Source organism: Pseudoduganella sp. HUAS MS19, assembly GCF_053615455.1.
In genome coordinates, this window is record NZ_CM132133.1 from 4,878,867 (window position 1) to 4,935,910 (window position 57,044).

Here is a 57,044-nt window from a genome sequence, read left to right on the forward strand (position 1 = left end):
GAAGATCCAGCCGAAGAACGGCATCTTGAAGATGCGATGGTCCATCACGAAGCGGATCGGGCGCGGGCTGGCGGCCACGATCACAATTGCGTCGACGTAGCTGACATGGTTGCAGACCAGTACGGCGCCGCCCTCTTCCGGGATACGGTCGGCATCGATCGTCTTCACATTGTGCACGGTGTGGATCAGGAGCCAGGCCAGGAAGCGCATCAGGAACTCAGGCACCAGCGAGAAGATGTAGACCGCTACGATGGCATTCATGATCGCGGTAGCGAGGAACACTTCCGGAATCGTGAAGCCCTGGCCCAGCAGCAGAATCGCCACACCGGTCGCCACCACCATGAACAGGGCGTTCATGATGTTCATGCCCGCGATGGTGCGCGACAAATGCTGCGGGTCGGCGCGCAGCTGGATCAGTGCGAACAGGGGAACGATGAAGAAGCCGCCGAATACGCCGATCATCACCACGTCGAAGATGATGCGCCAAGCGCCAGGGAGCATCACCATGGCGTAGGCATTCACTTCGCCCGGCGCGCTATAGCCTTGGCTGGCCAGGTACAGGTCGATGCCGAACACCGACAGGCCGATGGAGCCGAAAGGCACCAGGCCGATCTCCACCTTGCGGCCGGAGAGCTTTTCGCACAGCAGCGAACCGGCGCCGATCCCCAGCGAGAACATCGTCAGCAGCAGCACGAAGACGCTGTTGTCGCCTTTCAGGTAGTCCTTGGCGTATACCGGGAACTGGGCCAGCACGATCGCGCCGTAGAACCAGAACCAGGAATTGCCCAGCATCGAGAGGAAAACGGAGCGGTTGCCGGCCGAGAAACGCAGGTTGCGGATCGATTCCGAGAGCGGGTTCCAGTTCACTTTCAGGTCCGGCTGCGGCGCCGGCGTTTTCGGGATGCCGTGCGCGGTGACCAGGCCCAGTACTGCGAAGAACATCGTCGCCGCAGCAAGCCAGGTGATGCCGTCCGGCTTGTGATTGACGATGACCGCGCCGAACACCTGGCCAAGCAGGATGCCGACGAATGTGCCCATTTCAACGATGCCGTTGCCGCCGGTGAGCTCCTCCGGTTTCAGGTGCTGTGGCATGTAGGCGTACTTGACAGGGCCGAACAGGGTCGAGTGCATGCCCATGCCGAAGATGGCGATCAGCAGCAGTGCCAGCGTGTGCGTGAACCAGCCAATGCCGGCAACGCCCATGATGCCGATCTCCAGCCATTTGATGAAACGCGCCAGCTTGCCCTTCTCTATTTTCTCGGCGATCTGGCCGGAAGTGGCGGAGAACAGGACATACGGCAGGATGAACAGGCCGGGCACGAGGTTGGTGACCAGCGATGGGTCGAGGGTGGTCCAGCTCGACGCTTCAAAGGCTAGCGCCACGACCAGGGCGGTTTTGAACAGGTTGTCGTTAAACGCGCCGAGAAATTGGGTCCAGAAGAACGGCGCGAATCGGCGCTGTTTCAGGAGATCGAACTGGCTGGGATGGCTCATGTTGCGTCACGGGAATAGTGAAAATATCGACAACATACAGCACATTGCGCAAGCTCTCAACCCGACTTGTCAAAGTATCGGAATTTAATACTTTGCGACAACTGCACCATATGCGTAGCAGGCAGCGGTATACCGGGCCGACGGCCAATACCAGCACCACCATCCGGCATCCGCGCTCCAGCCAGGGTAGCGGAGAATCGAGCCGGCTGCAAAAAAAAGCGGCCAGCAAGCCGGCCGCTGAAGCTTGGAGGAAGCAACCGTGGCGGGTCAGAAGACCCACAGCTTGTCGGCCGGCAGTTGCAGCCAGTACTGGCCGTCCTGCAGGCGGTATTTGGAATGGGCGCGCACGCTGATGTCGCCGCGCTTGAACAGGCATTCCCAGCGGTCGCCCAGGTACATGCAGGTGACCAGGGCAAGCTGCAGCGAGTTCTCCACTTGGCTGCTGTTCACGCGTACTTCTTCAACGCGAATCAACGGAGCAATCGTATCGCCGCCCTTGCCGCGCGCGGTCGCCCGCAGCCGGTTGCCGGCAATCTCGATCACCACCTGATCGCCGTCGCGCGAAACCAGGGTGCCCGGCAGGCGATTGTTACTGCCCATGAATTCAGCCGTAAACAAGGTCTCCGGAGTTTCATACATCGATTGCGGCGTGCCCTGCTGTTCGATCTTGCCATTATTGAGCAACAGGATGCGATCGGAAATCGCCATCGCCTCATCCTGGTCATGGGTTACCATCAGGGCCGACAGGCCAAGACGCACGATCAGTTCGCGCAGGAAGGCTCGCGCCTCTTCGCGCAACTTCGCGTCCAGGTTGGACAACGGTTCGTCCAGCAGGATCACCGGCGGGTTGTACACCAGCGCACGCGCAATCGCCACGCGCTGCTGCTGGCCGCCCGACAACTGGTGCGGGAAACGTTCGCCCAGGTGGCCCAGGCCAAGCTGTTTCAGCACTTCCGACACGCGGCGGCCGATCTCCTCCTTGTTCATCTTGCGCAGTTTCAGGCCATAGGCCACGTTCTCCGCCACGGTCTTATGCGGCCACAACGCATAGGACTGGAATACCAGGCCCAGGTTGCGCTGTTCGGCCGGCATTTCAAAGCCCTGGCTGCCGTCGAACACGCGGCGGTCGCCGATGTCGATGGAGCCCAGGCGCGGGCTTTCCAGGCCGGCCACCGCGCGCAGCAGCGTGGTCTTGCCGCTGCCCGATGGGCCCAGCAGCGCCACTACTTCGCCTTTCTGCAGGTGCATCGACACGCCCTTCAGGATCGGGTTGGCGTGGGCCCCGGTGCCGTAGTCCAGGTGCAGGTCTGCGACCGACAATTCGTTCATTTTGAGGTCTCGTTTCATGATCGTGTTCTCAGTTATGCAGCTTGACGCCGAAGCGCAGCGCAATACCCAGGCCGATGCCGACCAGGGTGATGTTGATGAAGGAAAGCGCCGCCACCAGGTCGGTCGAACCACCCGCCCACAGCGACACGATCAGCGCGCCAATTACTTCGGTACCCGGCGACAGCAGGTACACGCCTGTCGAATACTCACGCTCGAAGATCAGGAAAATCATCAGCCACGCGCCTAGCAAGCCGTATTTGATCAACGGCAGGGTCACGTCGCGCGTTACCTGGCCGCGGCGGGCGCCGGCTGCGCGCGCCGCCTCTTCCAGTTCAGGGCCGACCTGCAGCAGCGCGGTGGAGATCAGGCGCATGCCGTAAGCCATCCACACTACCGAGTAAGCCAGCCACACCGCGAAGATGGTGGTGCGCAGGCTGCGCAGCGCAGGGATCGCGTTTTCCACAAGCCACACTGCCAGCACGTTCCCGGCCCCCCTGAGCATGCCATCCAGCCAGCTGGGCACGAACAGGAACACCCACAGGAAGGCCAGGCCAGCCAGCAGGCCGGGAACGGCACGCGGCACCAGCACGCTGTAGTCCAGGATGCGGGTCAGCAGGTCCGGCTTGCGGTGCATGGCCAGTGCGATAAAGCTGTAGCAGAAAATCGCCAGGCCGCCGCCAATCACGCCGATCAGAACCGTGTTGATGATGCCGCGGATCAGCGAATGCTGTTCGAAGATATCGCGGAAGTGCTGCAGCGTCAGGACGTCAGCCAGCTTCACGCCTTCGCCCCAGTACTGCACGAAGGAACGCAACGCAATGCCCGACAGCGGCATGACAATCGTGAACAGCAGCCACGCGCCCAGCAGCGCAAACGCCAGCCACTTCCAGCGTCCCAGCGGCAGCGCCTTGCTGCGCGCCCCCTTGCCCTTGATCGACACATATTTATTGGCCGATTTCAGCAGCCAGCGCTGGATCATCACCAGCGGCATGGTCACCGCCACCAGGCACACTGCGACAGCCGCCATCAGGTGGTAGGACGGGGTGCCCAGCTTGTTGGTCAGCTTGTACAGGTAGGTCGGCAGCACCAGGTGGCCTTCCGGATCGCCCAGCACCAGCACCAGGCCGAACACTTCGAAGCCGAGGAAGAACACCAGCACGCCCGCATAAGCCAGCGCCGGCATGATCATCGGCAGCGACACGTTGAACATCACCTGCAACGGCGAAGCGCCGGCCACGCGGGCTGCCTCCTCCACATCCGAGCCGAGGCTCTTCAGCGCCGAAGAGGCGTACAGGTAGACGTGCGGCACGTGGGTCAGTCCCGCGATGACGACGATGCTGGTGAAGGAATAGATATTCCAAGGGATGAATCCGACCAGGTCTTTCACCCAGGTCGAATAGAAGCCCACCGGCCCCATCGCCACCACGTAGCCGAAACCCATCACCATCGGCGAGACGAAAATCGGCACCAGCAGCAGCGGGGAAATCCAGCCGCGACCCGGCAGGTCGGTGCGCACCATCAGGAAGGCCAGCATGCCGCCCAGCGGCACGGCAATCGCAGCCAGCCCGGTGGCCAGCATCAGGCCATTCTTGAACGCCATCGAAAAGTCCGGGTCTTCCCAGATGAAGCGATAGGCATCCAATCCCACTTCCTTGCCGGGCATGAAGAACGGCGCCGACAGGAAGCTTTGGTAAAAGATCAGGAACAGCGGCAGGAAGATGGCGGTGCAGGTCAGCACTGCCACGATCCCGCGCGGCCAGTTGATGCCGGCGCGCCCTGTTCCCTGCAAAGTCGCGGTAGTCATGGACAACTCCTTATTTCTTGCCGGCGGTTTCTTTCCACTGCTTCAGGAAGGCCATGCGTTTCTGCGGGCCGAGGAACTGCAGCAGGATTGGGTGCACGGGCACCGGCTTGATCTTGTCCTGGCCGACTTGCTTGACCAGGTCGGACGAAGTGGTCTCGCCGGTCACGTCGGCACGGATCGCATACAGTTTGGACTCATTGGCGATAACGGCCTGGCCGCGCTGCGACAGGATGTAGTCCAGCCACAGCTTGGCGGCGTTGACGTTTTTCGCGCCCTTGTTGATGAAGATCACGCGCGACATCACCAGGGTGTAGTCTTTCGGCAGTTGCACGCCGATTGACGGGTCGGTCTTGGCGCGCACCAGGGCGTAGGAGCCCAGCACGTTGTAGCCGATCAGGTTCTCGCCGGATGATATGCGCTCCATCATGGTGCCGGTGGAGGACTGCACGCGCACCTTCGCCTCGCCGAAGGCATTCTCCAGCTCCAGGAATTTCGGGTATTCCTTGGCATCCTGGGTCATGAACATGAAGCCCACCCCGGATTTTTCGATATCGTAGGTGGTGACCTTGTCCCTGAACTTCGGCTGCCGGATCAGCTTCACGAAGTCGGCGTGGGTCTGCGGCACTTCCTTTGCGTCGACCAGGCGCTTGTTGTAGACGATGGCAGCCGGTTCGAAAGTGGTGCCGTACGCCTGGTCATCCCATACCGCCCAGCCAGGGATCTTCGACGCTTCCACCGATTTGTATTTCAGCGAGTAGCCATCGGAGGCCAGCCGCATCTGCAGGTCCATTGCAGAGGACCACATCACGTCGGCGGTGTTGCCCCCGGCAGCGATCTCGGAGATGAAGCGGTTATACACTTCGGTCGAATTCATGTCGTTGTATTCGACTGTGATGCCGGGATACAGGGCGCTGAAGTCGCGCACCAGGGGCTGCGCGGCCTTGCTGTCGGTGGCGCCGTAGACCACCAGCTTGCCCTCCTTCTTCGCCGCATCGATCAGCTTCTGGTAATCGGCGGGATAGCCGGCAGGGGCTTGCGCGAATGCTGCGCACGAAAACAGGCCGGCAGCGGCGGCCACCAGGGTCGTCTTGATCATTTGTGTCTCCTAGGTTTTTGAGGGATGTTTCAGCGCATCAGCCCTAGCTGGCTGGCGCGTTTGCCGTAATCTTCCACGGCTTTATGGACGTACTCGTTGAGTGCCTGTCCTGTCAGGCTGAAGGGATATAGTCCCGCCTCCGTTCGCAGCTTCGCGAATTCCGGCGTCGCCATGATGTGCTCGAACGTCCTTACCCATTGCTGGTAATCTGCATCGGCCACCTGGGGGCCCATCCACAAGCCGCGGATCACCGGCCATACGATGTCATAGCCCTGCTCGCGCGCAGTCGGCACGTTGGCCAGCACGCCCGGCAGGCGCTGTTCCGACATCACGGCCAGCACGCGAATCTTGCCGGCGATGGAAGGCAGGCTCGCTTCGGAAGCGTCGCCCGATACCACATGCACGAAGTTGGCCTGCATCGCGGTGAAGGACTCGCCGCCGCCTTCCAGCGCCACGAAACGCAGCACCTTCGGCTCCAGGCCGGCCTGGCGCACCAGCAGCGCCACCTTCAGCCAGTCCTGGCTGCCGATGGTGCCGCTGACGCCGATCAGCACCTTGGAAGGATCGCGCTTGAGCGCCGCCACCAGCTCAGCTAGCGACTTGTAGGGCGAATCGGCGCGGACCGCGATCATGCCGTAGTCCGCGCCCAGCGCGGCCACCCAGCGCACGTCGTCCGCGGTAGCCTTGCCGAATTTGCCCTGCGCGAGGTTCAGCAGCGAGCCGCCGGAAAACGCCACCAGGGTATTCGGCTCCGCGCGGCGCTGCGATACCAGCGAATGCCAGGCCACGGCACCGATCCCGCCCGGACGGTAGACCAGCCGCATCGACTGGCTGCCCGGCACCGTCGCCAGGCCCTTGCGGGCAAGCTTGCAGGTCAGGTCCATTGCGCCGCCCGGCTTGGACGGCACAATGCACTCTGCGGCCCGCGCCTGCGATGCCAGCAGCAGCGCAGCAGCGAAGATGAAGGACAGGATCTTCATGGCTTCATTATTATCAGAAGCGGTGCTGGATGCCAACCATTACGCCATGCTGGCTGTCGCCAAAGCCGGCGTCGTCGCGCGACAGGCCAACCAGCTGGTCATGCTTGGCTTTCGTGTAACCGACAGTCGCATACAGGTCGGTGCGCTTGGATGCGGCGTAGCGATAGCGCAGCACGTACATGGTGGGGTCGGCGTCCTGGCCGGCCGCCAGGTTGCGCTGGTCGATATGATAGACAGCGCCGGTGATGGTGACGTTCGGCTGCGGCTTGTATGCCACGCCGGCCCACAGCGTGTTGCCTTTCACATCAGCCGTGGCGGCCTTGCCGGACACCAGCTTGTAACTGCGCCCGCCGAGCCAGAACTTGAAGTCGCCCGTGGCGTAATAGCCGCCCAGGTGGTATGCGGTGGCTTCATCGCGGTTGCCGGTGGCGGCCAGATTGTTGCCGTTGATGCGCTCCGCCGTAAACATGGCGCCCAGCGATTCGGACTGATAGCTCACGGCGCCTGCGTACTTGGCGCTGTCGGCCGAACTGCTGCCGGCGCCCTGCTGCTCGCCCATGCCGTAGCTGAAGCCGTACTTCCAGTCGCCGCTCTGGCCGGAATATTTGATCAGGTTATCGAAACCGGTGGTCATGCCGTACTTGCTTGGCAGGGTGGCGCTGCCGCCGGTCGCCCAGGAGTAGTAAGGTGCAAAGCCCATCGGATCGAAGCGGATCACGGTGTCGTAGACGCTGGTGAAGGAGCGGCCCAGCACCACCCGGCCCCAGTTGCCTTCCAGGCCGACGTTGGCCTGGCGCTTGAACAGGTTTCCGTCCTGCGCACCGGTATCCATCAAGATGCCGCTTTCCAGCTGGTACACGGCCTTCAGGCCGCCGCCCAGGTCTTCGCTGCCTTTGATGCCCCAGCGCGAAGTATTCATGCCGCCGGAGCTGACGTGGGTAACGTTGCCGCCGCCTTGCTTGGCATCGGAAGTAATGTCGACACCCACGTCAAGCAAGCCGTATACCTGCACATTGGATTGGGCGTGGGCGGAAGAATAGGCGGCAAGCATCATCACGATGGCCGCTGCCATCGAAGTTCTTTTCACAATCAGTCTCCTGGGTTTATAGTTATTTCAGTCATGCCTCGCTCTGGCACGGTTCAACTATAAAATCGCCAACCTTTCAAACGCCTTTCAGGCAAATGCCATGCGAATACTGTTAGTGGAAGACCACACCGAATTACAACACTGGCTGTCCAAAGCCCTGCGTGATGCCAACCTTTCAGTCGAATGCGCCGATAACGGCGCCGATGCGGACTCCTTGCTGCTGACGCAGCAATACGCCCTGGTGATCCTCGACCTGACGCTGCCGCGCATGGACGGACTGGAAGTGCTGAAACGCCTGCGCGCGCGCGGCGGCAAGACGCCCGTATTGATCCTGACGGCGCGCGGCGGCCTGGAAGACCGCGTGCAGGGCCTGAACCTGGGCGCCGATGATTACCTCGCAAAGCCTTTCGAACTGGCCGAACTGGAAGCACGCGTCAAGGCCTTGCTGCGCCGCAGCGCAGGCAATGAATCGCTGGTGTACGAATGCGGGGCCCTGCGCTTCGATACGGTCAGCCGCATGTTTTCCTATTTCGGCGAAACCCTGCTGCTCACGCCGCGCGAACATGCCGTGCTGGAGGCGCTGATCACCAAGGGCGGCAAACCACTGGCGAAAGAAAAACTGTTCGACCAGGTTTTCTCCCTGGCCGACGATGCCAACATCGATGCAATTGAACTGTATATTCACCGCGTGCGCAAGAAGCTTGACCGCAAGGAGCCCGGCGCGGCGGCCATTACCACCTTGCGCGGCATCGGCTACCTGCTGCAGCCAGCCGAAGCGAAGGACTGATGAAAGCCATGCTCGCCATGGGAAGCCTGCGTGGCCAGTTGCTGCGCTGGCTGTTGCTGCCACTGGTCCTGCTGGAAATCGTCAACACCATCTCCGTCTACTACAACGCAGTGGACGCGGCAGACATGGCTTACGACCGTTCGCTGCTGGCATCCACACGCGCTTTGGCCGAACGCGTCTCGGTCGAAGGCGGCAAGGTCGTGGTCGACGTGCCCTACGTTGCGCTGGACAGCTTCGAGACCGACACCCTGGGGCGCATCTACTACAAGGTCACCGGCATCAACGGTGAAACGGTGTCCGGCTACGACGACCTGCCCGCAGTGCCGGCCCATGTGCCGCGCTCGGAGAACTACCCTGCCCTGGTGCGCTTCTACCACGCCAACTACAACGGCCAGCCGATCCGCATCGCGGCCCTGCTGCAGCCCGTGTATGACGACAATATGCGCGGCATCGCCCTGATCCAGGTCGGCGAAACACTCGATGCGCGCAAGGGCCTGACACTGAAGATCCTGTATGACACCATCGCGTGGCAGGCCAGCGTGGTCCTGCTGGCGGGCTTGCTGGTGTGGTTCGCGGTGAAGCTGGTGCTGCGCCCGCTGATGCAGCTAAAGCACGAGGTGGAGTCGCGTGACGTGTCCGACCTGTCCGACCTCGATCCGGCGCTGGTGCACAAGGAAGTGCGGCCGCTGGTGCAGGCGATGAACGCTTCAACCTCGCGTATCGCCGGCCTGATTGCCAGCCAGCGCCGCTTCATTGCCGACGCTTCGCATCAATTGCGCACGCCGCTGACGGTGCTCAAGACGCAGGCCGAACTGGCGCAGCGCGAACTTGAGCGCGCGCCAGCCGCTTCACCGGAACTGCGCAATGTGGTGGCCAGCATGGCCGCCACCACCGACTCCACGGTGCACCTCGCCAATCGCCTGCTGATGCTGGCGCGCATCGAACATGGTGAAAATCGCGAGCCGGTTCCTGTGCCCTTGCGCGACACCGTGCAGCAAGTTGCACTGGAGCTGGCCTTGTCCGCCGTCAATCGCGGCATTGACCTGTCACTCGAAGGCGACGGTGAAGCCAGCGTCAATGGCCAGGCTTTGCTGCTGCATGAACTGGTGTCGAACCTGGTCGACAACGCCCTGCACTACACGCCGCGCGGCGGCAGCGTGGTGCTGCGGGTGCTGCCCGGTGAAGCGCAGGTGGTACTGGAAGTGGAAGACAGTGGGCCCGGCATTCCGCCGGAAGACTGCGACAGGGTGTTCTCCCCCTTCTACCGCGCCGCATCGACCATGCAGGCGAATCCCGGCGGCTCCGGCCTGGGGCTGGCCATCGTCCGCGATATCGCAGTGCTGCACGACGCCAGGCTTGAACTCGACCAGGGCGCAGGCGGCCGTGGCCTGCTGGTGCGCGTCAGGTTCCCGCGCTCCATGCCCGCACCGGCAGCGTGATGGCAATGCGGGTGCCGGACGAGCAGTCCATCGCGAAACTGCCGCCCAGCGCCTGCAACCGTTCGCGCATTCCTGCCAGGCCAACGCCGGCTGCGGTGCGCGCCGGGTCGAAGCCGGTTCCATCGTCGGTCACTGCGATCTGCAAGGCGCCGCTGTGCCGCGCAACCTCCACGCTGGCCGTGCTGGCGCGGGCATGCTTGACGATATTCGACAGCGCTTCCTGCACGATGCGGTAGGCCGAGATCGCGGCATCGCCATCCAGTCCACCGAAATCGCCCTCGGATTTCAGCGAGAAGCGGCAAGCGGGATGGCTGCTGCCTACCTGGCGCACCATCTCCTCCAGCGCGCCCTGCAAGCCAAGCATGTCCAGCATTTCCGGGCGCAGGCGGCGCACCAGCGTGCGGCCACTGTTGTACAAGCCCAGCGCCAACCTGGTGATGGCCTGCGCCTTGTCGCGAATCTGCGCCGCCGGGGCCGTGCCGCCCAGCGCGCCCGTTCCGTCTTCCAGCATCGCCGTCGCCATGCCGGCAATCTGCTGCGCCTCCAGCCGCACAGCAATCAGCGTCGCGTTCAATTCATCATGGATCTCCAGCGCAATCGCCTTGCGCTCGTCTTCCACCGCCGTGGTCACGCGCTGCAGCAGGCGGCGCTTTTCGGCATCCGCCGCGCGCACCGCCTGCATCGATGCCTGCAGCGACGCGGCGAACCCGCTGGTCATCTGCCATGCCAGGCCCGCGCACGCCATCAGGCCCGCCAGCGCCACCGCCAGCTCAAGCTGCAAGCGCGAGCGCGCCTTGCGCAGCATGGCAGTCGGGGACATGCGTACCTGCACATAGCCCATCGTACCGACATTGCGGTTGCCCCCGCCCGTCACGTACAGCAAGCGCTTATGCACTGCCGCTTCGTAATAGCGCGGCTCTGGCATGGCATCGCCGCGCGCCGCAACATCGAGCAGTGGCTTGCGGTTGGCATCGAGCAGGGTAACCCGGTGGATAGCGCTGTCGGTCTGCAACATGCCGTTGATGGTGGCCCGCAGTTCGTCGAACCTGCCGTGCACCAAGCTGATTTCACTGCTGGCCACCAGGGCCGTGGCCAGCAACTGCCCGCGCTCCGCCAGTTCGGCATGCACCTCCGACTGGCGCGACTGGTAGTGGTACCAGGTGAGCGTGACGAATAGCGCCAGCACCGGCAGCAAGGTAATGGCCAGCAGCCGCCCGCGCGTGCCAACGCGCCATATGGCCCGCATCAGGCTTGCAGCACGCCGTGGCGCACCGCCAGGCGGGTGATATCGGCCGCGCGCTCAACACCCAACTTGTCCTTGATGGCCTGGCTGGAGTTGCTGATGGTCTTGCTGGAGACGCCCAGCTTTTCGGCGATTTCGGCGTTGGTCAGTCCTTCCGCCATCAGCTTGAAGATCTCCAGCGACCGTTCATCGAGCAGCGCCTGCGGCGATTGCTCGCCCAGCACCGACAGGCTGGCCAGGCGTTCCGCGATGGCGGGCATGAAGTACAGCTCGCCCTGCGCGGCACGCTGTACGGCTGTAAACAGCTCGGACGGGTCGCAATCCTTCGTAACCAGCGCCCTTGCGCCGATGCGGTAGGCCTCCTTGACCAGCGCGTCCTGGTCGAATTGGGTCAGGAAGATGAGATGCGCTTTCGGGGCCGCCGCCAGGATTTGGCGCGCCGCGTCCAGGCCCGTCATCTGCTCGCCGAAGCGCATATCGAGGATAGCAACGTCCGGTGCCAGCGCCTGGTAGGCCTGCACCGCTTCCGCCGGCGTGCGCGCCTGCCCCACGACTTCCACCCCAAAACCGGCCAGTGCCATCGCAAAACCACCCATGACAACAGGATGATCATCTGCCAGCAGTACTTTGATCTTGTTCATAGCATTCCCTATTTCCAGATGATGGAAGGATACCACGCCAAGGTGTAGCAATAAAAATTGCTTGCTTATTTCCATCGAATGGAAGAATATCTTGCCATGGACTGGCAATTCAGCCTACCAACAAGAAGAAAGGAGCACTTCCATGAACATCGACACCTCCCGTAAGAACTACACTGGCCTGGCTTTCGTCGCCCTCTTGCACCTTGTTGTCGCCGGCATCGCGCTGAAGCATTCCACCATCCTGATTAGCCGCACCACGCCGCCGGAGCCGGTCACGGTGACGCCGCTGCCGCCGGAGCCGAAAATCCTGCCGCCAAAGGTGCCCGACGTCCAGCCGACAAAACTGCCGGTGATTACCTTGCCCGAATTGCCAATCCTGATAGCGCCGGTCGATCCGCCGATCACCACCGCGCCGCCTGATACCAAGCCGCGTGACAAAACGCCGCCCGGCACGCCAGGACCAGGCGAAAAGCGCGATCCAGTCGAGCCTGTGCGCCCCCAGCCGCTGAACGTGGCCGCGGTCATCGACGCCGCCAGCTGCGCCAAGCCGGCCTACCCTGCCGGCGCGCTGCGCAACAGCGATGAAGGCACGGTCACGCTGGCCTTCCTGATCGGCAAAGACGGCCGCGTGGCCAGCGCCAAGGTCGAACGCACCAGTGGACACCGCGACCTGGACCGCGCCGCGCTGCAAGGCCTTTCGATGTGCGCCTTCAAGCCCGGCACCATCGACGGCGTAGCGCAGGAATCCTGGGCCCGCATGCAATACGCCTGGCGTCTCGATGAATGAGCAATAGAGCGCGGCAGTAAAGTGAATTCCCCTATCATGCGCCGGTTAACCATGTGGTTGCCGGCGCATGCTCTATGTTCATCAAGCTTTCTTTCCGCCAATTACTACTGGGCGTCTTCATGCTGATCGCCCTGCTGCTCAGCGCCACCTCGATCCAGGCCCTGTTCACGCTGGACCGCCTGGCCGCTGAAAGCCGCGAAGTCGGCCAGCATGCCGTCGTGCTCACGGCCAACGTGCAGCGCTTGGCCGAGCGCAGCGTCGCCATGGAACGCAGTGCGCGCCAATTCCTGGTGCTGGACGATCCCGCCTTCCGCGACCGCTATGCCGCTGCCTGGCGCGATGCCGAAGACGCCTTGTCCGCGCTCTCGGCCGGCCTGCCGTCCGTACCCAAGGCCAGCTTCGCTGCATGGCGCGACCAGGGCGAACAAGCCTGGCGCGCACTGCAGGCTCCCAACACCAGACGCGCGCAACGCCAGCAAATGCTGAACGTCGCACTGGCCGGGCTGTCCCCGGTCAACGAGGAACTGGCCGACGAAGTCAAACGCGAAGTCGACCAGCGCAACCAGCGCATTCTGCTAGGACTGGAACACCGGCGCAGCGTACTGGCGGGACAGCTGCTTGCCTCCATCAGCCTTGCCGCTGCACTGGCGCTCGGCTGCGGCATGTGGCTGTCGCGGCCACTGGCGCAAATTGAAGGCGCCATCGACCGCCTGGGGGGCAACCGCTACGACCAGCCGATCGAGGTCGAAGGCCCCGACGACTTGCGCCGCCTCGGCCAGCAGCTGAACTGGCTGCGCCAGCGCCTGGCCAGCCTGGAGGCCGACAAATCGCGCTTCCTGCGCCACATCTCGCACGAACTGAAAACGCCGCTGGCTGCGCTGGTGGAAGGCGTCGCCCTGCTGGAGGATGAAGTGGCCGGCACGCTGACACCGAACCAGCGCGAGGTGGCAGGCATCCTGCGCCAGAACACGGCCTCGCTGCAGAACCAGATCGAAGACCTGCTGCGCTATAACACCGCCACCTTCGCCGCCCAGTACCTGCAGCGCCAGCCCACCGATATCGCCGCCCTGCTGCGCGACACGGTCGACGCCCAGCGCCTGCAATGGCAGGCGCGCCGCCTCGACGTGTCGGTGGAAGGCGGCGCCCCGCCGATCTCCGTTGACCCGGGTAAGCTCGCCATCGCCACCAGCAACCTGCTGACCAACGCCGTGCGCTACAGCCCCGAAGGCGGCGCCGTTCGTTTCATCGTCGGCGAGCAGGCGGGAATGCTGGCCATCGATTGCATCGACCAGGGCCCGGGCGTTGCGCCGGAGGATGCGGCCCATATTTTCGAACCTTTCTACCAGGGGCTGCGCCAGCCGCCCGGCGCGCGGCGCGGCAACGGCGTCGGATTGTCCATTGTGCTCGAATACATCAGCGCCCACGGCGGATCGCTGCAACTGCTGCCGGCAAGCGTCGGCGCCCACTTCCGGATCGAACTTCCATATGAACACTAAAGCCCCGCCTTTGCTGCCGGTTTTGCTGCTGCCGCTGCTGCTCGCCGCCTGCGCGCAACGGCAGCCCATCACGCCGGCATTGCCGCCACTGCCGCCGCCGCCCGCTCCCGCGCCGCTGACGCTGCTGGTCGCTCCGCAAGACGAGGTCGCGCCGTTGCTGGCCTATCACCAGTCGCTGCGCCGCATGTCCCAAGGCGAACTCCTGAAGGAATTGAGCAACCTGTCGTTGCTGCAGAAAACGCCCAAAGTCCTGCTGCAATCTGCCATGGTGCTATCGCTCACGCGCGGCAGCGGCGACCTGGCGCGGGCGCAGGCGCAGTTCGACGTCGTCGCCACCGCGCCTGAGCCTGAAGCGCAGGGCTTGCGGCAGCTGGCGCAACTGCTGTCCGCACAATGCGCCGACACGCGCCGCCTGGTGGACGACGGCGACCGCCTGCGCGCGCAGCTGAAAGACAACCAGCGCAAGAACGAGCAATTGAACGAAACCCTGGAGGCGCTCAAGGAAATTGAGCGCGGCCTGCCTGCGAGAGCCAGCAAATGATGACCGAAATCCGTACCCCGATCTCCCCCCGGCTGCTGCTGGTCGACGACGACGCCGACCTCCTGCGCCTGCTCTCGATGCGCCTGAGCGCCAACGGCTACCAGGTCACCGCCGTCGGCAGCGCCGAGGCCGCACTGGCCAACCTGTCGATCGCCCTGCCCTCGCTGGTGATCAGCGACGTCCGCCTGCCCGAGCGCGACGGCATGTCCCTGTTCCAGCAAATCCGCAGCCAGCATCCGGCGCTGCCGGTGATCCTGCTCACCGCCCATGGCACCATTCCCGACGCGGTGGAGGCCACCTCGCTCGGCGCCTACGCCTACCTGACCAAGCCCTTCGACGCCAAGGTGCTGCTCGACCGCATCGGCCAGGCCTTGAGCGTCGCTGCGCCGGATGCGGCGCCGGACGCCGGCAGCGGCGCCTGGCGCACCGACATCATCAGCCGCAGCCGCGCCATGGAGGAAGTGCTGCATGAAGCGCAGCTGGTCGCAGCTTCCGACGCCAGCGTATTGATACGCGGCGAAAGCGGCACCGGCAAGGAATTGCTGGCGCGCGCCATCCACCGCGCCAGCCGCCGTGCCGCGGCGCCTTTCATCGCCGTCAACTGCGGCGCGATTCCCGAACAGTTGCTGGAATCCGAACTGTTCGGCCACGTAAAAGGCGCCTTCACCGGCGCCGTCGCCAGCCGCGAAGGGCTGCTGCAGGCGGCCGACGGCGGCACGCTGTTCCTCGACGAGATCGGCGATATGCCGCTGCTGCTGCAAGTGAAGCTGCTGCGCGTGCTGCAGGAGCGCGTGGTGCGCCAGGTAGGCTCGGACAACGGCCGCCCGGTCAATGTGCGAGTGCTGTCGGCCACCCACCGCGACCTGGAAGCGGCCATGCTGGAAGGCCAGTTCCGCGAAGACCTGTATTACCGCCTGAACGTCATCACGCTCACACTGCCCTCGCTGGCGGAAAGGCGGGAAGACATCGGCCTGCTGGCCACGCGCTTTTTGCAGCTGCTGGCCGACAAGTACGGCAAGACCGTCAACGGTTTTGCGCCCGAGGCGCTGGAAGCCCTGTCGCGCGCCTCCTGGCCGGGCAATGTGCGCCAGCTCTATAACGTGGTGGAACACGCCTGCGCTTTGGCCACCGCGCCGCTGGTGCCGCTATCGCTGGTGCAGCGTGCGCTGCGCGTGCCTTCGCTGGAAGTGCTCAGCTACACGGAAGCCAAGCAGCGCTTCGAGCGCAACTACCTGGTGCAGCTTCTCAAGCTCACCGACGGCAACGTGGCCGACGCCGCGCGCCTGGCTGAGCGCAACCGCACCGAGTTTTACCGCCTGCTGCAAAAGCACGAATTGAACGCCGCGCAATTCCGCAATGAGCCTGTCGCCGAGGGGCGACAGCCATAAAGCCCGTCAAATCAAGGCTTTGTGTGCGACGGCCCGAACCCTGTCGCTGTGCGGCGACAAACTTCATGTTGCCGCACGGCTAAGTCATTGATTTCTCTACATGGCACGCGCCTTGCAATACAAGGGACAACGCACAAGCGTTGACTGCCAACTTGAAAAATGGAGAGATAGACCATGAAGGATTCCAAACTGATCGCAGGCCTGTTCGCCGCCGCAGCATTCGCCCTCGCCTCGCTGTCCGCACACGCGCAGCAGGAAGGCGCCATGGCCGGTGCCGCCGTAGCCACCGCCGATTCCTCGCTGCAGGCCAAGGTCAAGGCCGCCCTCTCGGACCAGAAAGAGATCATCGTGTCGGCTAACCAGGGCATCGTGGTCCTGAGCGGCACCGTGCCAAGTTCCGACGCCGGCGCCAAAGCGATCCAGACGGCATCCGCCGTGGCGGGAGTGAAGGAAGTGAAGAGTGAGCTGACTGTCGCCGGCAAGTAATTGCCTTCGCTGCAGTAGTACCTCCCTTATCGGGCGGCCTCGGTGCCGCCCGTTTTTTTCTGCGCTTCAGCCATCCGCAGCAGCAGGCGATGCCCTATCCTGTCGGTCCAGTTGAAGTTATTCTGCAGCACGACTACCGCAGTACGCGTCTGCTCATCGAGACCGATGTAGCCCGTGTAGCCAGCCACCAGCCCGATCTGGTGGGTGATTTTGTGGCCGTCGATCTCGTCGACAAACCAGGCGCTCGCCGCAGCTTCGGTCTTGCGCTCATAATGGACCTTCAACGTATTACGCAAGCCCGCATCCAGCACATTATCGCCGCTCGACGACAAGTGGGCATTGGCGTAGGCCAGCAGGTCGCGCGCATTCGAGTAGACTGCTGCCGAACCGCTCATGATGTCGGTAAACTGCCAGTCTGGGACCAGCTTGCCACGCCGGATAAACTTGGGCTGGTCGCCGGCGTGGCCCAAGGCCCGCTCGCCGTAGCCCGGCAGGTTCTGCGGCACATAGCCAGTGCTTTTCAGGCGCAGCGGATCGAGCACTTTCTCGTGTACCAGCGCGGCGACCTTTTTCCCGGTTTTCAGTTCCAGCACATAACCGAGCACGCCGTAGCCGATGTTCGAGTATTGCGGCACGCCGCCGTTGCGGCTCTTGAACTCCGACAGGTACTCCAGCAAATAAGGCCGGTCGAAATGGCGATAGAAGCTCTTGCCGGTGAACAGATACTCCACAAAATAGATCAGCGTCCGCTCTGTCATCGGCTGGCGCGGAAGGCCGGCGGTATGGGTGACAAGCTGGCGCAAGGTGATGCGCTTCGCATCGTCGCTGAGTGCCACCTCGGCCGGCAATAGCGTTGCCAACGTGTCTTCCCAGTGCAGCACACCCTCTTGTACCAGCACGGAAGTTGTCGCCGCAAGGAAGCCCTTGCTAAGCGATCCCACCGCAAACAGGGTATCGCCATCAGGACGATGGCCGCCTTCCTCGTGCGTTGTCCCAAAACCGAAGAAGTGCTGTTTTCCGTCGGGCGTCAGCACGCCGACCACCAGCCCCGTCGTTTCACCGGAATCGATCATCGGCTGCGCCAGGCCAGCTACCTCGGCCCCGATATCTCCGGTCAGCGCGAGGCGCTGTGCAGCGCTGTTGTCAGGATCCAGTTGTGTATCGGACAAGGTGCCGCATCCGGCCAGAACGATCGAAACACAGGCCAGGCAAAGAATGCGAACCAAGTTCAATTTAAGCAACAATATATTCCAAAAGGAAACGATTATATCAAAACTTTATGGCCGGCCGGATTTGGAAGCCGGTAAGAAAATGGCCCCAGCGGGGCCATTGGGCAGTTCCGGATACCGGGATGGTCAGGCAAGGTTCTCGAGGCGGATCTTGGTCACGTTGCCCACGATGCTGGACAGCTTTTCGATCTTATCGATGGCAGCCACCACGTTCTTCTCCTGCGTCTGGTGGGTCAGCAGGATGATGTCGGTGTGGGTCTCGCCCTCCGCCGGTTCCTTCTGCATCATGGCGTCGATGGAAATGGTGGCATCGGCCAGGATGCGCGTCAGTTCCGCCAGCACGCCCGGGCGGTCAGCCACCGTCATGCGCAGGTAGTAGCTGGTGGTGATCTCGGACATCGGCAAGATCTTGATGTCGGTCATCGCATTCGGCTGGAAAGCCAGGTGCGGCACGCGGTGTTCGGGATCGGCCGTGGCCAGACGGGTAATGTCGACCAGGTCCGCGATCACGGCCGAAGCAGTCGGCTCGGGGCCGGCGCCTTTGCCGTAGTACATGGTGGCGCCAATCGCATCGCCTTGCACCAGCACCGCATTCATCGCGCCTTCCACGTTGGCGATCAGGCGCTTGGCCGGGATCAGTGTCGGGTGCACGCGCAGCTCGATGCCCTCGCCGCCGCTCACTTGTGCGCGGCGCGCGATGCCCAGCAGCTTGATGCGGTAGCCCAGTTGTTCTGCATACTTGATGTCGATCGCCTGCAGCTTGGTGATGCCCTCGATATGGGCCTTGTCGAACTGCACCGGAATGCCGAAGGCAATCGCCGACAGGATGGTTGCCTTGTGCGCCGCATCCACGCCTTCGATATCGAAGGTCGGATCGGCTTCCGCGTAACCCAGGCGCTGCGCTTCCTTCAGCACGGTGCCGAAGTCCAGGCCTTTGTCGCGCATCTCGGACAGGATGAAGTTGGTGGTGCCATTGATGATGCCGGCAATCCATTCGATGCGGTTGGCCGTCAGGCCTTCGCGCAATGCCTTGATGATCGGGATGCCACCGGCGACAGCCGCCTCGAAGGCCACCATCACTCCCTTGGCCTGGGCCGCGGCGAAGATCTCGGTGCCATGCATGGCCAGCAGCGCCTTGTTGGCGGTGACCACGTGCTTGCCGTTGGCGATGGCCTGCATCACCAGTTCCTTGGCGGTGTCGTAGCCGCCAATGAGCTCCACGACGATATCGATTTCCGGATCGTTGACGATCTCGAACGGGTCTGCCACCACTTTGCACTGGCCTTCGGTGCGCTCCTTTGCGCGCTCCAGGTTGCGGGCCGATACGGCCATAATCTCGATACCGCGGCCGGCGCGGCGGCGGATCTCTTCCTGGTTGCGTCGCAATACACTGAACGTCCCGGCGCCTACATTGCCTACGCCCAGCAAACCTACTTTAATCGATTTCATCTTTTATCCCTGGTTTTGTTAGCTGTGCCCGTGCCGTTTTCGGTAGCCTTCCATAAAGCGTGCGATGCGGCCGAATGCATCTTCCATATCGTCCGAATTCGACAGGAACACCACGCGGAAGTGGTCCGGGCTATGCCAGTTGAAGCCCGTGCCCTGCACGATAAGGACCTTGGTTTCTTCCAGCAGTTCGTATGCGAATTGCTGGTCGTCCGCGATCGGGTAGATCTTCGGATCGAGGCGGGGGAACATATACAGTGCAGCTTTTGGCTTGACCACGCTGACACCCGGAATATCGGACAGCAGCTTGTATGCCAGGTCGCGCTGCTTGAGCAGGCGCCCGCCGGGAGCCACCAGGTCATTGATGCTCTGGTAGCCGCCGAGCGCAGTCTGGATCGCAAACTGCCCCGGAGCGTTGGCGCAAAGGCGCATCGAGGCCAGCATGTTCAGGCCCCAGATGTAATCCTTCGCATATTTCTTGTTTTCGCCGGAGAGCACCATCCAGCCGGCACGGTAGCCGCAGGAACGGTAGCTCTTGGACAGGCCGTTGAAGGTCACGCAGAACACGTCCTCGCACAGCGCGGCGATCGAGGTGTGGGTGACGCCGTCGTACAGCACCTTGTCGTAGATTTCGTCGGCGTAGATGATCAACTGGTGCTGGCGCGCCAGCTCGATAATCTGCAGCAGCACTTCGTCCGGGTACAGCGCGCCGGTCGGGTTGTTCGGGTTGATGACGACAATCGCCTTGGTGTTGGGCGTAATCTTCTTGCGCATGTCGTCGATGTCCGGGAACCAGTGCTGCTGCTCGTCGCAGACATAGTGCACCGGCTTGCCGCCGGACAGGCTGACTGCCGCCGTCCACAGCGGATAGTCGGGCGCCGGCACCAGCACTTCATCGCCGTTGTTCAGCAGCGCGTTCATTGACATCACGATCAGCTCGGAGGCGCCGTTGCCCAGGTAGATGTCGTCCATCGTCACGTTGGCGACCTTCTTTTGCTGGGTGTAGTGCATCACCGCCTTGCGCGGCGCGAACAGGCCTTTGGAATCGGTATACCCGGCCGCATTCGGCAGGTTCAGGATCATGTCGTGGACGATTTCGTCAGGCGGATCGAAGCCGAACGGCTGCATATTGCCGATGTTCAGCTTGATGATCTTGTGGCCCTCTTCCTCCATCAAGCGGGCCTTCTCCGGGACTGGGCCGCGGATTTCGTAACAAATCTCGTTGAGCTTATTGGATTTCTGAACCGGACGCAAAATCAATCCCTTACGTGTAATTGCTGCAATGCGAAAATACTCATTCTGCCGAATTAAATTGGTTTAATCAACCATCGATATGCGCAAAACGTTACAATAAGATCTCTATTGCATTTAAATATAGCGAAATGTTATGAAGCTCCACTCCAGCACCACCGGCCAGTACCAGACCGTTTCCGGTTATTTCGACGGCGGAGTCGAGATCAACGGCAAGCCCTTCGACTACAGCCTGCTGGTCCTGCCGGAAAGCGCACCGCGCCCCTGGCCGGTGGCAAAGTTCGAGGAACTGACAGTCGAACACTTCGAACAACTGCTGGCCGAACAGCCCGACGTGGTCATCCTCGGCACCGGCGCGCGCCAGCGCTTCGTCCATCCGCGCCTGGCCGCCCCGCTGACCGGCAAGCAGATCGGCGTCGAATGCATGGACACCAATGCCGCCTGCCGCACCTACAACATCCTGATGGGTGAAGGCCGCAAGGCCCTGCTGGCACTGATCATTGAAAAATAACACTTTGCCCCTAAATAAACGCGCATGAGCCAAACCATCCCCGACTTCAGCGCCGCCATGACCAGCGGCCAGACCTTCCAGCTCTCCGGCCGCCCCGCCAAATCGACCGTGCTGTTCTTCTACCCCAAGGACAATACGCCGGGGTGCACCACCGAGAATATGGCCTTCCGCGACCTGCACGACCAGTTCACCGCCGCCGGTGCTGAAATTTACGGCATCAGCCGCGACTCGCTGCGCTCGCACGAAAACTTCAAGGCAAAACTGGGCCTGCCGTTCGAACTGATCTCCGATCCGGACGAAGCGGTGTGCCTGGCCTTCAATGTCATGAAGATGAAAAAAATGTACGGTAAAGATGTACGCGGCGTTGAGCGCAGCACGTTTGTGATTGACGCAAAAGGCCGATTGGTGAAAGAATGGAGAGGCGTGAAAGTACCAGGTCACGTCGATGAGGTGCTGGAATTCGTGGCAAACCTGGGCTGATGGCAAGGCCCTCGCCGCGAATGTGTTAGCTCAACGGGAGCTTTACATTTGAACGTATCAGCCAGATTTTGAGTCGAGTAAGTCCTTCCACCCACTGTCCCCGGTGGCATGCCCACCGGCTTTCGGGCGACGCAGACGCCCGCCAGGCATCCTTTAGTTTTTCCGATTCACCCCATAGTTCGTCCATGCCAGGCCTTCGCCCTCGCGTGGGCGCATCTTTTTTAGATTGAGATCCTGATGCCACTGCCAAAACTGCCTAGCAAGCCAGCCACCCTGCTGCTGGCTAAAGACTATCCGAAGGCGAGCGGAGCAAATCCGGTTCCCTTCCCTACTGAAGAAAAGGCAGCACCAGCGCCGAAGAAAGCGGCGACCAAAACTGCTGCCAAAGCAGTGAAAGAACCAGTTGCGAAAAAGACCGCAGCGAAGAAGGCGCCTGCACTGAAGGCCGTCAAGCTGCCGGACGACGTGCCTGCGCCACCGCGCACCAAGGCTGCGCCGCAAGCCCGCGCCAAGGTCACGCCGATCAAGGCCGATGCACCGCACCCGGCCAAACACAAGGAGCATGAAGTGGTGCTCAAGTCCGCCTCCAGCCGCAAAGCGGACGTGGTGGGCAGCACCAAGCTGTTCGTGCTCGACACCAATGTGCTGATGCACGACCCCTCTTCGCTGTTCCGTTTCGAGGAACACGATGTCTTCCTGCCGATGATGACGCTGGAAGAACTGGACAACCACAAGAAAGGCATGTCCGAAGTCGCGCGCAACGCGCGCCAGGTATCGCGTACGCTTGATGCCCTGATCAGCAATACTGAAGACGACGACATGGAAACCGGCATCCCGCTGAACAAGCTGGGCAACAAGGATGCCAAGGGCCACCTGTATTTCCAGACCAAGGTGCAGGTAGCCGACCTGCCGGAAGGCCTGCCGCAAGGTAAGGCCGACAACCAGATCCTGGCCGTGGTGCGCTCGCTGGAAGCCGAGCAGCCTGGCCGCGCCGTGGTACTGGTGTCGAAAGACATCAATATGCGCATCAAGGCGCGCGCACTGGGCCTGCCGGCGGAAGACTACTTCAACGACCACGTGCTGGAAGACACCGACCTGCTGTACTCGGGCATCGTCCAGCTGCCGGACGATTTCTGGAACAAGCACGGCAAGGACATGGAGTCCTGGCAGGAGAACAAGCACGGCCAGTCAAGCACCTTCTACCGCGTGACCGGCCCCTTTATCCCTTCCCTGCTGGTGAACCAGTTCGTGTTCCTGGAACCGAACAACGGCGAGTCGCCGTTCTACGCACAGGTGAAGCAGATCAACGGCAAGACCGCCGTCCTGCAAACCCTGCGCGACTACTCGCACAACAAGAACAGCGTGTGGGGTGTGACTGCCCGCAACCGCGAACAGAACTTCGCGCTGAACCTGTTGATGAACCCGGAGTGCGATTTCATCACCCTGCTGGGCCAGGCCGGTACCGGCAAGACCCTGCTCGCGCTGGCCGCCGGCCTGGCGCAGGTGCTGGAGACCAAGCTGTATAACGAGATCATCGTCACCCGCGTCACGGTGCCGGTGGGCGAAGATATCGGCTTCTTGCCGGGTACCGAGGAAGAAAAGATGGGTCCCTGGATGGGCGCCTTCGACGACAACCTGGAAGTGCTGAACAAGTCCGACGGCGAAGGCGGCGAATGGGGCCGTGCGGCGACGCAGGACCTGATCCGCTCGCGCATCAAGATCAAGTCCCTGAACTTCATGCGCGGCCGCACCTTCGTCAACAAGTTCCTTATCATCGACGAGGCGCAGAACCTGACGCCGAAGCAGATGAAGACCCTGGTGACGCGCGCCGGCCCCGGCACGAAGATCCTCTGCCTGGGCAACATCGCGCAGATCGACACGCCTTACCTGACCGAAGGTTCGTCCGGCCTGACCTATGTGGTCGACCGCTTCAAGGGCTGGGCGCACAGCGGCCACGTCACGCTGGCACGCGGCGAGCGTTCCCGCCTGGCAGACCACGCGAGCGACGTGCTGTAACCCAGCCCGCCATCGTGCAACAAGCCCCGCCAAGTGCGGGGCTTTTTTTTTCGGACTCAATCCTCTGCTTGCCCGGTCTTATTGGCGAGCATATCCCGAAGCAAGCTGACGTGGTCCTGATCTGTCAGGCTTGACATCCACGGCACGGCGACGCGGTTCAGGAATTCGTATAGATCGTTGTCACCAATGATCCAGCGGAACTGATTGTTGGTGAGAGCTGCGGCAAGAATTCTCTGGACCTCTTTCAGCGAAAAATAACTGAACTGCTCAAGCCGCGAAATCAATTGATGGGTCTCAGCGAAAGACCGCGACTCAGACAAGCTATCAATGAGCATCTCCTTGTTCTTATCGTAGGAGAATGCCACTCCATCAAAATGCTCTTTTAAAAAAGAGGACAAGGTGCGATACACACGCAGCTCACCGCTCTTCTTCTCTTTCCATTCTTGCTGCAGGAACGGATGCGGCCGGACCTCATCCAATGCGGAGTAATAATCCCCATCCTCGCTTATCACATGAATGTCCTCGGCTTCAGGGACTGCATCAAGCAATGCCAGCCAATTGACAGCGTCTCCGATCGATCCATTCTTCCCTGGCGGATTGCCAAGGGCCATGCGCATCTGGGCTTTCGCATACAGGTCGACCGTTGTGGGTATCGGGTCACTCTTGTCGAAGATGTCCGTGATCAGCGTATCGGTGATCAGGCTCTTCTTGATTACGTCGACATCGACTTTCCTGGAGATTGACTTGGCCAGTTCCTGAAGCTCGGAGCTCTTCTCCCGGATCTTCTCGTACTCTTCGTACTGTTTCATGAACGCAGGAAGCTGAGCGGCGAACTTGACGTCTTTGAACTTCTTGAGCGCATCCTTGATTTTTCCTTCTCGGTTGCGAGAGAACTCATGGCACACTTGTTCAGTGAGGTGGACGCTTGCAGCGCCGTGTTCATGGGATGCAAACACGTTACTCAATGCGTGGATTTCTTCTTTCGTGAAGTGGAAGAAGTTAAGCAGGATATTGGTGTCGATGAAGACATGCATTTGAACCTCACTTGCGACATGCGCGGAAAGGGTTTGGGAGGTGATCAAATAACTACGTCAATCTAGCACGGTCGAAAGCGCGAATGCAAACCGGTCATAAGCGCCTTTCGCTAGCATTCGCAAACCACCATCCGAGCTTGTACGGCGCCGCTGCTATTCCTGTTGGATATTCTCCGCCAGGAAGTCGAGCAGCAAACGCACGCCCGGCAGCAGGCCGCGCCGGGAAGGAAAAACAGCATGGATCAAGCCGCCGCGCGGCACCCAGCCCGGCATCACGTCAACCAGCTTGCCGCTGATCAGGGCATCCTCCACCACCATGCAAGGCAACTGCACCACGCCGACGCCTTCCAACGCCGCCTGGCGCAATGCCGTCATATCGTCCGTGATGTAGCGCGGCTGGTGCCGTACCGTGGCCTGGGCGCCATCCGGGCCATCGAACTGCCATGCATGGTCGCGCGGCGGCCCCCAATCCAGGCTGGGCAAGCCTGCCACCTCCAGCGCCTCCGGGTTCTTGAGAAGCTTGCGCGGCTTCAGCAGCCCGGGGCTGGCCACCAAGCGCTGTGGGCTGTTGCCCAGCACGCGCATCACCAGGTCGCTCGAATCCAAAGGCGGAAAGCGCACGCGCAGCGCGATGTCGATCCCTTCTCCCAGCACATCGACCCGCCGATTGGTCGCTTCCAGCAGCACCCGCACTTTCGGCCATTGCTTCATGAAGCGCGCCACCAGCGGGCCAATGCGGTACTCCAGCAAGGCCGTCGGGCAACTGACCCGTACCAGTCCTTGCGGTTCCGAGCGCTGGCGTTCCATCACTTCACGTGCCCCCTGCACCTCCACCAGCACAGCCTGGCATTGCTGGTAAAACTCGCGTCCTGTTTCGGTGACGGAGAAATGGCGCGTGGTCCGCTGCAGCAGGCGCACATCGTATTGCTGCTCCAGGGCCGCGATGCGGCGGCTAAGTTTTGACTTCGGCATGCCGAGTGCGCGGCCGGCGGGCGTAAAGCCGCCGTGGTCCACCACTTGTACAAAATAAAAAAGATCGTTCAGGTCATCCATCATTGTTCCTCTGGAAGAACAGCGCGTCCATTTTACGGCACTAGCGGATGAACTGGTGCGTGACTATGCTGTACTTACCCAACCAACCGAAGGAGAACTGCCATGTACAAACGCCTCGACAAGAACAATGCCGCCGTCCTGCTGGTCGACCACCAGGCCGGCCTGCTGTCCCTGGTGCGCGATATCGATCCGGATAAATTCAAGAACAATGTGCTGGCAACCGCGGCGCTGGCCAAGTACTTCAAGCTGCCCACCGTGCTCACCACCAGCTTCGAGAACGGCCCGAACGGCCCGCTGGTGCCGGAGTTGAAGCAGATGTTCCCGGATGCTCCATTCATTCCGCGCCCTGGCCAGATCAATGCATGGGACAACGAAGACTTCGTGAAAGCAGTCAAAGCCACCGGCAAGAAACAACTGATCATCGCCGGCGTGGTGACCGAAGTGTGTGTCGCCTTCCCCGCCCTGTCGGCGATTGACGAAGGCTTCGACGTATTCGTCGTAACCGATGCTTCCGGGACTTTCAATGAAATGACCCGCGACGCTGCCTGGCGCCGCATGCAGGACGCCGGCGTGCAGCTTATGAGCTGGTTTGGCACGGCCTGCGAACTGCATCGCGACTGGCGCAACGACGTCGAAGGCCTGGGCGCGCTGTTCTCCAATTACATCCCGGACTACCGCAACCTGATCACCAGCTTCAACAAAGGCTGATCAACCCCGGCGTGCCATTGGGTGGTCCTGGTTCAATTGGAGGAGGTCCCACAGGTTGCCGTACAGGTCTGCGAAGACGGCAACCATTCCGTAGTCCTGCTGCTTCGGCTCCCGTACGATCCGCACGCCTTTCGCTTTCAGTCGCTCGAAGTCGCGCCAGAAATCATCCGTGTTCAGGAACAGGAACACCCGCCCGCCGGCCTGGTTACCGACAAAAGGCTCCTGCTCCGGCCTGGAGGCTCGCGCCAGCAGGATCGTGGTACCGCTGCCGCCCGGCGGCGCCACCACCACCCAGCGCTTGTCCTGCTCCGGCTGGTACGTATCGTCAAGCAGCTCGAAGCCGAGTGTGTTGACGTAGAAATCGATTGCCTCGTCATAGTCGCGAACGACGAGGGCAATGTGGACAATGGACTGTTTCATGTCAGGGTTGCCCTTGCACATAATCTTGCACTGCGTGGAAAATCTTTCCTGCGTCCGCCGCATACAGGCGAGAAGCATTCCAGCAGTTGTATTCAATGATACGAATTCCTTCGGCTGTCTCCGCAAGATCCAACGTGAAGACTGCATGGGGACGATACACCCGCGCGAACTCGGTTGCGGCAGCGAAGATGTCGGAAGGAATACTCGCATTAAAGTTCGCCTTCCCTGCAAAGCGGTACAGTGAACCTGTAACAACCGCCCCATCCACGACAAAAAAACGGTACTCCGCAATGATCGCCTTACATGACGCAATAACGGCCGTTTCATCGCGCCAGTTGCGGGCTTGCGCCTGCCTGCTGATGAATGCTTCAATCGTCTCGCCTGCCGCGAGGATTCCCGCATCGAACGCCTTCTCGTCCTTGCTCGGCTTGATGAACTTGTCACGGTCGAATGACCGCGACAGGTTGGCCGCGATCGGATACATCGTAGCGTCGCTATTCAGTAAAGGCAGGCCTAGTCCGGCGTAATAAGCCTGGTCAAACGTCTGCTCGTCGTAAAAGATCCCTTGCCTGAGCTGTTCCAGGTATCGGCGGCCATGCCTGGCCTGTTCGGTGGAAACCTGCGTTGCCAGCTCGGCGATGCCCGAGGCAGCCTTTAACAGCGCATGCAGCCGTGTTCCACCGCGAACGATAAACTTTTCATCGGGATCCGTCAGGATGTGTTCAAGGTTCAGGACCCTGGTTGAACCTGGGAAGAGGCCGAACTCCTCATGCGCAAATCCAGATCGCTCAAGTGCTTCGATCGTATCCTCGCGGTTTGACATCGAGAAACCCTCTTTCTGAACCAGCCATTTGACTCTGCGGGTCATGGCTTACGCACCTTCCGCCAAACCTTGCGCACTACAAGGCCAAGAAGGAACAGGACCAGCGCCCATGGCAACAGGTATGCAGCACCCGTAATCGCGCTGGCGATTCCCTCCGACAGGTTGCTGCCGAAGTCGCCCAGAGAACGCTTGACTGGCGACCAGAAGCCGCGCTGGGTGCGGGATTGGATCGAGATGTTCAGCAGGTCCATATTGACCCGCTCCATCAGGCGCGCTTCAACGCCGGTGGCCGATTCCAGCTCGCTTTGCACCGTCGCTATTTCCTGCGACACCTTGATCAGGGCTTCTGCGTTATTGCCTGCTTTGCTCTCCAGCGCCAGCAGTTTTTCGCGGTAGGAGCGCAGCATGTCGAGGCGCTTGGCGTTGTCGCGTATCGGGCCTTCAAGGTCTTCTGCCGACGTATTGCGCGATGCAACTTCGCCGCCTGTCGACGCCAGCGAGATCAAACTTTCAATGCCGGGGCGCTTGATCCGCACGCGCATATGGGCGCGCGACTCCCTGCCGCCTTCCACGCCGGATGCCAGCAGCGTGCACTGGTTGGCCGCGTCTGCCTGGCACGCTGCAATCAGCTTGTCGAGCAGCGGCTTGACGCCGCCCTCCGGTGCATCGACAGTGACGGAATGCTCATAGGCGAGGTATTTGCCGCGTTGCGCTTCGGCTGGCGATGCGGCCGAGCCATCGGCGGCCGGGGCCGGCGCGGCCATTTCCCGGGCTGCTCCCGCAACCCCTGCCGGCGCTTCGTACTTGGCGGAACAGCCCTGCAGCAAAAGCAGCGCCAGCATGCTTGACTTTACAATGGTGGGAAGGATTAAAGTACGTTTACCCATATGACGAAAGGAACCTCAAATGTATGAACTGACTGTAGAAAATATGACTTGCGGCCACTGCGTGTCTGCCGTTACGGAAGCCGTACACACCGTTGACCCGGCCGCCTTTGTCGAGGTCGACCTGAAGGGCAAGCATGTCAAGGTCAACTCGGCCTCTGCACTGGAGCCGATCAGGGATGCCATCGTCGATGCGGGCTATCCGGTTACCCGCGCGGTTTGACGCGCACTCCCTGCTCCAGTTCCGGGTAATGCCGGAACAGGTCGTCCTCGTTATTGGCGATACGGCGCTTTGAAGCCAGGTAGGCGGCGATCCTCGGACGTGCCGCCACCCGGCCTGCAAGCCGTTGCAGGCCGGGCCAACGGCCCTCGTACGCTGCCATCGCTTTCGGGAACGCATAGCGCAATCCATCCAGCAACTGGAACAGCGACAGGTCGACATAAGTGAGCCGCGAACCGACAATCCAGCCACCGCGCGACTGGTTGGCCCGCACCACGCCTTCGAAGTAATCCAGGTATTTCGGAATGCGCTCCATCGCAAAATCGCGCGCCCTCGCCTTCGCCTCGCGCGCCTGCTCTTCATAGTACATATTGACCGAGATCGGGTGGTGCGTATCGTGCGCCTCGGCGGCAATGTCCGCGATGGTCAGCTGCAGCTGGTTGCACCACAGGCGGCCTGCTTCGGACCGCGGCGCCAGCTTGTGCCGCGCACCAAGAAACATCAGGATGTTCGCGGTCTGACCGATCATGAGTTCGCCGGCCTGCAGGATGGGCGGGGCAAACGCCGCGCGCGGGTCCTTGCTTCCGGCGATCAGTTCGGTCATCGCCTTCATGCCGCCTTTGCCGCGTGCCACATCGATGTACGGAACGTCACCCTCCTCCAGCGCCAGCCGCACGAATTCACCACGGCCCTGGATCGTCGGCCAGTAGTAAAGCTTGTAAGGCTCCATCATTGCACCTCCTGTGCCAGCAGCCATGCTTCGACGGCGCGTACTTCCTCGCGCGGTTCGCCGCCCTCCGGCCGCACTACATAAAAGTCGAATCCGCCGAGCACCGGCCCCACCGGCGCTTCCAGCAGTCCCATACCGATTTCTTCACGCACCAGCGGCAAGGCGGTCAGCACCACGCCCTGCCCCGCAATCGCTGCCTGCACTGCGTGCGACTCCTCGGAAAAACGTATGCCGCAGGCCGCGTCCAGCGCCACCCCCGCCGCCTTCGCCCATTTATCCCAGGTCTGCGCGTTCCGGTTTCCGCGCTGCCAGTCGAAATGCAGCAAGGGGTGGTGCGCCACGTCGCTCGCCTTGCGCAGCTTCAGTCGCGGGCTGGCGACGGGAGCAAAGCCCGCCTGCATCAGGCGCTGCGCGTGCAGTCCCGCGAAATGGCCGGCGCCGCCCCGCACGGCAAGATCGGCCGCGCCGCCGGCCAGGTCGACCGGCTTGTTGCTGGCATGGACATTCAGCACGATGTCGGGATGCTCGGCATTGAACGCCGCCAGGCGCGGCACCAGCCAGCGGGCGGCGAAGGCCGGCGTGGTGGACAGCGTGACCGTGCGGCGCTGCTCGCGCCTGAGGCGCTCCACGCCGGCCGCGATGGCATCGAAGCCGCTGCCGGTTGCCTGCAGCAGGATGCGGCCTTCCGGCGTCAACTCGACGGCGCGGGTTTTGCGCAGGAAAAGCCGCACATCCATTGCCTCTTCCAGCGCGCGAACCTGGTGGCTGATCGAGGTGGCGCTGACCGACAGCTCTTCGGCGGCGAGCTTGAAGCTTTGCAGCCGGGCGGCGGCTTCAAAGCTGCGCAGTGCGGGCAGGGATGGAAGGCGGCGTTTCATATTGTCGACTATACATGAATTCTGTTCATCCATCCGCTGAGAATTGATCGTTTGTCACCGCCCTCCGGCGGGCGCACAGTACGGACATCGCAACCTGACGGAGAAAACATATGACCACCATCCTGCATATCGATTCAAGCGCCCGGCCGGGGCGTTCCGGCGTCCAGGCGCACGGTTCGCATACGCGCCGCCTGACAGCACGCTTCATCGAGCGCTACCTGCAGCTCGATAGCAGAGCAGAAGTCATCTATCGAGATGTCGGAGCCGAGCCGCCATCGCCCGTGTCCGGCGGCTGGGTGCATGCCGCCTTTACCCCGCCTGCGGCGCGCGCGCCATGGATGGTGGAAGCGCTGGCGCAAAGCGACGCCCTGGTTGATGAACTGCTGGCTGCCGACATCGTTGTCGCCGGTGTGCCGATGTATAACTTCGGCCCGCCGGCGCAATTCAAGGCTTGGCTGGACAACATCGTGCGTGTCGGGCGCACTTTCGGCTTCGACCGTTCCCGTGCCGGCGAGCCGTATTGGCCAATGCTGGCCGACGCGGGCAAACAGCTCGTAATCCTGTCCTCGCGGGGCGACTATGGCTACGATCCCGGCCAGCGCCTGGAAGGCATCAACCACGTAGAAGGCTCGGTACGCAGCGTGTTCCGCTACCTGGGCGTGACGGATGCATACGGTGCGGCCATCGAATACGACGAATTCGGCGGCGAGCGCCTGCAGCGCTCGATCGCCGATGCCGAACACGCCACCGACCGCCTCGCGCAGACTATCGCCGCCATACGCGCACCGCGCCGCGCCGCCTGACCGGCAGCGCGCACCGGCAGGCCGCGGGCAGCTTGGCTATAATGGCCCGATGCCCGAACTCCACACCATCTTACTGCTCGCCGCAGCAGGACTTTTCGCCGGCACGCAGAACGCGTTGGCCGGCGGCGGTTCCTTCATCACCTTCCCTGCCCTGCTGCTGGCCGGCCTGAATCCCGTTGCCGCGAACATGACCTCCACAGTCGCCATGTTCCCCAGCCAGGCCACTTCCGCCATTGCCGGGCGCAAATTCGCGGAAGGCGTCAGCGGCCTGAGTTTCCCGCAGCTTTTCACGATCAGTATTATCGGCGGCATCCTCGGCGCCATCCTGTTGTGGATCACGCCACCGACTTTCTTCGCCAGGCTGGTGCCCTGGCTGGTGCTGTTCGCCACCACCATGTTTGCCTGGGGCGCTTTCCGCCGCCAGCCGGTGCAGGCCGCCTCCAGCATGCCGAAATGGATGTTGGCGGTAGTCCAGGCCTGCATCGCGATCTATGGCGGCTACTTCGGCGGCGGCATCGGCTTCCTGATGCTGGCCGCCCTGACCATCGCCGGTCAGCAGATCCGCGCAGCAACGGCCACCAAGAACATGCTTGCCATGGCCATGAACGCCTCCGCCACCCTGATCTTCGCCTTTTCCGGCATGATCAGCTGGCCCGCCGCCCTGGCTTTATGCGCGGGTGGTATTGCGGGTGGGCTTCTGGGTTCGTGGCTGATCTACCGCCTTCCCCCGCAGCTGATGCGCATCTTTGTGGTGATCGTGGGCGCAGTGCTCACCGTGTACATGTTCCTGCGCTGAGCCCAGCGTCTGCAGGATCGGGCATTCCGGGCGGTCGTCGCCGTGGCAGGTTTGCGCCAGGCTGGCCAGGGTGTCGCGCATCTCGGTCAGCTCCACAATACGCTGGTTCAGTTCCGCCACGTGGCTCATCGCGATAGTCTTCACGTCCGAGCTGGCACGGCCGGTATCCTGCCATAGCGACAGCAGGTCGCCGATCTGCTCCAGCGAAAACCCCAGGTTGCGGGCACGCTTGATGAAGCGCAGCGTGTGCAGGTCGTTTTCGCCGTAGATGCGATATCCGCTGTCGGTGCGCGCAGTTTCGCGCACCAGCCCGATGCTCTCGTAGTAGCGGATCATTTTGGCGCTGACGCCTGATGCGGCAGCGGCTTGCCCGATATTCATTCTCTTACTCCTTCGAAGGCTGCCAGCGGCGCAGCAGCAAGGCGTTGCTGATCACGCTGACCGAACTGAATGCCATCGCAGCACCGGCCAGCAAAGGGTTCAACATACCAAGTGCCGCCAGCGGTATCCCGGCCACATTGTAGATGAAGGCCCAGAACAAGTTCTGCCGGATCTTGCTGAAGGTGCGGTGCGAGATGTCGATCGCATCCGCCACCAGCAACGGCTCGCCGCGCATCAGCGTGATGCCAGCCGCGTTCATGGCAACATCGGTGCCAGTGGCCATGGCGATGCCGACATGCGCCGCGGCGAGCGCCGGCGCGTCATTGATGCCATCGCCGACCATGGCGACGCGTTTGCCTTCGGCCTTCAGCCTGGCAATGACGCTGGTTTTATCGGCAGGCAGCAGGTTGGCTTCCACGCTGCCGATGCCAAGCGCCTGCGCCACCGCCTGCGCGCTGCCCCGGTTGTCGCCGGTCAGCATGACAGTCGCGATGCCGCGGGCATGCAGGCGTTCGACCGCGGCGCGGGCATGCTGCTTGGGCTGGTCGGCGAAGGCCAACAGTCCAAGCAATTGCTTGCTGCCCGCATCGGCCAGCCAGGAAATCGTATGGCCCGTCCCTTCCAGTTCGAAGGCTCGTTGCTGCAGCGGCGCCAGGTCGATGCCGCGCTCGGCCATCAGGCGGCCGCTGCCCAGCAGCAGTTCTCGGCCGTCAACTGTCGCCGCCAGCCCCCGGCCTGCCAGCGTAGTCACCGCATTCGCGGTAAGCGGCGCCGAGCCGCCGGCAGCCGCTTCCGCGTCCAACACTGCCCGCGCCAGGGAATGCTCGCTGCCGCGCTGGATGGCCGCCGCCAGCTGCAGCGCGCGTTCGGCCGGAACACCGTGCGGCAGCATCTGCGCCAGCACAGGCTTGCCCTGGGTGAGCGTGCCGGTCTTGTCGAACACCACGGTATCAACCTGGCGCGCCATTTCCAGCGCTTCGGCATCCTTGATCAGAATCCCATGCCGCGCCGCGACACCCGTGCCGGCCATGATCGCAGCCGGCGTGGCCAAGCCCAATGCACACGGGCAGGCAATCACCATCACCACCACAGCATTGATCACGGCCTGCTCGATGTCGCCCGTGGCCAGCCACCAGCCGGCGATCGTCAGCACGGCCAGCACCAACACCACCGGTACAAACACCGCCGCCACTTTGTCGACCAGCTTCTGCACCGGCGCCTTGGCAGACTGCGCATCCTCCACCAGGCGGATGATACGCGACAGCATGGTCTCCGCTCCCGTCGCGCTGGTACGCACCAGCAACAGTCCCTCGCCGTTGATCGCCCCACCAGTGACACGCTCGCCCGCATGCTTGGCCACCGGCAGGCTCTCGCCTGTGATCAGGGACTCGTCGACGTGACTGGCGCCATCCACCACTTCACCATCCACTGCCACCCGTTCGCCCGCGCGGATCACCACCATATCGCCTACGCGCACCTGGTCGATCGGCACATCGGCATCCGGTTCGCCCTCGCGCCGCACACGCGCCGTGACCGGCCGCAAATCCTGCAGTGCACGGATGGCGGATGCCGTCTGCCGCTTGGCCCGCGCCTCCAGCCATTTACCGAGCAGGACAAGCGTCAGCACCACCGCCGATGCCTCGAAATACAGGTGCGCCATGCCTTGCGACGGCGCGAAGGCCAGGTAGACGCTCAGGCCGTACGCTGCCGAAGTACCCAGCGCCACCAGCAGGTCCATATTGCCGGCGCGCGCTTTCAGCGCCTTCCAGCCGGCGCGATAGAAGCGTGCACCGAACACGAACTGCACCGGCGTCGCCAGCAGCCATTGCAGCCAGGCCGGCATCATCAGGTGCGCGCCGAACCACTCTGCGACCATCGGCACCACCAGCGGCACCGACAGTGCGGCGGACATGACGACTGCCAGCCCTTCGGGAATGCGCGGTGCGGAATCGGCGGCCGGCGCCGCCAGCTCGCTGGCGGCATAGCCTGCCTTGCCGATGGCCTGCTGCAGGGCTGCAAAGGCCACCGGCGAATCGGAATCGACACGCGCGGTCTCGGTGGCCAGGTTGACGGCGGCATGCGCCACACCCGGCACGGTGGCCAGCGCCTTTTCAACGCGGCGCACGCAGGATGCGCAGCTCATGCCTTCAATACGGACGGTTTGCTGGAACTGACTCATGGGATACTCCTCGCCTATGCTCTGGCGACCAGTATCAAGTATCCCATGATGGGAAGGTCAAGCGTTTTTTTACCGGACTTCGCAGTCGACCGCACGTTGCGGCCCCGTCTCGGCCGAGCTTCTGCCCCCCTGCAGCGAGGTATTGAAGATGGCCGGCGGCGTGAACTGCATGCCCGGGTTCTGCGGCACCACCACCGGAGGCAGGTTCATGTTCGGCGTGAAGCCGAACTGGCCGGCGTTGAAGGACTGGCTGCCGCCGCCATTATTGATCTGAATCATCCCGTCCAGAACCTGCACGTAGAGGCCTGGCGCCCGCGGCTGGACGGCTTCCGGCTGCTTGCCGCCAGGCGTTACGAACTCGGCCACAAAGAGCGTACCCCGGATGCCGATGGTGGCAGCCGGCGTCTTCAGTTCGAATTTTTCCCTGCTGCGCTTGCCCAGCAAGCCGGAGACCGAGCGCAAGCCGCCCTTGACCAGGTTGAACTGTGCCCGGTCCGCGTCCTGCTTGCCGCTGTCGAAACTGAAATTCTCGATGGTCAGCGTGCTGCCGGGCCGCAGCGTGATCTCGCTATGGTCGATAAAGCGCACCAGCGCATAGGTATTCTTCTCCGTCACCAAGGTGTCGCCATTCTCGACTTCCGACTTGATGGACAGGCTCTTCACCGTGCCATTGGCCTTGCGCGCCATCAGCGGGCCGTTCAGCTGGACCACCGTGCCCGCCACCGGGGCCGCCAGCGCCAGCGCGGCTGTCAGCCACAACAGCACCAGCGCCAGGCCATGGCCGGCCAGCTTAGTTGCAGTACATTTTTGCAGGGGCTTCATACTTTTTCGCTCCGCTGGATTTATCCTGGGACAGCTTGTCGCTCTTGCCCTCTTTCCTCGCCTTGTCCTCGTCCGGCGCACTGGCCAGCGAATCCATGCCTGGCGCGGCATCGGCGCTGGAACTGTTGATGAGCTGGATGGTCTGGTTGATGGCAGACAGCACCGGGTTGGTGGGCTGTGTTTCCGTGGGCGGCAATACCAGCTGGCAACCGGGCAGGCTGGGGTCCTGCTGGCACTGGTCGACCGAGGTCGGCGGCTGTAACGGTTTCGAGATGACCTCGCCGTTGACGCCCACGGTGCCGGCCGGCGCCTGCACGGTATCCGGAGCATACGTCACTTGGGTACCGGCCAGCAGCGTGACGTTGCCCAGCTGGCTCTTCACCAGAGCGCCGCTGGCGACCAGCAAGTTGTCGCCGCCGCTGCCGCTGTTGCCCGCTTCCAGCAGGATGTCGCCCGAATTCGACAGCACGCTGCCGAAGATGCTCAGCGGGCTGTGCGCTGTCAGCCGGATATCGCCGCTGTCGCTGCTTACCACGCCGCCCGACGCCAGCGTCATCGCGCCGTAATTGTCCAGCGCGATGTCGCCGCTGTTGCCGTTCGCCAGTTTCAGTTGCAGGAGCGAGAGCGGCGCCGGCGCGCCGTTGTTATTGCTGATGTAGATGGGCGCGTTGCCGCTGGTGGCCGTGCTTTCGGCATCCAGCTCGGCTACGAATGTCTGCAGCGCCGCCGCCGCGCTCCCGATGCCGGCGCCGGCCCTGGCCACCAGCTTGCCGGCCCTGATTGCGGCGCCGTCTGTCGCCAAGGCGCCATCCGAGCGCAGCGTCGCGGTCCCGGCGACTTTGATGCCGTCGATGTCATAGCCGCTGCCGCCGACGGGGTTGCCACCCTGCAGCCGCACCACCGACAGCGCCTGGCCGCTGCGGACATCGAGGTTGCCGGCGCCGACCACGGCTGCGATATGCGCAAGCTGGTTGCCGCTGTGATCGAGCTGCACATTGCCACCGGCTTCAATGCCCAGGTCCTGCACCTTGAGGGCTGCTGCCGCATTGGCGCTATCTTGCGTGATGCCGCCGGTGGAAAGCAGGCCCAGGCGCGTGGTCAGCGCGTTCAGGTTGGCGGCGCCGCCGATGTGGATGGCGCCGGCCCCAAATACGGGGCTGGTGCCGGTCCCACTCTCGACGCTGGTCCCCGAACTGGTCCCAGGCCGGGGGAATGGCCCGGGTATCGGCTCCCCGCTGCCATCGTCGCGGCTGCCGATGCCGACGGTGGCCGCAACGATCCGGTTCAATTGCGTCAGCGACAGGCAGCCGGTGCCGCAGCTTGCGCCGATCACGATGCTGTTGCCGGAAGTGGCCGGCGTCAGCGAAGCCAGGCTCGCCGTCACGTCGGCCGTGAAGTCCATGGCGTCGGCATTCAGGTGCACCACTTCCGCCTGGAACGGCGCCGCCACCTGCAGCATGCCCGAGCGTGCCTCCAGTTCCACTTCACGTCCCGGCAGGCTGACCGCGCCACCGACCTTCAGGCCGCTCGCCGCGCTGATGAACAGGCGCGGCGTGTTCAGCGATGCCAGCCCGCTGCTGCTCAAATGCGTAGTGGACGTACCGCTCGGGCTGCTGCCGCCGAGCTCGATGCTGCCGGCACTGTCGATGCCGATGAAGTCGGCCAGCATGCCGCTGCCGGCAGCCCCCGTCAGGACCACGGAACCACCGCGCAGCTTGATGCCCTTTGCGCTGACCATGGCATTGTTGGTCAGCTTGCCGCCCGCGTCCGCCCCGAAGCCGGCGCCGGACGGCAGCGTAACCGAGCCAGCCAGGTCGATATTGCCGCTGGTATGCAGCACCAGCGAGCCCAGCCCGCTGGAACCTGACAGGTCGAGCTGCTTGGCCGTGATATGGCTGGCATTGGCGACCGGACTGCCGTTCGGGTCGAAGAAGGCGCCCCCGATCACCAGGTTGGGGGCCGCCAGGTGGCCGAAGGCAGCATTGCCCAGCACCAGCCCGCCGCTCTCGTTGAGCGGTGTGCCGCCCACGGTGATGGCTGCCCCGCCAATGCTGCTGACGCGGATACTGTGGTCCGCGCTGAACTGCCCTGCCAGGCTCATGGTATTGGCCTCCAGCCCGATATCGACGCCGCTGGCGTGCGAACCGAGCTCGCTGACCAGGCTGCCGCCCTTGGCACGCAGCAACATCGGCCCGCCGCTAAGGATGGCCGTCGGGGCCAGCCGCAGCGAAGCGCCTTCCAGGTGCAGCGGTTTGCCGTTTCCGCTGACCGGGCCGTTGATCACCAGCTCGTTTGCCTGCACCCGCAGGTTGCTGAACCCGAGGCTGTTGACGGCATCGGACTGGCTCAGCGCCAGCACCTCGAGCGTGCCGCTGTCGACATAGTTCAGGCTGCCCACGCCCTGGGCGCGCAGCGTTCCCACCAGGTTGCCGCTGCTGGCCAGATTGACCTGCCCGCTGCCATCCAGGGTCAGGCTGGCCGCGCGCACCGGGGTGCTGAGATCCTGGTGCAGGCTGCTCGCTTTCAGGGTCACGTGACCGGGCGTTTGCACCCCGCCCTGGCCGTTGCCAAAGGTCAGGTTCAGATTGCCGATATTGCTGAAGCTGATATCGCCGGTGGCCGCGGCCGCCAAGCCCATCACCTGGTTCGGTCCGTTCAGCGCCACCGAACCGGCGTTGATCAGCAGCACCGGCGCGGTAATCGCGCCGGCCCCGCTAACCGCGCCGCCCGTCTGCAGGTAAACACCCGACTTCGGCTTCAGCGCACCGTTGATTGCGATGGCGCTGCTGGCCAGGGTCAGCATCGCATTGCCCGCATTGCTGCCGGCCAGGTCCAGCATGCCTTCCACGCTGAGCAAGCCGCCGTGCTGGGCGAAGCCGATATTCAGGTTCTGCGCGGTGATGGATGACAACTCGGCGCCATCCAGGCTCAGCACACCAGGCGTACCGTCGCTGGCCTGGCCCAGCCTGATCGCCGTACCGGCGCTATAGGGATTGAGGAAGACGCCATTGGCGGCGTGCAGCTGGGCGCCGCTGCCGATGCGCATGCTGTCGGCCTTCCAGTGCATTTCCTGCCCAGCCAGCAAGAGCGCCGGCCCCACCTCGATTTCCGCACCGCTCAATTCGATAACGCCCAAGCCGGTCTCGATGCCGGCAGTCAGCTTGACGGCGCCGCTGCCGGTCGCCGCACCGGATGCCGGGTCATTGGCCTGCAGGCGCAGCATGCCGCCATTGGTAGCCAGCCTGCCCTTGACCATGATGTGGTTGCCGGCCTGGGCCAGCAGGCCAACGCCTGGCGCCGCGATGGCGACCGGGTCGACAAAGGTGATGTCGTGCCGGGCCTGCAATGTCACGTCGGCCGTTGCCCCGTTCAACAGCGAGGTGGCGATTTCCGTCACGCCGGTGGTGGGACCGGACCAGAAGGTGGCGACGTCGGACAGCGTGGCGGGCATGCCCGGCGTCAGCTTCACTTCAATATCGTAGGGATCGAGCAGCCATTGGCCGCGCCGGCCCTGCGGCGCGCCCGCGTCGACACGCAGGCCGCCCAGTTCCAGCTGGTGCGCCGAGGTTTCGACAAAGCCGCCGTCACCGCCCTGCGCCCCGCCGCGCGCAAAAATGCTGCCGTGCACGCGCGCCGTATCGTCGGCCCACACGATCACTTTGCCGCCCTTGCCGCTGCCGCCGCCATCGGCGGCCAGCACGGCATCCCTGCCCACATAGACCTGCTGCGCATTCGGAACCTGCGGGTTGGCGCCGCGGTAATCGCCGCCCACCAGCACACTGCCGCCGCCCGGCTCGCCGCTGGCATCGACCCGCGCATCGCCCGTCAGGCCGACTTGCGGCCCCAGCACGGCCACCTCGCCGCCACCGCGCGCCGTGGTGCGGCTGCCGCCTTCCAGCAGGGTGCGGCCGCTGGCGCGCAACAGCACCTGGCCTTGCGCACCGCGCACCGCACTGTCGGCGCTGACACTGCCGCGCTGGTTGACCAGCGCGCCGAAGATGCCGATGCGGCCGCCCTGCGCCACCACCTGGCCCAGGTTCAGGGCCTGGTCGGCCGGCGCCGACAGCACCACCTGCAGCGCCGGATTGGCGCCGTCCACCAGTTGCACGCTGTGGCCGGCGGCCAGCATCACAGCGCCGCCGGGCGCCTGGATAATGCCGCTGTTTTCCACTTGCGGCGCCACCAGGTAGACCCGGCCGCCGTGCGGCGTGGCAATCTGCCCCCGGTTCTCCACCTTGCCGGCGCCGGCCGTGCCGGTGAAGCGCGCGCGCCCGGCCAGGAAATCGGCATCCGACAGCGCCAGGCTGGAAGCTACCAGGCCCGCTACGTCGATGCGTGCGCCCTGCCCGAACAGCACGCCGTTCGGGTTAAGCAGGTAGACCTGGCCGTTGGACTGCAGGCTGCCCAGGATGCGGCTGGGGTCCTGCCCGGTGATACGGTTCAAGACCTTGCTGTCCGCGCCCTGCTGCAGGAAGCGCGTCAACTCGCCGGCGCCGATCGAAAAGCTTTGCCAGTTGATGATGGTGTTGGGCGTATTAGCCACCGTGAAGACATTGCCCTGCTGGCTGAAGCTGGCCTGGCCGGCCACCACCCGCGGCGCGACCGGGTTGGCCTGCACGCTGCCGAAACAGGCCGCGAGCGCCAGGCCCAGCAGCTTGCGCTGCACGATGCTTTGCTTGCTGTGGTTCATATCGGAGTCCTCAATAGGCAAGGCCGAGACGCAGGTGCAGCCTGCCGCTGCCGTCGCGCCCGGTGGGGCCGCCCTGCACCACGTGGCCATAATCGAGTTGCAGGTTGGCCTGGCTGCCCAGCAGCACCCGCACGCCCAGGCCGGTGCTGGCCACGCTGGCCGTCTTCAGTTCGCCCGGCAACGCATCGTTGCGCCGCACGTGGGCACGGTCATGGAAGGCCAGCAGGCGGCATTGCCAGCGCTCGCCGCACAGCGGCGGCGTGTACCACTCCAGGTTGAGGCCTGCGCCCTTGTCGTTGGCTATTTCGCGTTCGGGCAAGCCGCGCACGGAAGCCGCGCCGCCGGCGCCGAATTGCTCGCCCGGCACCAGCGCATCCGGGCTGTACTGGGCGTTGACGATGGCACGCCACTGCCACTCGCCCGGCAGCGTGCGGCTGAGGCTGGCGCCTGCGCGCAGGATTGTGTAGTTGTCCGGCGCACCGGCGCGGGCCCGCTCGAAGTCATCCTGGCCGCCGCGCTTGCCGCCCGGCAGATTGCGCAGCAGCGTAAGCGACAGGCCGCTCTCGCCTTGCGGCGTGCTCCAGCTGCCCAGGTAGCCCAGGCTGAGCGGGCGCACCGTGACATCGTTGCCCAGTTCATGGCCGAGCAGCACCACGCTGTTGCGGAATGCCTTGGATTCGGCGCCGAACAGCAGCTTGGCTTCGTAGCCGGGACGGCGCGCCAGCTGGTGGCTGTAGCGCGCGCCGAACACCGTGCCCTGGCCGCTGACGGCGACGCTGACGGCGACGCTGAAGGCGCCCACCGCCACCGTGCCGGAATCGATATTGGAATAGCTGGCGTACAGGTCCAACGTGTCGCCCAGCTTGTAGAGCGGGATGTGGTAGCCCAGGCCGTACACCTTGACCCGCCCCGGCTCCTGGGCCGACGTGGTGTACTGCAGGCTGGCCACGTGGTCGCGCCCGAACAGGTTGGCATGCTGCAGCCCGACCCCGATGTGGGCGCGCCCGGTCTGCCCGGTGCCGCTGTTGTCGGCATTGAGCATGGCCTTCCACTGCCGTTCGTCCGCCACCTCGAGCAAGGCATCGACTTCGTCCTCGCGCGCGCCGCTTTGCAGCTTCATGGTGACCTGGCGCGCCGGGTGTTGGTTGGCCAGCTTCAGCGCCGCCGAAATCGCGTCCAAGTCCGGCACCTCGCCTTCACGCAGCGGCGGCAAGGCACGCCGCACATTGGCTTCGTCCACATGGCGCTGGCCGCGCACCTGGACCCGGCCGATGCGCGTCTGCACGACGTCAAGGCGCACCACGCCGCGCGCCAGTTCCTGCTCCGGCAGCGTGACGGTTACCAGTCCGTAGCCGGCGGCCTGGTACGCCGCCGTCAAGGCTTCCAGCGCCTGTTGCACGTCGCCGAAATCGCGCGACCTGCCGGTATACGGCGCCAGCAGGCTGGCCACCTGCCCGGGCGGCAGCAAGGTGTTGCCGCGCACGTCATAGCGCTCGATGTCGAATCGGACGATCTCGGTATCAGGGCTGGAATCGGGTGCGGCATGGGCTGCCGCGGCCAGGGTAACAACGAACAGGAACGCCAGGCGTCGTTTCATATTGTTCATATGTCAGGGGAGGTGGGGGCTGCAGCCATTATCCCGCCCTTGCGGGCGTAAACCATGGCTTGCAAAAACCAAGGAAATCGATTTGAGGCGGGAAGGTGACGCTTTTTTGGCAATATTTCAGTTTTTGCCACTTCACCACGCATAGCCGAAGCGCAGCGTCAGGCGCGTACGCGCATCGTCCGGCATGACGTCCGACCGCACCACGCGGCCATAGTCGAGCTGCATGCTGGAATTCCTGTCGATTTTCATCCGCACGCCGATGCCCGCGCTGCCCACGCTACGGCTGCGCAACTGGCCATTGGAAGCGCGGTTGTAGCGCAGCGCATTGCGGTCGTAATACAGCAATGCCCGGCAATGGCGGCCGCTTCCGCACAAGTCGGGGGAATACAGTTCGACATTGCTTCCCAGGCCACCGTCGCGCAGCCGGTCGCGGTTGGCCATCAGGCGCAGCGCCGTGAGCGGCGCCGGCGCCAGGCGGTCCTGCAATGTCACGTCGCCCGGGCTGTACTGGGTGTTGACGCTGGCGCGCACCAGCCAGTCGCGCGGCAGGGTCTGCGTGAGCGACGCCGCCAGGCGCGTCGTTGGCGTGCTGCCGGGTAAGCCGGGCAGGCCCGATTGCGGATAGGCGGTGGCGGAAAAATCGAGGGCCGGCGCGTTGTATACACGTTCGGTACCGGGCGGCGCGGCAAGCGCGCCGGTGCAGGCGGCGAGGGCCAGGAGTGGCACAAGACAAGGCTTCATGATGATTCTCCCGGCACGTGAGTGCCTGGCAAACGAGCAACTCTTGTTACCTTCAGTTTAGGACATAAAAGTCCTGAACACAGCTTCATTGTACGCCTGCCGCAGCCCCGCACCGTTGAGTGTTGCTTATTTGCTGTCGAAAGTGGTGACGCCATCCCAGCCTGGTCCGGGCGGGTTTTCCTGGTAATGGGCAATGCGTTCCAGGTACAGCCGGTACAGGGCATGATGCGGTGCTTGCGCCGCCAAAGGCGCCAGTGCCGCCTGGGCCGATTGCCATTGCTGGGCCCGCACCAGCGCCAGGATCTCATGCCAGCGCTGCAGCCCTTCGCGCGCGGCGCCATCCAGCATTCCTGCCGGCCCCAATGGCTCGAAGATGGCCACCGGCGCCAGCTTGCCCTTGACCCGCACCAGGTCCAGTTCGCGCCATGCAAAGCCGGGCGCCGCCGCCCGCGTCGCGGCGCCGGCAACGATGCCCGCCCCGTACACCTTGGTGATGCCTTCCAGGCGCGAAGCCAGGTTCACCGCGTCGCCCATCACCGTATAGGCGCGGCGGATGCGCGAGCCCATATCGCCCACGTGCATCGGACCGGTATTGATGCCGATGCCGATGCGCAGCGCCGGCCAGCCGCGCTGTTCGAATTCCGCACTCAGGCGGGCGGCCGCATCCTGCATCGCCAGCGCCGTCGCCACCGCCCGCTCGGCATGGTCGTCGCAGGCGACGGGCGCTCCCCAGAAGGCCATCACGGCGTCGCCGATGTATTTGTCGAGCGTGCCGCGGTGGCGGTCGCGGATTTCCTCGGACATGGCCGTCAGGTAGCGATTGATGTATTCGCGCAGCTCGCGCGGCGATAATCCCTCGGCGATGGTGGTGAAGCCGCGCACGTCGACGAACATCACGCTCAGCTCGCGGCTCTCGCCTTCCATGCTGTATTGCGCCGGGTTTTCCGCCATCTCCGCCACCAGTTCCGGCGCCACGTACTCGCCAAAGCGCGACACCAGTGCGCGGCCGCGCCGCACTTCGAAGAAATAGCCCCAGGCCAGGTTCAGCATGAACAGCGCCGCCCCCAGCAGCAGCAAGGTGGCCAGGTTCAGCACCGCATCGTAGCGCCGGTACAGCAGGAAGTTCAGCGCCACCGTACCGGCCAGCGCCGCCAGCGACAGCACGATGCCCCAGGCCGGCGCCAGGACCGGCAGCGCCAGCGCCAGCACACCGCCCAGCACCAGGGCCTGCAGCACCTCGATCTGGGTGGCCACGTCGGGCCGCTGTTTGAAGCTGTCGTCCAGGATCGACTTGACCAGATTGGCGTGGATCTCCACGCCCGGATATTCGGCATTGACCGGGGTGGCGCGCAAATCGTTCAGGCCCGGCGCGCTGGTGCCGACCAGCACGATGGTGCCGGCCAGCAGTTCGGGCTTGACGCGCCCGGCCAGCACGTCGGCCGCGGACACATAGCGGAAGGCGCCGCCGGCCGGCCCGCCGCGCCCGCGGAACTGCACGGTGTTGGCCAGGCCTTCGCCGACCGGGATGCGCAAACGCCCCTCGGGATGGAACAGGGCGATCGCATCCAGCCCGCCGGCCTGGCGCTCGGCCTCGCTCAGGGTGTCGACCGTGCCCTCCCACAGCGGCGCGATGGCGCGTCCGCCCAGCGCTGCCGACACCGTGGCCAGCGCCAGCGTCGGGTAGTAGCCGTCGCCGATGCGCTGCAGCAGGGCCGAGGAACGCACCAGGCCATCGCTGTCGACCAGCGCGGTGAAGATGCCGGCGCCGGCCGCCGCCGCCTGCAACGGCGCGATATTGGCTTCATAGCCCTGGGCCGTATAGGCGTCCAGCGCGCGCCCGTTCAGGCTCTCGAGCGTGAAAGCCGGCGCCGGCAGCACGCCCTTGCGCTGGCTGCCCGACAGGCTGTAGCCCAGCACCACGGGCTGGCCGCGCATGGCCGCCGCCAGCAGGCCATCGTAATCGAGCTGCGGCCGCAATCCGTCCAGTGCGCGCGCCAGTCCCGGCACGTTGCGCAATTCGCCCTGCGCCAGCTGTTCCAGCACCCCGTATCCGGAACTGGTATCGGGCTCGGGGAAGGAAATATCGAAGCCGACCGCCGCCACCTGGTAAGTGCCGGTCAGTTGCCCGACCAGCCGCGCCACCTTGTCGCGGCTCCATGGAAAGCGCCCCACTTCGGCCAGGCTGCGTTCATCGATGTCGACGATCACGATGCGCGGGTCCAGCTCGGGCGGATCGAGCCGCATGCGCAGCCCGGCGAAAAAGCTGTCCATGCGCGCCAGCGATTCGGACGGCAGCAACTGCACCAGCTGCAGCACTGCCAGCGCCGTGAGCACAAGGCCCAGCAGCCAGCGCGCACCGTAGCGCTGCAGCAGCTTGCGCATCACGGTCTGTACCCGGGGATGCGCGACTCGTCGACCGCATCAACCTGGCGCGGGTCCATGTATTGCCGTGCGAATTCCAGGTAGACCTTGCGGCGGATGAAGATATCGAACAGGTCGGGGTCGATATGCCCGTTCAGGCTGAAGTTGCCGAGGATGTGCAGCGATTCGGACAGCATCTTGCCCTTCTTGTAGGGCCGGTCGCGCGCCGTCAGCGCTTCGAAGATGTCGGCGATCGCCATTACCCGCGCCGGCACCGACATCTGCCCGCGCACCAGGCCGCGCGGATAGCCCTTGCCGTCCATCCGCTCATGGTGGCCGCCGGCGTATTCCGGCACGTGCTGCAGGTGCTGCGGCCAGGGCAGCGACTCGAGCATGCGCACGGTGACCACGATATGGTTGTTGATTATCTTGCGCTCGGCGGCGGTCAGGGTGCCGGAACGGATGGTCAGGTTTTCCACTTCCTCCTCGCTGAGCAGGGGCTGCTCCAGCCCGTCCGGGCCGCGCCAGCGGCGCTGCGCGATCTGGCGCACGCGCTGCTGCGCTTCGGGCGCCATGGTCTCGCCGCCGATATTGGCCTGGCGCAGGAACTCCCGTTCCGCGCGCAACGCCTCCAGTTCTCCCGCCAGCGCGGCCTGCAGCGCGGGACCATCGCCGCCATCGAGCTGGGCCCGCAATGCGCGCAACTCGGCGTCGCGCAGCAGCACTTCGTAGCGCGTCTCGATCAGGCCGATACGGTCGTAAATGGTTTGCAGCTTGGTGGCTTTGTCCACCACGTGCACCGGCGTGGTGATCTTGCCGCAATCATGCAGCAGCCCGGCCAGCCACAGCTGCTTGCGCTCGCCCTCCGACAGGTGGAAGGCGGCCAACGGACCGCTGTCGGCGGCATGCGCCGCGTCGGCCAGCATCATGGTCAGCACCGGCACCAGCTGGCAATGCCGGCCGGTATAGGGCGATTTCTCGTCGATGCCGATGTTGATGAGGTTGACCAGCGCTTCCAGCAGTTGTTCGAGCTGGGCCACCAGCTGCTGCTTGGTCAGCGCCACCGCTGCCTGCGCTGCCAGCGCCTCGATGAAGCGCTGGTCGGTGGCGCTGAACACGCCGTCCGCATTGCCCGCATTGACCAGTTGCAGCACGCCCAGGAGCTGCCCTTCATGGTCGCGCATCGGCACCGTCAGGATCGAGCGCGTGCGGTAGCCAAAGCGCTTATCGAACTGGCGCATGCCGGAAAAATTGAACTCGCTGGCCTGGTAGACATCGTCGATGTTCACGGCGCAGCCCTGGTTGGCCGCGTACGCCGCCACCGAATCGCGCTTGGGCACCCCGGCCGCATCGACCAGCGGCACCGGCGCGATATCGATGGCGGCGCCGCTGCTGCCGCCCAGCTGCAGGCCCAGCGTGTCGTTGACGGTGATATGGAACAGCAGGTTGCCGCGCCCGGCATCCGGACGGTACAGGGTGCCGCCGTCGGCAGCTGTCAGGTGCTTGGCCGCCAGCAGGATGCGCTCGAGCAGCACCCCGGTATCCTGCCCGTCGCCAAGGGCGACGCTCAGTTCTGTGAGCTGTTCCAGCCGCGCCGCAAGCTGGGTCGGGGTCAGGTCTTCCATGCTTGAAGTGTATCCCTGCCGCGCCGGCGCACACAAGAATCTGCCTGCGGCACGCAAAAAACGCTATCATCACTCTTGCCAATTCGACCAAATTATTAACGGGCAACCAAGACAAAAACCACCAGGGGCCGTCAATGAAATTCAAGTTCTGGGGGGTACGCGGTTCCATCCCATCCCCGGGGCCGCGTACCGTGCGCTACGGCGGCAATACCACTTGCATTGAAGTGCGCAGCGACGACGGCACCCTGATCGTACTGGATGCCGGCACCGGCCTGTTCCCGCTGGCGCAAGCCTTGCTGGCCGACGCCCGCCGTCCCATCGAGGCCAACCTGTTCATCAGCCACAGCCACTGGGACCACATCCATGGCCTGCCGTTTTTCTCGCCCCTGTTCGTGAAAGGCAGCCGGGTGCGCGTGCATGGCGCCGGCGATCCTGCCATCGGCAAGGGCATCGAGCATGTGATGGGCGTGCAGCTTCAATATAGCTACTTTCCGGTCGGCGAAGCGCAGATGGACGCCACCATCGAATACCGCACCCTGGCACTGGACGAAGCGGTCGACATTGGCGATGCCTGCGTGCGCCATGTGCTGATGAACCACCCGGTGACCGACCTTGGCTACCGCATCGACTGCAATGGCAGGTCGCTGTTTTTCACCGGCGACCACGAGCCGCCTGGCGATGCCGGACACACAGCCGCCATCGACGCCCTGGTGCAGGGAGTCGACGTCCTGATCGCCGATTGCTCCTACACGCGCGAAGAATACCCGGCCAAGGTGGGTTGGGGCCACGGCACTTTCGACAGTGCGCTGGCACTGGCGCTGCGCTGCGGCGTGCGCAGCCTGTATTGCACCCACCACGAACCGACCCGCAGCGACGACGAGCTGGAAGCGGCGTTTGCCGAAACGATGGCGCGCCACGCCGGGCAGCTGGGCGGCCTGCAAGTGTTCCTCGCCTACGAGGGACTGGAAGTCAACCTGTGAGCAAAGCATGAGCGAATACGATCAACAGCCCTCGACCGGCGCCGAGACGGAACGCCGCCTGGCCTTCTTCCGCAAGCTGCAGGCTGTCACCACCAAGATCCACGCCACCAGCAACCTGGACGAAATCATGCTCGACCTGGGCATGGAGTTCTGCGACCTGTTCGAGTGCGACCGCTTCACCCTGTATGCGATGGACCACGAAAAGAACTACATCGTGTCGAAGGTGAAAACGGGCATGACCAGCTTCCGCGACCTGAAGCTGGCGCTCAACCCTTCCAGCATCGCCGGCTACGTGGCCATGACGCGCCAGACCCTCAACATCCGCGACGTCTATGACGCCGATGAGCTGCGCAGCATTTCTCCCGAACTGCATTTCCAGCAAGGCGTGGACCAGCGCACCGGCTACCGCACGCGCCAGATGCTGGTGGCGCCGCTGGTATCACTGGCGCACGACCGGCTGCTGGGGGTGGTCCAGTTCATCAACACGCGCAACGGCGAACCTTTCTCCCCGATCGCACTGGAAGGCGTGCGCCAGCTATGCGACACCCTGGCCGTGGCCTTCAGCCAGCGCCTGAAACCGACACCGCTGCCGCGTACGCGCTACGACGCGCTGGTGGCCGACAGCGTGCTGTCGCCGCAGGAACTGGAGCAGGCCCTGCGCACGGCACGTGAAAAGGAGACCGATGTCGAAGCCGTGCTGGTGCAGGACTTCCACGTCAAGCCCGCCGTCCTCGGCGCGGCGCTGGCCAAGTACTATACGATTCCTTACGAGCCGGCCCGCCCGGACCGTGTGCGCCCGGCCGACCTGCTGAAGAAACTGCCGCTGCAATACCTGGAGGAGTCGGGCTGGCTGCCGCTGGAAGAAAACCGCGACGGGCTGCTGGTGCTGACCATCGATCCCGACCGCGTCATGCAGTCGCATATCGTCAACCAGGTCTTCCCCCGCCTGCACGTCAATTACCGGGTTACCACGCGCGCCGAATTTGCCCAGACCCTGGCGCAGTTCTTCGGTTCCGGCGGTTCGGCCAGTGTGGACGAACTGCTGTCGGGCATGGGCACCGATGGCGAGGACGAAACCGACGCGCAGCAGGAAGTGTCGGAAGCGGTGGAGAATGAGCTGGTCAAGCTGCTCAACAAGATCATCATCGACGCCCACCGCCAGGGCGTGTCGGACATCCACATCGAACCCTTGCCGGGCAAGGGCAAAACCGGCATCCGCTTCCGCAAGGACGGCGTGCTGGTGCCTTATATCGAGATTCCCGCCGCCTTCCGCGCCGCGATGGTGGCGCGCATCAAGATCATGTGCGACCTCGATATTTCCGAGCGCCGCAAGCCGCAGGACGGCAAGATCAAGTTCAAGAAGTACGGCCCGCTCGACATCGAACTGCGCGTCGCCACCATCCCTTCCGCCGGCGGCGTGGAAGATGTGGTCATGCGCATCCTGGCGGCCGGCGAGCCGATCCCGCTCGACAAGCTGGGCGTGCTGCCGGCCAACCTGGACCGCCTGCGCGCCACGGTGGAAAAACCGTATGGCCTGTTCTTCGTCTGCGGCCCGACAGGCTCGGGCAAGACCACCACCCTGCACTCGGTGCTGAACTATCTGAACACGCCGGAAACCAAGATCTGGACCGCCGAAGACCCGGTGGAAATCACGCAGAAGGGCTTGCGCCAGGTGCAGGTCAACCGCAAGGCCGGGCTGGAGTTTTCCACCGTGATGCGGGCCTTCCTGCGCGCCGACCCCGACATCATCATGGTCGGCGAAATGCGCGACAAGGAAACCGTGAGCATGGGCATTGAAGCTTCGCTCACCGGCCACCTGGTGTTCTCCACCCTGCACACCAACAGCGCGCCCGAGTCGGTGGTGCGCCTGCTGGATATGGGCATGGACCCGTTCAACTTCGCCGACGCCCTGCTCGGTATCCTGGCGCAGCGCCTGGCCAAGCGCCTGTGCGGCAACTGCAAGGAGGCCTACCACCCCGGTGAGGCGGAGCTGGACCTGCTGCTGTCGGAATATTGCGAGGAGCTGCAAAATACCAGCGCCTTCCAGGCCAACGCCCTGTCCGCCCGCCAGCAAGTGGTGGCCGGCTGGCGCCAACGCTACGCCGACGCCGCGGGCCGGTTCACGCTCTACCGGCCGGTCGGCTGCGAGCAGTGCAACAAGGGCTATCGCGGCCGGGTCGGCCTGCACGAGCTGATGATCGGCACCGACCGCATCAAGAAGCTGCTGCAGGAGCATGCCCGGGTGGCACAATTGCTGGCCGCCGCACTGGAGGACGGAATGCTGACGCTGAAAATGGACGGGATCGAAAAGGTCCTGCTGGGGATTACCGATATTAAGGCCGTACGGCAGGTGTGCATCAAATGATTTCCCATACTTTCCTCGGCGTTGCCGACTTCGAGCGCGCCTACCGTTTCCATGCCGCCGTAATGGCGGCACTCGGCCATGCGCAGCGCTTCTGCGACGCTGGCAAACCGTGGGCCGCCTGGCAGCCTGCCGGCGGTGGCCGCCCGCTGTTCCTTATCGGCCGCCCATACGACGGCCAGCCTGCCGCGCCGGGCAATGGACCGATGATCGCCTTGCTGGCTCCCTCGCGCGCAGCAGTCGATGCGGCGCATGCGGCGGCGCTGGCCAACGATGGCAGTTGCGAAGGCCCGCCCGGCCTGCGCCCGCATTACCACGCCAACTACTACGGCGCCTACTTCCGCGACCCGGACGGCAACAAGATCGGCGTCTGCTGCCACGACCCGGCCTGAGAAAAGGCGCCGGGCCGTTGCCAGTCCTGCTTTACCGCCCTGTGCTGGCGCTCAGTAGCCAATGGTGATCACGCCCTGGGGCGAACTGCGCAGGTTGCCGAGCGCTTCCGTAGTTTGCACCAAATGGTACGCATCACCCAAGGTCCCGAGGCGGTCCAGCCGGTACTTCGCGCCTGGGATCAAGCCGGTCGCGATCAGTCCCTTGGGGGCCGCCGCCGTTTTCCATTGCAGGCTGCTTGCAGGCCGGTTTTCCCGATTCAACGCTACGACAGTCTGGCCGTTGAGCAGCAATGCGGCGGTGTTTGGTTCGCTGTCGAGCCGCTTGGCCGTGTCCAGCACCGTGACGTCGCTACGCCCGTCGTTGTCGGCCACGCTCATCACGTGCAGGAAGTACTGCGGCCCGCTGCCCAAGCTGGTGGCGGGCGTCGAGATCTCGACGCGGTAGGACCCGACATCCTCCAGGTTCAACTGCTGGGTGCTCGGGTCGGCCTTGAAATTGCGCCATACGTGGTTGTCCCCCTGGCGCTCCCGCACCATGAAACGGCAGTCCTCCGCACTGCTTCCGGCCGGATTGCTCTGCGGGCAGCTGTAGCCCTTGGCGTGCCCGCCGACATAGGCCAGGTCCGCGACCGCAGGCAACAAGGTCTGCACCGTCACCATGCCTTCGCCGTTGCGGATGGTAATGCGGCGGTCTTCGCCATTCTGCGCATCGGCCTTGAATCGCCCGCCATCTTCGAAGCGGGTCGGTGAATTGACCGCCGGGACGTTGGCGCTATGCAACAGGAAGGTTGCGCCCAGCTTGCCGAAGGTCTGCACGCGGTCGAAAACGATGCTCACCGGCTTGCGGGCCTGGTCGCCTCGCAGGAACAATACGCTGCGCACAAAGCCTTGCGCCTGGTCCAGCTTCGATGAGGAATAAGCCTTGCTGGCATTACCGACCGCGTAAGTGTACTTTTCCGTGTTCTCGAAGCGTGTCACGCCATCGAGGTAATTGACCGCGCCCGGCTGGATCTCCTCGATCGTGGGGTACATGATCTGCACGTTGTTCTGTGACTTGAACCATTGGCCGCCATCGTTGCTGACCTCGTTGGTGCCGAGCATGAAACGTTCGCTCGGGTCGAACACGACGATGCTGTTGTGCGCGATCGTCCGCGTGTAATAGTTGTTGAAGTGCGAGCTGTGGTAGTTCTCGTATAAGCCGCTATCCAGCAGCAGTGGCTTTTTGTAGCTTAAGGCGATGCTGTTCTGGTCCAGGTGCTGGTGGTTCTGCGAAACGAAGTTGCTTGACTTGAACTCGAGCAGGGTGGCGTTGGCAAAATCCCAGCTGTCGCGCATCAGCACCTGGCCTGAACGGCGGAAGTAGCGTGCTTTGTCGAGGTCGTTCAGCTCGCCTGCTGTGCCGGCGGCCGGGAAGAACAGGCGGTCATAAACCTCGTCGCGGTTCTTCGTGCCGCGCGCCGGCCGCACCACCTGCTGGTAGAACGCCAGGGCATGCATATCCTGCTTGTCCAGGGCGGCATGCAATGCCAGCTCGCCAACCAGTGCATTTTTTGCGTCGAACGTGAAATTGTCGCCAAGTGCCGGGTAGGTGTTATTCGCCCGCAGCCCGTAGATCAACGGATAGATCAGCTTGCTTGTCCAATCATTGCTGAAGTAGGCCGCCCCGACCGGTTCCTCCGTGGCCTTGCGCCACATCAGCAATCGCTCGCCGAACTGGTTGCTCGATGCACCGTAGGCATAGCCGATCGGATAGCCGCCGTCGACGGCGATCCACGAGCGCGCTTTCATGAAGCCCTTTTCGAAATGCGCATAGGCCGTTTCGATCATCGGCATGACTTCCGGATGCTCGTTCGCGATGGCGAGCAATCCGAGTGCGGTATTGCTGATGGCGCTGGCATGATGGCCGCTGATGTAATACGGCGCGATGGTCGGGGCCGAACCTGACGTGAAGCGGTTCCAGTTTTCGAACATCGGCTTGCGAGCGCAATCGAACACGGTTGCGGTATTCGTCACGGACTGGTAGCCGCAGATCATCGTGTTCAAGTCTTCCGACGGTTTGGCCGAGCGTCCCGCCACTGTGTTCTTGATGGTGCCTGCAATCTTCTGCGTGTAACTGAGGCCATCCGGGTCGCCTGGCACCGGGGTGCTGGCAAGATCGTCATACATCCAGTCATACATGACGCCAAGAGCGCTGACCCTTCCGCCCATGCTCCATTCGGTGCCAAGCGTGACCGGCGTGACCTTGAACAGCTTGTCCAGATAATTGAGCGCGGCGGCCTTGTAATACGGGCTGCCCGTCATACGGTAGCCGAGCGCCAGGTCGCGTGCCTGCTGCGCGATGTGGGCCCTGTGTCCGGTGCCGACGTTGCAGGCCTCCGGCGCGCTTGCCGGCGCCTCGAGCGTCGGGCATTGCAACAGGATTCCTGCCAGCCTGTCCGTGTAGGACGTGAAGGCAGCCCACGCGGTGTGGATGTCGCGGTCCTCGATTGCGCCGCGTTCCAGGATGACGTTGCCGTCCAGGTCGGTGATCTTGACCTGCTCGATGGTTTCGCCCGGGCGTCCGGTGAAGGTCAGGTCCTGGTCGTCCGGCTGCCATGGCACTCGGACGCCGTTGCCATCGGTCTTCCAGGCCATGGCCACCTCGGGAGCGTTACCAATGCGGTACCTGGCGTAGCGTTCTCCGGCATTCCAACGGACCTCGATTCTTGTCGGCGCATTGAGCGGAACGGTTGCAGTTGCGACCGCGATCCAGCCTGCGTGGCTTTTGCTGACCAGGCCAATCTGAAGCGTCGCGCTGTCCGCTCCATACTTTTCGAGTCGCCGCACGAACATGCGGTTCGAACTGGCCGCGAAGTCGCTGAAGACCGGCGATTCCAGGGTTGAATTGGGTTCCGTCGCCCGGGGCGTGAAGGTGAAGCTGAGGACGCCGCCTGGGTACGGAAAGTTGGCGGGGACGATCGGGAGTTGCGCCTTGAGCCGGTCGAAGTCGGACTTGTGGCCGAGAATGTATGGGTGGCTGCTGCGGATTGGCGTCGGCAACGCCTGGGCGCTGGCAGTCGCCGCACATGCTGCGGCAGCCAGCACGGCGATGAAACGGATCTTCAATTTGTTGCTCCCCGATAAATTTTAGGAAGCGCGATATTATCAAAATTGATTGCAACATTATTAATTATCGCAATCGTGCGGGCCTTCCTCGCCATGCCCGGATCCCGCCTGGCCCGCCTGCACTGTCAGAGCAGCTTGTACATGAAGGTCGTCGCACCGAGGCGGCCATCCGGCATGGTGGCGAACTGCGGGATCACACCGCAGCGTTCATAGCCCAACCTGGCGTACATGCCTTCCGCCGGTTCGCCGGTGCAGGTGTCAAGCACCAGCAGCGTGCGGCGCAGCGAGCGCGCCACCGCCTCGGCGTGCCGGATCAGCGCCTGCGCCAGGCCCTGGCGGCGCGCACGCGGGTGCACCAGCATCTTCGACAGTTCGGCGCGATGGCGTCCATTCGGCATGCCGGCCAGCACCAGTTGCAGCGTGCCGTCGATGCTGCCATCGTCGCCGCGCACAATGAACATGCGGCGCTCGCCGCGCTCCAGCGCGCCCTGCAGGCCAAGCCAGAACGCGCGCGCCTCTTCCTGCGGGCATGGCAGCTCGAAGCCGACACTCGCGCCAGCCAGCACACAGGCGCGCAGCACCTCTGCCAGTTGGTCGGCATGCGCCAGCAGGCCGGCGCCATCCAGTTCGTCTATGGTTCGCATATCGCAATCAGGTAGTGGGCCGCGTCGGGGCCGGGACAGGAAAAGCGCGTCGCACCGAACAGGTGGAAGCGCAGGCAATCGCCCGCCTGCAAGCGGTGCGATACGCCATCGATGGTGTAATCCAGCACGCCGGACAGCAGCCACATATGCTGCTCCATGCCGCGCACCGGCGGCTGCGCGTAATCGATCACGGCGCCGGGCGGCAGCTGCCCCTCGATCAGCTCCGCCTTGAATCCGCGCGCCGGCGGCGAGACCATGCGGCGCACGAAGCCGGTGGCCGGATCGCGCCATTCGGCCTGCTCTGCGCGGCGGATCAACTGCACCGGCGCCTGTTCCACTTCGGCGATCAGGCGCGACATCGGCATGCCGTAGACCGCGCATAGCTTTCCCAGCATCTCCGCCGTCGGGCTGGTTTCGGCGCGCTCCAGGCGCGACAAGGTGGCGCGGCTGATGCCGCTTTGCGTAGCCAGCTCTTCCAGCGACAGCGCGCGCGCTTCGCGCAAGGCCGCCAAGCGCCGCACCAGGCGGTCTTCGAATGCGCTTCCCATAAGTGGGAATATATCCCATTTTTGAGACGATCGCCATGAAAAAAAACCCGGCCGCAGCCGGGTTTCCGAATTACATGATGTGCTTGCCGAGCCACCAAGCCACTGCCGCCACGAAGGCGGAAGCGGGAATGGTAAAGATCCAGGCCCACACGATATTGCCGGCCACGCCCCAACGCACGGCCGACATCTTCTGCGCCGAACCCACGCCGACGATTGCGCCGGTGATGGTATGGGTGGTGGAAACCGGGACGCCCCAGAACGACGCCATCAGCAGGGTGATCGCACCGCCGGTTTCGGCACAGAAGCCGCCCACCGGTTTCAGCTTGGTGATCTTCTGGCCCATGGTCTTGACGATGCGCCAGCCGCCGAACAGCGTGCCGAAGGCGATCGCGCCGTAGCAGGAAACGATGACCCAGTCAGGCGGCTGCTTGGCATCGGCCGCAACGTGACCGGAAGCGATCAGCAGCATCCAGATGATACCCATGGTCTTCTGCGCGTCATTGCCGCCGTGGCCCAGCGAGTAACCGGCCGCAGAGGCGAGCTGCAGGCGGCGGAACCAGGTGTCGACCTTGCGCGGCGTCGATTTGACGAAGACCCAGGACACGATCAGCATGATCAGCGAGCCAAGGAAGAAGCCCAGCAGCGGGGCTACCACGATGAAGGTGACGGTTTTGATCAGGCCGCCGGAGATCAGGGCGCCGGTACCGGACTTGGCCACTGCCGCACCCACCAGGCCGCCGATCAGGGCGTGCGAGGACGAGGAAGGGATGCCGTAATACCAGGTAATCACGTTCCAGATGATCGCCCCGCATAGCGCGCCGAAAATCACGTAATGGTCGATCACCGAGGGCTCGATCGTGCCCTTGCCGATGGTGGTCGCCACTTTCAGGCCGACCACGAAGATCGCCACGAAGTTGAAGAAGGCAGCCATGGCCACCGCGGTCTGCGGTTTCAGCACGCCGGTGGACACCACCGTGGCGATCGCATTCGCGGCGTCGTGGAAGCCGTTCATGAAGTCAAACACCAGCGCCAGGAAGATCAGCGCTCCCAGCGCGTAGATGCTAATTTCGAGGTTGCTCATGAAATGGTCTTTTTATTATGCGTTTTCGACGATGATGCCTTCGATGATGTTGGCAACATCTTCGCAGCGGTCGGTGACGGTTTCCAGGATCTCGTAGATCGCCTTCATCTTGATCAGGTTGCGTACGTCCGGTTCATCGCGGAACAGCTTGGACATGGCGGCGCGCATCACGTGGTCGGCGTCCGATTCCAGGCGGTCGATTTCTTCGCAGATGCTGACGATCTTGGAAGCGTTGTCCATGTTCGACAGCAGGGCCACGGCATCCTTCACCTTTTCGGTGCAAGCCAGGACCAGCTCGGCCAGGCGCTTCGCTTCCGGGGTCACGGAATGCAGGTCGTACAGCGACACGGTCTGGGCGGCGTCTTCCATCAGGTCCAGGATGTCGTCCATCTTGGTGATCAGCTTGTGGATGTCATCGCGGTCGAGCGGGGTGATGAAGGTCTTGTGCAGCAGGTCCACAGCGGTGTAGGTGATCTTGTCAGCCTGTTTTTCGATGCTTTCGATGGCGTGGACACGGTTCTCCAGGTCGTCGAAATTGGCCATCAGGCCCAGCATCTCTTTGGCGCCCTTCACGCAAAGTTCGGCATGCTGGTTAAACATGTCAAAGAATTTGCCCTCCGTGGGCATCAAGCGTCCAAACATTTTTGTTCTCCGTTGGTTGATTCGTAGATACTGCAGCAAGGCCACCCAGCGTGGCCAGCCTGGTAATCAGTCGCCTTGGTAGATCGACAGGTTACCGGTGTAATTGCCAAACTTGGTGTATGCACCGATCCAGGTCAGGCGCACCGCGCCGATCGGACCGTTACGCTGTTTGCCGATAATGATCTCGGCGGTGCCTTTATCCGGCGAGTCGGGGTTATAGACTTCGTCGCGATACAGGAAAATGATCACGTCCGCGTCCTGCTCGATAGCGCCGGATTCGCGCAGGTCGGACATGACGGGACGTTTATTGGGACGTTGTTCCAGCGATCGGTTCAGCTGGGACAGTGCAATGACGGGGCAATGCAGCTCCTTGGCCAGGCCCTTCAGGGAACGCGAGATCTCTGAGATCTCGGCCGAGCGGTTGTCGCCCGGCTGGCTGCCCTGCATCAGCTGCAGGTAGTCGACCACGATCAGGCCCAGCTTGCCGCATTGGCGGGCCAGGCGGCGCGCACGGGCGCGCATCTCGATCGGGTTCAGTGCCGGGGTCTCGTCGATATAGACCTGGGCTTCATTCATTTTCTGGATGGCGTGCGTCAGGCGCGGCCAATCCTCGTCAATCAGTTTGCCGGTACGCAGGCGGTGCTGGTCGAGCAGGCCGACAGAACCCAGCATACGCATGGCCAGCTGCACGCCGCCCATCTCCATCGAGAACACCGCCACCGGCAGGCCGGCTTCCACCGCCACGTTTTCGGCGATGTTCATGGAGAACGCAGTCTTGCCCATGGAAGGACGGCCGGCGACAACCACCATGTCGCCCGGCTGCAGGCCCGAGGTCATTTTATCCAGGTCGGTCCAGCCGGTCGGCACGCCGGTGATTTCGGAACTGGAATCGCGCGAATACAGTTCATCGATACGTTCCACCACCTGGGTCAGCAGCGGCTGCACCGGCAGCCAGCCGGCAGCGCCGCGCGAACCGGCTTCGGCGATGGCGAAGATTTTCGCTTC

48 protein-coding genes and 1 pseudogene (2 of these 49 cut by a window edge) are annotated in these 57,044 nt (G+C 63.5%); 17 read left to right on the forward strand and 32 right to left on the reverse strand.

Annotated elements, in window-relative coordinates:
• The 6 genes from ACWBU6_RS22380 to ACWBU6_RS22405 all read right to left on the reverse strand — a co-directional run.
• Nucleotides 1–1,494 carry the 5' portion of an MFS transporter gene (locus ACWBU6_RS22380; protein ID WP_452645554.1) on the reverse strand. 393 nt of this gene lie to the left of the window's left edge, so 1,494 of the gene's 1,887 nt are visible here — the first part of the coding sequence; the start codon lies at nt 1,492–1,494; its stop codon lies off the left edge, out of view.
• 267 nt (nt 1,495–1,761) lie between these two features.
• Nucleotides 1,762–2,823, reverse strand: a complete 1,062-nt coding sequence (locus ACWBU6_RS22385; RefSeq protein WP_452649605.1) for an ABC transporter ATP-binding protein — start codon at nt 2,821–2,823, stop codon at nt 1,762–1,764.
• 28 nt (nt 2,824–2,851) lie between these two features.
• Nucleotides 2,852–4,627, reverse strand: coding sequence for an ABC transporter permease (locus ACWBU6_RS22390; RefSeq protein ID WP_452645555.1), 1,776 nt, complete (start codon nt 4,625–4,627; stop codon nt 2,852–2,854).
• A 10-nt stretch (nt 4,628–4,637) separates the two neighbouring features.
• Nucleotides 4,638–5,723: an ABC transporter substrate-binding protein gene (locus tag ACWBU6_RS22395; protein WP_452645556.1), complete on the reverse strand. Its 1,086-nt coding sequence runs from the start codon at nt 5,721–5,723 to the stop codon at nt 4,638–4,640.
• 29 nt (nt 5,724–5,752) lie between these two features.
• Nucleotides 5,753–6,703, reverse strand: coding sequence for a tripartite tricarboxylate transporter substrate binding protein (locus ACWBU6_RS22400; RefSeq protein ID WP_452645557.1), 951 nt, complete (start codon nt 6,701–6,703; stop codon nt 5,753–5,755).
• Between the two features lie 13 nt (nt 6,704–6,716).
• Entirely contained in the window at nt 6,717–7,790 is a 1,074-nt protein-coding gene (locus ACWBU6_RS22405; protein ID WP_452645558.1) for a porin, read from the reverse strand.
• A 100-nt stretch (nt 7,791–7,890) separates the two neighbouring features.
• Here ACWBU6_RS22405 and ACWBU6_RS22410 point away from each other — a divergent pair, with 100 nt between their 5' ends.
• Together ACWBU6_RS22410 and ACWBU6_RS22415 are read left to right on the forward strand one after the other, a co-directional pair.
• A complete protein-coding gene (locus ACWBU6_RS22410) occupies nt 7,891–8,577 on the forward strand; it encodes a response regulator (protein ID WP_452645559.1) in 687 nt (228 codons plus the stop codon).
• A complete protein-coding gene (locus ACWBU6_RS22415; RefSeq protein WP_452645560.1) occupies nt 8,577–10,016 on the forward strand; it encodes a sensor histidine kinase in 1,440 nt (479 codons plus the stop codon). Before ACWBU6_RS22410 ends, ACWBU6_RS22415 begins: the two co-directional genes overlap by 1 nt.
• Here ACWBU6_RS22415 and ACWBU6_RS22420 read toward each other — a convergent pair.
• Nucleotides 9,979–11,262 (reverse strand): sensor histidine kinase, encoded by a 1,284-nt coding sequence (locus ACWBU6_RS22420; RefSeq protein ID WP_452645561.1) that lies wholly within the window; start codon nt 11,260–11,262, stop codon nt 9,979–9,981. The two genes, ACWBU6_RS22415 and ACWBU6_RS22420, sit on opposite strands and share 38 nt — an antisense overlap.
• Nucleotides 11,262–11,900: a response regulator gene (locus ACWBU6_RS22425; protein ID WP_452645562.1), complete on the reverse strand. Its 639-nt coding sequence runs from the start codon at nt 11,898–11,900 to the stop codon at nt 11,262–11,264. Before ACWBU6_RS22425 ends, ACWBU6_RS22420 begins: the two co-directional genes overlap by 1 nt.
• Nucleotides 11,901–12,042: 142 nt before the next feature.
• On the opposite strand from ACWBU6_RS22425, the gene ACWBU6_RS22430 reads away from it, so the two are divergent.
• The 5 genes from ACWBU6_RS22430 (at nt 12,043) to ACWBU6_RS22450 (ending at nt 16,598) form a co-directional block, all read left to right on the forward strand.
• Nucleotides 12,043–12,687: a TonB family protein gene (locus ACWBU6_RS22430; RefSeq protein WP_452645563.1), complete on the forward strand. Its 645-nt coding sequence runs from the start codon at nt 12,043–12,045 to the stop codon at nt 12,685–12,687.
• 74 nt (nt 12,688–12,761) lie between these two features.
• The gene (locus ACWBU6_RS22435; protein WP_452645564.1) at nt 12,762–14,183 is read left to right on the forward strand and encodes a HAMP domain-containing sensor histidine kinase; all 1,422 of its coding nucleotides are present in this window, start codon (nt 12,762–12,764) and stop codon (nt 14,181–14,183) included.
• Nucleotides 14,173–14,724: a hypothetical protein gene (locus ACWBU6_RS22440; protein WP_452645565.1), complete on the forward strand. Its 552-nt coding sequence runs from the start codon at nt 14,173–14,175 to the stop codon at nt 14,722–14,724. The genes ACWBU6_RS22435 and ACWBU6_RS22440 overlap by 11 nt, the downstream gene beginning before the upstream one ends.
• Nucleotides 14,721–16,112, forward strand: coding sequence for a sigma 54-interacting transcriptional regulator (locus ACWBU6_RS22445; RefSeq protein ID WP_452645566.1), 1,392 nt, complete (start codon nt 14,721–14,723; stop codon nt 16,110–16,112). The genes ACWBU6_RS22440 and ACWBU6_RS22445 overlap by 4 nt, the downstream gene beginning before the upstream one ends.
• 174 nt (nt 16,113–16,286) lie before the next feature.
• Nucleotides 16,287–16,598, forward strand: coding sequence for a BON domain-containing protein (locus ACWBU6_RS22450; RefSeq protein ID WP_452645567.1), 312 nt, complete (start codon nt 16,287–16,289; stop codon nt 16,596–16,598).
• A 26-nt stretch (nt 16,599–16,624) separates the two neighbouring features.
• Here ACWBU6_RS22450 and ACWBU6_RS22455 read toward each other — a convergent pair whose 3' ends face one another.
• The 3 genes from ACWBU6_RS22455 to ACWBU6_RS22465 all read right to left on the reverse strand — a co-directional run bounded on the left by ACWBU6_RS22455 (nt 16,625) and on the right by ACWBU6_RS22465 (nt 20,527).
• Entirely contained in the window at nt 16,625–17,842 is a 1,218-nt protein-coding gene (locus tag ACWBU6_RS22455) for a serine hydrolase domain-containing protein (RefSeq protein ID WP_452645568.1), read from the reverse strand.
• A gap of 111 nt (nt 17,843–17,953) precedes the next feature.
• A complete protein-coding gene (locus tag ACWBU6_RS22460; protein WP_452645569.1) occupies nt 17,954–19,276 on the reverse strand; it encodes a homoserine dehydrogenase in 1,323 nt (440 codons plus the stop codon).
• Nucleotides 19,277–19,294: 18 nt separating this feature from the next.
• The gene (locus ACWBU6_RS22465; protein WP_452645570.1) at nt 19,295–20,527 is read right to left on the reverse strand and encodes a pyridoxal phosphate-dependent aminotransferase; all 1,233 of its coding nucleotides are present in this window, start codon (nt 20,525–20,527) and stop codon (nt 19,295–19,297) included.
• A gap of 133 nt (nt 20,528–20,660) precedes the next feature.
• On the opposite strand from ACWBU6_RS22465, the gene ACWBU6_RS22470 reads away from it, so the two are divergent.
• From ACWBU6_RS22470 to ACWBU6_RS22480, 3 genes are all read left to right on the forward strand, one after another.
• Nucleotides 20,661–21,035 carry an Mth938-like domain-containing protein gene (locus ACWBU6_RS22470; protein ID WP_452645571.1) on the forward strand — a complete coding sequence of 125 codons (375 nt, stop codon included), beginning with the start codon at nt 20,661–20,663 and terminating at the stop codon, nt 21,033–21,035.
• Between the two features lie 24 nt (nt 21,036–21,059).
• Nucleotides 21,060–21,515: a peroxiredoxin gene (locus ACWBU6_RS22475; RefSeq protein ID WP_452645572.1), complete on the forward strand. Its 456-nt coding sequence runs from the start codon at nt 21,060–21,062 to the stop codon at nt 21,513–21,515.
• 237 nt (nt 21,516–21,752) lie between these two features.
• Complete coding sequence (locus ACWBU6_RS22480; RefSeq protein ID WP_452645573.1) at nt 21,753–23,531, forward strand: PhoH family protein; 1,779 nt, start codon at nt 21,753–21,755, stop codon at nt 23,529–23,531.
• A gap of 56 nt (nt 23,532–23,587) precedes the next feature.
• Here the strand turns inward: ACWBU6_RS22480 and ACWBU6_RS22485 are convergent, their stop codons facing one another.
• Together ACWBU6_RS22485 and ACWBU6_RS22490 are read right to left on the reverse strand one after the other, a co-directional pair.
• The gene (locus tag ACWBU6_RS22485) at nt 23,588–24,565 is read right to left on the reverse strand and encodes a PIN domain-containing protein (protein WP_452645574.1); all 978 of its coding nucleotides are present in this window, start codon (nt 24,563–24,565) and stop codon (nt 23,588–23,590) included.
• A gap of 153 nt (nt 24,566–24,718) precedes the next feature.
• Entirely contained in the window at nt 24,719–25,618 is a 900-nt protein-coding gene (locus tag ACWBU6_RS22490) for a LysR substrate-binding domain-containing protein (RefSeq protein ID WP_452649606.1), read from the reverse strand.
• Nucleotides 25,619–25,720: 102 nt separating this feature from the next.
• On the opposite strand from ACWBU6_RS22490, the gene ycaC reads away from it, so the two are divergent.
• The gene (gene ycaC, locus ACWBU6_RS22495; RefSeq protein WP_452645575.1) at nt 25,721–26,326 is read left to right on the forward strand and encodes an isochorismate family cysteine hydrolase YcaC; all 606 of its coding nucleotides are present in this window, start codon (nt 25,721–25,723) and stop codon (nt 26,324–26,326) included.
• Here ycaC and ACWBU6_RS22500 read toward each other — a convergent pair whose 3' ends face one another.
• From ACWBU6_RS22500 to ACWBU6_RS22510, 3 genes are read right to left on the reverse strand one after another with little or no spacing between them, the layout of a single operon-like run.
• Complete coding sequence (locus ACWBU6_RS22500) at nt 26,327–26,746, reverse strand: VOC family protein (protein WP_452645576.1); 420 nt, start codon at nt 26,744–26,746, stop codon at nt 26,327–26,329. It abuts the gene before it with no gap.
• A 1-nt stretch (nt 26,747) separates the two neighbouring features.
• Nucleotides 26,748–27,614 carry an ATP-grasp domain-containing protein gene (locus ACWBU6_RS22505; RefSeq protein ID WP_452645577.1) on the reverse strand — a complete coding sequence of 289 codons (867 nt, stop codon included), beginning with the start codon at nt 27,612–27,614 and terminating at the stop codon, nt 26,748–26,750.
• Nucleotides 27,611–28,411 (reverse strand): DUF4349 domain-containing protein, encoded by an 801-nt coding sequence (locus ACWBU6_RS22510; protein WP_452645578.1) that lies wholly within the window; start codon nt 28,409–28,411, stop codon nt 27,611–27,613. The genes ACWBU6_RS22505 and ACWBU6_RS22510 overlap by 4 nt, the downstream gene beginning before the upstream one ends.
• Nucleotides 28,412–28,475: 64 nt before the next feature.
• Here ACWBU6_RS22510 and ACWBU6_RS22515 point away from each other — a divergent pair, with 64 nt between their 5' ends.
• Complete coding sequence (locus ACWBU6_RS22515; RefSeq protein WP_452645579.1) at nt 28,476–28,676, forward strand: heavy-metal-associated domain-containing protein; 201 nt, start codon at nt 28,476–28,478, stop codon at nt 28,674–28,676.
• Here ACWBU6_RS22515 and ACWBU6_RS22520 read toward each other — a convergent pair.
• Nucleotides 28,660–29,406 (reverse strand): glutathione S-transferase, encoded by a 747-nt coding sequence (locus ACWBU6_RS22520; protein WP_452645580.1) that lies wholly within the window; start codon nt 29,404–29,406, stop codon nt 28,660–28,662. The genes ACWBU6_RS22515 and ACWBU6_RS22520 overlap by 17 nt on opposite strands.
• Entirely contained in the window at nt 29,403–30,281 is an 879-nt protein-coding gene (locus ACWBU6_RS22525; RefSeq protein WP_452645581.1) for a LysR substrate-binding domain-containing protein, read from the reverse strand. Before ACWBU6_RS22525 ends, ACWBU6_RS22520 begins: the two co-directional genes overlap by 4 nt.
• Before the next feature lie 110 nt (nt 30,282–30,391).
• Between ACWBU6_RS22525 and ACWBU6_RS22530 the strand changes: the two genes are divergently transcribed.
• Nucleotides 30,392–31,084: an FMN-dependent NADH-azoreductase gene (locus ACWBU6_RS22530; RefSeq protein WP_452645582.1), complete on the forward strand. Its 693-nt coding sequence runs from the start codon at nt 30,392–30,394 to the stop codon at nt 31,082–31,084.
• A gap of 49 nt (nt 31,085–31,133) precedes the next feature.
• Nucleotides 31,134–31,880 carry a sulfite exporter TauE/SafE family protein gene (locus tag ACWBU6_RS22535; RefSeq protein WP_452645583.1) on the forward strand — a complete coding sequence of 249 codons (747 nt, stop codon included), beginning with the start codon at nt 31,134–31,136 and terminating at the stop codon, nt 31,878–31,880.
• Here ACWBU6_RS22535 and cueR read toward each other — a convergent pair.
• The 8 genes and pseudogenes from cueR to ACWBU6_RS22575 all read right to left on the reverse strand — a co-directional run.
• A pseudogene (gene cueR / locus ACWBU6_RS22540) lies at nt 31,881–32,261 on the reverse strand (Cu(I)-responsive transcriptional regulator); the annotation flags it as partial.
• A 4-nt stretch (nt 32,262–32,265) separates the two neighbouring features.
• Nucleotides 32,266–34,440, reverse strand: a complete 2,175-nt coding sequence (locus tag ACWBU6_RS22545; protein WP_452645584.1) for a heavy metal translocating P-type ATPase — start codon at nt 34,438–34,440, stop codon at nt 32,266–32,268.
• Nucleotides 34,441–34,509: 69 nt separating this feature from the next.
• Nucleotides 34,510–35,262, reverse strand: coding sequence for a FecR family protein (locus tag ACWBU6_RS22550; RefSeq protein WP_452645585.1), 753 nt, complete (start codon nt 35,260–35,262; stop codon nt 34,510–34,512).
• On the reverse strand, nt 35,231–39,952 hold the full coding sequence (locus ACWBU6_RS22555) for a two-partner secretion domain-containing protein (protein WP_452645586.1): 4,722 nt from the start codon (nt 39,950–39,952) through the stop codon (nt 35,231–35,233). Before ACWBU6_RS22555 ends, ACWBU6_RS22550 begins: the two co-directional genes overlap by 32 nt.
• Nucleotides 39,953–39,962: 10 nt before the next feature.
• Nucleotides 39,963–41,549, reverse strand: coding sequence for a ShlB/FhaC/HecB family hemolysin secretion/activation protein (locus ACWBU6_RS22560; RefSeq protein WP_452645587.1), 1,587 nt, complete (start codon nt 41,547–41,549; stop codon nt 39,963–39,965).
• Between the two features lie 141 nt (nt 41,550–41,690).
• Nucleotides 41,691–42,299 carry a hypothetical protein gene (locus ACWBU6_RS22565; protein ID WP_452645588.1) on the reverse strand — a complete coding sequence of 203 codons (609 nt, stop codon included), beginning with the start codon at nt 42,297–42,299 and terminating at the stop codon, nt 41,691–41,693.
• Nucleotides 42,300–42,425: 126 nt separating this feature from the next.
• The gene (locus tag ACWBU6_RS22570) at nt 42,426–44,681 is read right to left on the reverse strand and encodes a CHASE2 domain-containing protein (RefSeq protein ID WP_452645589.1); all 2,256 of its coding nucleotides are present in this window, start codon (nt 44,679–44,681) and stop codon (nt 42,426–42,428) included.
• On the reverse strand, nt 44,681–46,285 hold the full coding sequence (locus tag ACWBU6_RS22575) for a GAF and HD-GYP domain-containing protein (protein WP_452645590.1): 1,605 nt from the start codon (nt 46,283–46,285) through the stop codon (nt 44,681–44,683). The genes ACWBU6_RS22570 and ACWBU6_RS22575 overlap by 1 nt, the downstream gene beginning before the upstream one ends.
• A gap of 134 nt (nt 46,286–46,419) precedes the next feature.
• Between ACWBU6_RS22575 and ACWBU6_RS22580 the strand changes: the two genes are divergently transcribed.
• The 3 genes from ACWBU6_RS22580 to ACWBU6_RS22590 are packed head-to-tail and all read left to right on the forward strand — an operon-like array spanning nt 46,420 to nt 50,019.
• Nucleotides 46,420–47,265 (forward strand): MBL fold metallo-hydrolase, encoded by an 846-nt coding sequence (locus ACWBU6_RS22580; protein ID WP_452645591.1) that lies wholly within the window; start codon nt 46,420–46,422, stop codon nt 47,263–47,265.
• Nucleotides 47,266–47,272: 7 nt separating this feature from the next.
• A complete protein-coding gene (locus tag ACWBU6_RS22585; RefSeq protein WP_452645592.1) occupies nt 47,273–49,630 on the forward strand; it encodes a GspE/PulE family protein in 2,358 nt (785 codons plus the stop codon).
• A complete protein-coding gene (locus ACWBU6_RS22590; RefSeq protein ID WP_452645593.1) occupies nt 49,627–50,019 on the forward strand; it encodes a VOC family protein in 393 nt (130 codons plus the stop codon). Before ACWBU6_RS22585 ends, ACWBU6_RS22590 begins: the two co-directional genes overlap by 4 nt.
• 51 nt (nt 50,020–50,070) lie before the next feature.
• Here the strand turns inward: ACWBU6_RS22590 and ACWBU6_RS22595 are convergent, their stop codons facing one another.
• The 6 genes from ACWBU6_RS22595 to ACWBU6_RS22620 all read right to left on the reverse strand — a co-directional run.
• Nucleotides 50,071–53,124, reverse strand: a complete 3,054-nt coding sequence (locus ACWBU6_RS22595) for a heparinase II/III domain-containing protein (protein WP_452645594.1) — start codon at nt 53,122–53,124, stop codon at nt 50,071–50,073.
• A 125-nt stretch (nt 53,125–53,249) separates the two neighbouring features.
• Nucleotides 53,250–53,768, reverse strand: coding sequence for an N-acetyltransferase family protein (locus ACWBU6_RS22600; RefSeq protein WP_452645595.1), 519 nt, complete (start codon nt 53,766–53,768; stop codon nt 53,250–53,252).
• Entirely contained in the window at nt 53,756–54,316 is a 561-nt protein-coding gene (locus ACWBU6_RS22605; protein WP_452645596.1) for a helix-turn-helix domain-containing protein, read from the reverse strand. Before ACWBU6_RS22605 ends, ACWBU6_RS22600 begins: the two co-directional genes overlap by 13 nt.
• A gap of 70 nt (nt 54,317–54,386) precedes the next feature.
• Complete coding sequence (locus tag ACWBU6_RS22610; protein ID WP_452645597.1) at nt 54,387–55,397, reverse strand: anion permease; 1,011 nt, start codon at nt 55,395–55,397, stop codon at nt 54,387–54,389.
• Nucleotides 55,398–55,412: 15 nt separating this feature from the next.
• Nucleotides 55,413–56,039 carry a DUF47 domain-containing protein gene (locus ACWBU6_RS22615; protein WP_452645598.1) on the reverse strand — a complete coding sequence of 209 codons (627 nt, stop codon included), beginning with the start codon at nt 56,037–56,039 and terminating at the stop codon, nt 55,413–55,415.
• 66 nt (nt 56,040–56,105) lie between these two features.
• Nucleotides 56,106–57,044 carry the 3' portion of a replicative DNA helicase gene (locus ACWBU6_RS22620; protein ID WP_130312785.1) on the reverse strand. It continues 453 nt past the right edge of the window, so only the last 939 of its 1,392 coding nucleotides appear in the window; the start codon falls outside the window, past its right edge; its stop codon occupies nt 56,106–56,108.

Excerpts from the sequence above, each read along its gene's own strand:
- ACWBU6_RS22385 (WP_452649605.1), bottom strand. The coding sequence starts at position 2,823 with ATGAACGAATTGTCGGTCGCAGACCTGCACCTGGACTACGGCACCGGG.
- ACWBU6_RS22390 (WP_452645555.1), bottom strand. The coding sequence starts at position 4,627 with ATGACTACCGCGACTTTGCAGGGAACAGGGCGCGCCGGCATCAACTGG.
- ACWBU6_RS22395 (WP_452645556.1), bottom strand. The coding sequence starts at position 5,723 with ATGATCAAGACGACCCTGGTGGCCGCCGCTGCCGGCCTGTTTTCGTGC.
- ACWBU6_RS22400 (WP_452645557.1), bottom strand. The coding sequence starts at position 6,703 with ATGAAGATCCTGTCCTTCATCTTCGCTGCTGCGCTGCTGCTGGCATCG.
- ACWBU6_RS22410 (WP_452645559.1), top strand. The coding sequence starts at position 7,891 with ATGCGAATACTGTTAGTGGAAGACCACACCGAATTACAACACTGGCTG.
- ACWBU6_RS22415 (WP_452645560.1), top strand. The coding sequence starts at position 8,577 with ATGAAAGCCATGCTCGCCATGGGAAGCCTGCGTGGCCAGTTGCTGCGC.
- ACWBU6_RS22420 (WP_452645561.1), bottom strand. The coding sequence starts at position 11,262 with ATGCGGGCCATATGGCGCGTTGGCACGCGCGGGCGGCTGCTGGCCATT.
- ACWBU6_RS22425 (WP_452645562.1), bottom strand. The coding sequence starts at position 11,900 with ATGAACAAGATCAAAGTACTGCTGGCAGATGATCATCCTGTTGTCATG.
- ACWBU6_RS22430 (WP_452645563.1), top strand. The coding sequence starts at position 12,043 with ATGAACATCGACACCTCCCGTAAGAACTACACTGGCCTGGCTTTCGTC.
- ACWBU6_RS22435 (WP_452645564.1), top strand. The coding sequence starts at position 12,762 with ATGTTCATCAAGCTTTCTTTCCGCCAATTACTACTGGGCGTCTTCATG.
- ACWBU6_RS22440 (WP_452645565.1), top strand. The coding sequence starts at position 14,173 with ATGAACACTAAAGCCCCGCCTTTGCTGCCGGTTTTGCTGCTGCCGCTG.
- ACWBU6_RS22445 (WP_452645566.1), top strand. The coding sequence starts at position 14,721 with ATGATGACCGAAATCCGTACCCCGATCTCCCCCCGGCTGCTGCTGGTC.
- ACWBU6_RS22450 (WP_452645567.1), top strand. The coding sequence starts at position 16,287 with ATGAAGGATTCCAAACTGATCGCAGGCCTGTTCGCCGCCGCAGCATTC.
- ACWBU6_RS22460 (WP_452645569.1), bottom strand. The coding sequence starts at position 19,276 with ATGAAATCGATTAAAGTAGGTTTGCTGGGCGTAGGCAATGTAGGCGCC.
- ACWBU6_RS22470 (WP_452645571.1), top strand. The coding sequence starts at position 20,661 with ATGAAGCTCCACTCCAGCACCACCGGCCAGTACCAGACCGTTTCCGGT.
- ACWBU6_RS22475 (WP_452645572.1), top strand. The coding sequence starts at position 21,060 with ATGAGCCAAACCATCCCCGACTTCAGCGCCGCCATGACCAGCGGCCAG.
- ACWBU6_RS22480 (WP_452645573.1), top strand. The coding sequence starts at position 21,753 with ATGCCACTGCCAAAACTGCCTAGCAAGCCAGCCACCCTGCTGCTGGCT.
- ACWBU6_RS22485 (WP_452645574.1), bottom strand. The coding sequence starts at position 24,565 with ATGCATGTCTTCATCGACACCAATATCCTGCTTAACTTCTTCCACTTC.
- ACWBU6_RS22490 (WP_452649606.1), bottom strand. The coding sequence starts at position 25,618 with ATGGATGACCTGAACGATCTTTTTTATTTTGTACAAGTGGTGGACCAC.
- ycaC (WP_452645575.1), top strand. The coding sequence starts at position 25,721 with ATGTACAAACGCCTCGACAAGAACAATGCCGCCGTCCTGCTGGTCGAC.
- ACWBU6_RS22500 (WP_452645576.1), bottom strand. The coding sequence starts at position 26,746 with ATGAAACAGTCCATTGTCCACATTGCCCTCGTCGTTCGCGACTATGAC.
- ACWBU6_RS22505 (WP_452645577.1), bottom strand. The coding sequence starts at position 27,614 with ATGACCCGCAGAGTCAAATGGCTGGTTCAGAAAGAGGGTTTCTCGATG.
- ACWBU6_RS22510 (WP_452645578.1), bottom strand. The coding sequence starts at position 28,411 with ATGCTGGCGCTGCTTTTGCTGCAGGGCTGTTCCGCCAAGTACGAAGCG.
- ACWBU6_RS22515 (WP_452645579.1), top strand. The coding sequence starts at position 28,476 with ATGTATGAACTGACTGTAGAAAATATGACTTGCGGCCACTGCGTGTCT.
- ACWBU6_RS22520 (WP_452645580.1), bottom strand. The coding sequence starts at position 29,406 with ATGATGGAGCCTTACAAGCTTTACTACTGGCCGACGATCCAGGGCCGT.
- ACWBU6_RS22525 (WP_452645581.1), bottom strand. The coding sequence starts at position 30,281 with ATGAAACGCCGCCTTCCATCCCTGCCCGCACTGCGCAGCTTTGAAGCC.
- ACWBU6_RS22530 (WP_452645582.1), top strand. The coding sequence starts at position 30,392 with ATGACCACCATCCTGCATATCGATTCAAGCGCCCGGCCGGGGCGTTCC.
- ACWBU6_RS22535 (WP_452645583.1), top strand. The coding sequence starts at position 31,134 with ATGCCCGAACTCCACACCATCTTACTGCTCGCCGCAGCAGGACTTTTC.
- ACWBU6_RS22545 (WP_452645584.1), bottom strand. The coding sequence starts at position 34,440 with ATGAGTCAGTTCCAGCAAACCGTCCGTATTGAAGGCATGAGCTGCGCA.
- ACWBU6_RS22550 (WP_452645585.1), bottom strand. The coding sequence starts at position 35,262 with ATGAAGCCCCTGCAAAAATGTACTGCAACTAAGCTGGCCGGCCATGGC.
- ACWBU6_RS22555 (WP_452645586.1), bottom strand. The coding sequence starts at position 39,952 with ATGAACCACAGCAAGCAAAGCATCGTGCAGCGCAAGCTGCTGGGCCTG.
- ACWBU6_RS22560 (WP_452645587.1), bottom strand. The coding sequence starts at position 41,549 with ATGAAACGACGCCTGGCGTTCCTGTTCGTTGTTACCCTGGCCGCGGCA.
- ACWBU6_RS22565 (WP_452645588.1), bottom strand. The coding sequence starts at position 42,299 with ATGAAGCCTTGTCTTGTGCCACTCCTGGCCCTCGCCGCCTGCACCGGC.
- ACWBU6_RS22570 (WP_452645589.1), bottom strand. The coding sequence starts at position 44,681 with ATGCGCAAGCTGCTGCAGCGCTACGGTGCGCGCTGGCTGCTGGGCCTT.
- ACWBU6_RS22575 (WP_452645590.1), bottom strand. The coding sequence starts at position 46,285 with ATGGAAGACCTGACCCCGACCCAGCTTGCGGCGCGGCTGGAACAGCTC.
- ACWBU6_RS22580 (WP_452645591.1), top strand. The coding sequence starts at position 46,420 with ATGAAATTCAAGTTCTGGGGGGTACGCGGTTCCATCCCATCCCCGGGG.
- ACWBU6_RS22585 (WP_452645592.1), top strand. The coding sequence starts at position 47,273 with ATGAGCGAATACGATCAACAGCCCTCGACCGGCGCCGAGACGGAACGC.
- ACWBU6_RS22590 (WP_452645593.1), top strand. The coding sequence starts at position 49,627 with ATGATTTCCCATACTTTCCTCGGCGTTGCCGACTTCGAGCGCGCCTAC.
- ACWBU6_RS22600 (WP_452645595.1), bottom strand. The coding sequence starts at position 53,768 with ATGCGAACCATAGACGAACTGGATGGCGCCGGCCTGCTGGCGCATGCC.
- ACWBU6_RS22605 (WP_452645596.1), bottom strand. The coding sequence starts at position 54,316 with ATGGGAAGCGCATTCGAAGACCGCCTGGTGCGGCGCTTGGCGGCCTTG.
- ACWBU6_RS22610 (WP_452645597.1), bottom strand. The coding sequence starts at position 55,397 with ATGAGCAACCTCGAAATTAGCATCTACGCGCTGGGAGCGCTGATCTTC.
- ACWBU6_RS22615 (WP_452645598.1), bottom strand. The coding sequence starts at position 56,039 with ATGTTTGGACGCTTGATGCCCACGGAGGGCAAATTCTTTGACATGTTT.